Origin of the sequence: Microbacterium sp. bgisy189, from assembly GCF_965345345.1 — a bacterium.
GTDB lineage: Bacteria > Actinomycetota > Actinomycetes > Actinomycetales > Microbacteriaceae > Microbacterium.
Genome location: NZ_CBDRMZ010000002.1, coordinates 1 through 57,671 on the forward strand (window position 1 = coordinate 1; position 57,671 = coordinate 57,671).

General features: G+C 68.4%; 47 protein-coding genes (1 of these 47 running past the window's edge). 23 read left to right on the forward strand and 24 right to left on the reverse strand.

The features are described 5' to 3' along the window. Positions 1–38: 38 nt before the first annotated feature. Positions 39–2,828 carry a preprotein translocase subunit SecA gene (secA, locus tag ACSF8R_RS03090; RefSeq protein ID WP_434810393.1) on the reverse strand — a complete coding sequence of 930 codons (2,790 nt, stop codon included), beginning with the start codon at positions 2,826–2,828 and terminating at the stop codon, positions 39–41. A gap of 239 nt (positions 2,829–3,067) precedes the next feature. Between secA and ACSF8R_RS03095 the strand changes: the two genes are divergently transcribed. Beyond that, positions 3,068–4,381 (forward strand): hypothetical protein, encoded by a 1,314-nt coding sequence (locus ACSF8R_RS03095; RefSeq protein WP_434810394.1) that lies wholly within the window; start codon positions 3,068–3,070, stop codon positions 4,379–4,381. A 114-nt stretch (positions 4,382–4,495) separates the two neighbouring features. Here ACSF8R_RS03095 and hpf read toward each other — a convergent pair whose 3' ends face one another. The 5 genes from hpf to mtrA form a co-directional block, all read right to left on the reverse strand. Then, positions 4,496–5,158, reverse strand: a complete 663-nt coding sequence (gene hpf / locus ACSF8R_RS03100; protein ID WP_434810395.1) for a ribosome hibernation-promoting factor, HPF/YfiA family — start codon at positions 5,156–5,158, stop codon at positions 4,496–4,498. A 90-nt stretch (positions 5,159–5,248) separates the two neighbouring features. Further along, the gene (locus tag ACSF8R_RS03105; RefSeq protein WP_434810396.1) at positions 5,249–5,896 is read right to left on the reverse strand and encodes a ComF family protein; all 648 of its coding nucleotides are present in this window, start codon (positions 5,894–5,896) and stop codon (positions 5,249–5,251) included. 106 nt (positions 5,897–6,002) lie between these two features. Continuing rightward, a complete protein-coding gene (locus ACSF8R_RS03110) occupies positions 6,003–7,691 on the reverse strand; it encodes an LpqB family beta-propeller domain-containing protein (RefSeq protein WP_434810397.1) in 1,689 nt (562 codons plus the stop codon). Then, positions 7,688–9,391 (reverse strand): MtrAB system histidine kinase MtrB, encoded by a 1,704-nt coding sequence (mtrB, locus tag ACSF8R_RS03115; RefSeq protein WP_434810398.1) that lies wholly within the window; start codon positions 9,389–9,391, stop codon positions 7,688–7,690. The genes ACSF8R_RS03110 and mtrB overlap by 4 nt, the downstream gene beginning before the upstream one ends. 19 nt (positions 9,392–9,410) lie before the next feature. Beyond that, entirely contained in the window at positions 9,411–10,091 is a 681-nt protein-coding gene (gene mtrA / locus ACSF8R_RS03120; RefSeq protein ID WP_434810399.1) for an MtrAB system response regulator MtrA, read from the reverse strand. Between the two features lie 150 nt (positions 10,092–10,241). Here mtrA and ACSF8R_RS03125 point away from each other — a divergent pair, with 150 nt between their 5' ends. The 6 genes from ACSF8R_RS03125 to ACSF8R_RS03150 all read left to right on the forward strand — a co-directional run bounded on the left by ACSF8R_RS03125 (position 10,242) and on the right by ACSF8R_RS03150 (position 16,555). Further along, positions 10,242–11,576 (forward strand): glycerophosphoryl diester phosphodiesterase membrane domain-containing protein, encoded by a 1,335-nt coding sequence (locus ACSF8R_RS03125; RefSeq protein ID WP_434810400.1) that lies wholly within the window; start codon positions 10,242–10,244, stop codon positions 11,574–11,576. After that, on the forward strand, positions 11,576–12,232 hold the full coding sequence (locus ACSF8R_RS03130) for a DUF4129 domain-containing protein (RefSeq protein ID WP_434810401.1): 657 nt from the start codon (positions 11,576–11,578) through the stop codon (positions 12,230–12,232). The genes ACSF8R_RS03125 and ACSF8R_RS03130 overlap by 1 nt, the downstream gene beginning before the upstream one ends. Further along, a complete protein-coding gene (locus tag ACSF8R_RS03135) occupies positions 12,229–13,392 on the forward strand; it encodes a DUF4350 domain-containing protein (protein ID WP_434810402.1) in 1,164 nt (387 codons plus the stop codon). Before ACSF8R_RS03130 ends, ACSF8R_RS03135 begins: the two co-directional genes overlap by 4 nt. Continuing rightward, a complete protein-coding gene (locus ACSF8R_RS03140) occupies positions 13,389–14,357 on the forward strand; it encodes an AAA family ATPase (RefSeq protein WP_434810403.1) in 969 nt (322 codons plus the stop codon). Before ACSF8R_RS03135 ends, ACSF8R_RS03140 begins: the two co-directional genes overlap by 4 nt. 3 nt (positions 14,358–14,360) lie before the next feature. Beyond that, positions 14,361–15,662, forward strand: a complete 1,302-nt coding sequence (locus ACSF8R_RS03145; RefSeq protein WP_434810404.1) for a DUF58 domain-containing protein — start codon at positions 14,361–14,363, stop codon at positions 15,660–15,662. Between the two features lie 86 nt (positions 15,663–15,748). Then, positions 15,749–16,555, forward strand: coding sequence for an aquaporin (locus ACSF8R_RS03150; protein ID WP_434810405.1), 807 nt, complete (start codon positions 15,749–15,751; stop codon positions 16,553–16,555). Between the two features lie 78 nt (positions 16,556–16,633). Here the strand turns inward: ACSF8R_RS03150 and katG are convergent, their stop codons facing one another. From katG to ACSF8R_RS03165, 3 genes are read right to left on the reverse strand one after another with little or no spacing between them, the layout of a single operon-like run. Then, the gene (gene katG, locus ACSF8R_RS03155) at positions 16,634–18,895 is read right to left on the reverse strand and encodes a catalase/peroxidase HPI (protein ID WP_434810406.1); all 2,262 of its coding nucleotides are present in this window, start codon (positions 18,893–18,895) and stop codon (positions 16,634–16,636) included. 36 nt (positions 18,896–18,931) lie between these two features. Next, entirely contained in the window at positions 18,932–19,351 is a 420-nt protein-coding gene (locus ACSF8R_RS03160; protein ID WP_434810807.1) for a Fur family transcriptional regulator, read from the reverse strand. A gap of 57 nt (positions 19,352–19,408) precedes the next feature. After that, complete coding sequence (locus tag ACSF8R_RS03165) at positions 19,409–20,404, reverse strand: stage II sporulation protein M (RefSeq protein ID WP_434810407.1); 996 nt, start codon at positions 20,402–20,404, stop codon at positions 19,409–19,411. 16 nt (positions 20,405–20,420) lie between these two features. On the opposite strand from ACSF8R_RS03165, the gene ACSF8R_RS03170 reads away from it, so the two are divergent. Next, on the forward strand, positions 20,421–21,263 hold the full coding sequence (locus ACSF8R_RS03170) for an RDD family protein (protein WP_434810408.1): 843 nt from the start codon (positions 20,421–20,423) through the stop codon (positions 21,261–21,263). A gap of 100 nt (positions 21,264–21,363) precedes the next feature. Here ACSF8R_RS03170 and ACSF8R_RS03175 read toward each other — a convergent pair whose 3' ends face one another. After that, positions 21,364–21,570: a DUF3499 family protein gene (locus ACSF8R_RS03175; protein ID WP_434810409.1), complete on the reverse strand. Its 207-nt coding sequence runs from the start codon at positions 21,568–21,570 to the stop codon at positions 21,364–21,366. Positions 21,571–21,650: 80 nt separating this feature from the next. Between ACSF8R_RS03175 and ACSF8R_RS03180 the strand changes: the two genes are divergently transcribed. Next, on the forward strand, positions 21,651–22,079 hold the full coding sequence (locus ACSF8R_RS03180; RefSeq protein WP_434810410.1) for a metallopeptidase family protein: 429 nt from the start codon (positions 21,651–21,653) through the stop codon (positions 22,077–22,079). 6 nt (positions 22,080–22,085) lie between these two features. Here ACSF8R_RS03180 and ACSF8R_RS03185 read toward each other — a convergent pair whose 3' ends face one another. The 4 genes from ACSF8R_RS03185 to manA all read right to left on the reverse strand — a co-directional run bounded on the left by ACSF8R_RS03185 (position 22,086) and on the right by manA (position 28,014). After that, positions 22,086–23,495 carry a DUF5719 family protein gene (locus ACSF8R_RS03185; RefSeq protein WP_434810411.1) on the reverse strand — a complete coding sequence of 470 codons (1,410 nt, stop codon included), beginning with the start codon at positions 23,493–23,495 and terminating at the stop codon, positions 22,086–22,088. After that, complete coding sequence (locus ACSF8R_RS03190) at positions 23,492–26,326, reverse strand: glycosyltransferase (protein WP_434810412.1); 2,835 nt, start codon at positions 26,324–26,326, stop codon at positions 23,492–23,494. Before ACSF8R_RS03190 ends, ACSF8R_RS03185 begins: the two co-directional genes overlap by 4 nt. Positions 26,327–26,398: 72 nt before the next feature. Continuing rightward, the gene (locus ACSF8R_RS03195; RefSeq protein WP_434810413.1) at positions 26,399–26,719 is read right to left on the reverse strand and encodes a WhiB family transcriptional regulator; all 321 of its coding nucleotides are present in this window, start codon (positions 26,717–26,719) and stop codon (positions 26,399–26,401) included. Between the two features lie 146 nt (positions 26,720–26,865). Continuing rightward, positions 26,866–28,014: a mannose-6-phosphate isomerase, class I gene (gene manA / locus ACSF8R_RS03200; protein WP_434810414.1), complete on the reverse strand. Its 1,149-nt coding sequence runs from the start codon at positions 28,012–28,014 to the stop codon at positions 26,866–26,868. A gap of 40 nt (positions 28,015–28,054) precedes the next feature. On the opposite strand from manA, the gene ACSF8R_RS03205 reads away from it, so the two are divergent. From ACSF8R_RS03205 to ACSF8R_RS03225, 5 genes are read left to right on the forward strand one after another with little or no spacing between them, the layout of a single operon-like run. After that, entirely contained in the window at positions 28,055–29,455 is a 1,401-nt protein-coding gene (locus ACSF8R_RS03205; RefSeq protein ID WP_434810415.1) for an O-antigen ligase family protein, read from the forward strand. Further along, complete coding sequence (locus ACSF8R_RS03210; protein WP_434810416.1) at positions 29,452–30,765, forward strand: O-antigen ligase family protein; 1,314 nt, start codon at positions 29,452–29,454, stop codon at positions 30,763–30,765. Before ACSF8R_RS03205 ends, ACSF8R_RS03210 begins: the two co-directional genes overlap by 4 nt. A gap of 11 nt (positions 30,766–30,776) precedes the next feature. Continuing rightward, a complete protein-coding gene (locus ACSF8R_RS03215) occupies positions 30,777–32,099 on the forward strand; it encodes a CDP-glycerol glycerophosphotransferase family protein (RefSeq protein ID WP_434810417.1) in 1,323 nt (440 codons plus the stop codon). After that, positions 32,096–33,310 (forward strand): polysaccharide pyruvyl transferase family protein, encoded by a 1,215-nt coding sequence (locus ACSF8R_RS03220; protein ID WP_434810418.1) that lies wholly within the window; start codon positions 32,096–32,098, stop codon positions 33,308–33,310. The genes ACSF8R_RS03215 and ACSF8R_RS03220 overlap by 4 nt, the downstream gene beginning before the upstream one ends. Beyond that, on the forward strand, positions 33,307–34,467 hold the full coding sequence (locus tag ACSF8R_RS03225) for a CDP-glycerol glycerophosphotransferase family protein (protein ID WP_434810419.1): 1,161 nt from the start codon (positions 33,307–33,309) through the stop codon (positions 34,465–34,467). Before ACSF8R_RS03220 ends, ACSF8R_RS03225 begins: the two co-directional genes overlap by 4 nt. A gap of 63 nt (positions 34,468–34,530) precedes the next feature. On the opposite strand, the gene ACSF8R_RS03230 is transcribed toward ACSF8R_RS03225, so the two are convergent. Continuing rightward, complete coding sequence (locus ACSF8R_RS03230; RefSeq protein ID WP_434810420.1) at positions 34,531–35,262, reverse strand: hypothetical protein; 732 nt, start codon at positions 35,260–35,262, stop codon at positions 34,531–34,533. 365 nt (positions 35,263–35,627) lie between these two features. On the opposite strand from ACSF8R_RS03230, the gene ACSF8R_RS03235 reads away from it, so the two are divergent. The 4 genes from ACSF8R_RS03235 to ACSF8R_RS03250 all read left to right on the forward strand — a co-directional run bounded on the left by ACSF8R_RS03235 (position 35,628) and on the right by ACSF8R_RS03250 (position 40,250). Beyond that, positions 35,628–36,749 (forward strand): NAD-dependent epimerase/dehydratase family protein, encoded by a 1,122-nt coding sequence (locus ACSF8R_RS03235; RefSeq protein WP_434810421.1) that lies wholly within the window; start codon positions 35,628–35,630, stop codon positions 36,747–36,749. Then, positions 36,746–38,398: a CDP-glycerol glycerophosphotransferase family protein gene (locus ACSF8R_RS03240; protein WP_434810422.1), complete on the forward strand. Its 1,653-nt coding sequence runs from the start codon at positions 36,746–36,748 to the stop codon at positions 38,396–38,398. The genes ACSF8R_RS03235 and ACSF8R_RS03240 overlap by 4 nt, the downstream gene beginning before the upstream one ends. Next, on the forward strand, positions 38,395–39,108 hold the full coding sequence (locus tag ACSF8R_RS03245; RefSeq protein WP_434810423.1) for an IspD/TarI family cytidylyltransferase: 714 nt from the start codon (positions 38,395–38,397) through the stop codon (positions 39,106–39,108). Before ACSF8R_RS03240 ends, ACSF8R_RS03245 begins: the two co-directional genes overlap by 4 nt. A 74-nt stretch (positions 39,109–39,182) precedes the next feature. After that, the gene (locus ACSF8R_RS03250; RefSeq protein WP_434810424.1) at positions 39,183–40,250 is read left to right on the forward strand and encodes a CDP-glycerol glycerophosphotransferase family protein; all 1,068 of its coding nucleotides are present in this window, start codon (positions 39,183–39,185) and stop codon (positions 40,248–40,250) included. 27 nt (positions 40,251–40,277) lie between these two features. Here ACSF8R_RS03250 and ACSF8R_RS03255 read toward each other — a convergent pair whose 3' ends face one another. Then, entirely contained in the window at positions 40,278–42,332 is a 2,055-nt protein-coding gene (locus ACSF8R_RS03255; RefSeq protein WP_434810425.1) for an FG-GAP-like repeat-containing protein, read from the reverse strand. A gap of 138 nt (positions 42,333–42,470) precedes the next feature. Then, positions 42,471–43,859 (reverse strand): SDR family NAD(P)-dependent oxidoreductase, encoded by a 1,389-nt coding sequence (locus ACSF8R_RS03260; RefSeq protein WP_434810426.1) that lies wholly within the window; start codon positions 43,857–43,859, stop codon positions 42,471–42,473. Between the two features lie 142 nt (positions 43,860–44,001). On the opposite strand from ACSF8R_RS03260, the gene ACSF8R_RS03265 reads away from it, so the two are divergent. The 5 genes from ACSF8R_RS03265 (at position 44,002) to ACSF8R_RS03285 (ending at position 50,449) form a co-directional block, all read left to right on the forward strand. Then, positions 44,002–46,179 (forward strand): acyltransferase family protein, encoded by a 2,178-nt coding sequence (locus ACSF8R_RS03265; RefSeq protein WP_434810427.1) that lies wholly within the window; start codon positions 44,002–44,004, stop codon positions 46,177–46,179. A 219-nt stretch (positions 46,180–46,398) separates the two neighbouring features. Continuing rightward, complete coding sequence (locus ACSF8R_RS03270) at positions 46,399–47,340, forward strand: LicD family protein (RefSeq protein WP_434810428.1); 942 nt, start codon at positions 46,399–46,401, stop codon at positions 47,338–47,340. Next, the gene (locus ACSF8R_RS03275; RefSeq protein ID WP_434810429.1) at positions 47,337–48,638 is read left to right on the forward strand and encodes a polysaccharide pyruvyl transferase family protein; all 1,302 of its coding nucleotides are present in this window, start codon (positions 47,337–47,339) and stop codon (positions 48,636–48,638) included. Before ACSF8R_RS03270 ends, ACSF8R_RS03275 begins: the two co-directional genes overlap by 4 nt. A gap of 28 nt (positions 48,639–48,666) precedes the next feature. Further along, positions 48,667–49,377, forward strand: coding sequence for an IspD/TarI family cytidylyltransferase (locus ACSF8R_RS03280; protein ID WP_434810430.1), 711 nt, complete (start codon positions 48,667–48,669; stop codon positions 49,375–49,377). 7 nt (positions 49,378–49,384) lie between these two features. Beyond that, positions 49,385–50,449: an NAD-dependent epimerase/dehydratase family protein gene (locus ACSF8R_RS03285; RefSeq protein ID WP_434810431.1), complete on the forward strand. Its 1,065-nt coding sequence runs from the start codon at positions 49,385–49,387 to the stop codon at positions 50,447–50,449. Here the strand turns inward: ACSF8R_RS03285 and ACSF8R_RS03290 are convergent. From ACSF8R_RS03290 to ACSF8R_RS03320, 7 genes are all read right to left on the reverse strand, one after another. Further along, positions 50,446–51,939, reverse strand: coding sequence for a glycosyltransferase family 2 protein (locus tag ACSF8R_RS03290; RefSeq protein WP_434810432.1), 1,494 nt, complete (start codon positions 51,937–51,939; stop codon positions 50,446–50,448). The two genes, ACSF8R_RS03285 and ACSF8R_RS03290, sit on opposite strands and share 4 nt — an antisense overlap. Positions 51,940–51,958: 19 nt before the next feature. Beyond that, positions 51,959–52,399 carry a glycosyltransferase family 2 protein gene (locus tag ACSF8R_RS03295; protein WP_434810433.1) on the reverse strand — a complete coding sequence of 147 codons (441 nt, stop codon included), beginning with the start codon at positions 52,397–52,399 and terminating at the stop codon, positions 51,959–51,961. A gap of 73 nt (positions 52,400–52,472) precedes the next feature. Further along, positions 52,473–53,222, reverse strand: a complete 750-nt coding sequence (locus ACSF8R_RS03300; protein WP_434810434.1) for an ABC transporter ATP-binding protein — start codon at positions 53,220–53,222, stop codon at positions 52,473–52,475. Between the two features lie 5 nt (positions 53,223–53,227). Further along, positions 53,228–54,094, reverse strand: a complete 867-nt coding sequence (locus ACSF8R_RS03305; protein WP_434810435.1) for an ABC transporter permease — start codon at positions 54,092–54,094, stop codon at positions 53,228–53,230. A gap of 79 nt (positions 54,095–54,173) precedes the next feature. Next, a complete protein-coding gene (locus ACSF8R_RS03310) occupies positions 54,174–56,141 on the reverse strand; it encodes an SH3 domain-containing protein (protein WP_434810436.1) in 1,968 nt (655 codons plus the stop codon). Positions 56,142–56,221: 80 nt separating this feature from the next. Continuing rightward, on the reverse strand, positions 56,222–57,337 hold the full coding sequence (locus tag ACSF8R_RS03315; RefSeq protein WP_434810437.1) for a glycosyltransferase: 1,116 nt from the start codon (positions 57,335–57,337) through the stop codon (positions 56,222–56,224). A 22-nt stretch (positions 57,338–57,359) separates the two neighbouring features. After that, a protein-coding gene (locus ACSF8R_RS03320) for an LCP family protein (protein WP_434810438.1) crosses the window boundary here: on the reverse strand, positions 57,360–57,671 show its end. It continues 1,017 nt past the right edge of the window; the window shows 312 of its 1,329 coding nt (coding positions 1,018–1,329); its start codon lies off the right edge, out of view; it ends in the stop codon at positions 57,360–57,362.

The following is a 57,671-nucleotide window of genomic DNA, read 5'->3' on the forward strand; positions in this document are numbered from 1 at the left end:
CAGGAGCGCAGCGAAGAGACGAAACGCTCCGTCGCCGGTCACTTCTTCTTGTTGGCGGCGCGACGCTCGGCGCGGTTGCCGGGGGCGGAGTCCGCGGCATCCGTTCGCTGCCCGAACGCGCCGCGCGGAGCATCGGCCGCGGGCTCGGTCGGCTGCGTCTGGCGCGCGGCGGCCTGACGGACCTTGCTGGTCGCTGCCTGCTGGACCTGCCCGCGATCGTTGCGCACCTCGACCTCACCGGCGTCGTTGGCGGCCGTGTACTGCAGGCGCTGCGCGTCGACGGTGGGAGCGGCGAGACCCTTCGCCTCGACCTGGCCACCCTCGGTCTGGCGCACTTCGACCTCGAGGTTGTAGAGGAAGCCGACCGACTCCTCCTTGATCTGCTCCATCATCGACTGGAACATCTGGAAGCCCTCGCGCTGGTACTCGATCAGCGGGTCGCGCTGCGCCATGGCGCGCAGACCGATGCCGTCCTTGAGGTAGTCCATCTCGTAGAGGTGGTCGCGCCAGCGACGATCGAGCACCTGCAGCACGACGCGGCGCTCGAGTTCGCGCATCGCGGGTGCTCCGAGGGTCTCCTCACGCTTCTGGTACGCGATCTTCGCGTCCGAAAGAATCTCGCGCTTGAGCCCCTCAGCGGTGACGCGACCTTTGCTGCCACTCTCGGCGACGACCTCGTCGATCGTGACGCCGACGGGGTAGAGCGTCTTCAGCTCCGTCCACAGCGCGTCGAAGTCCCAGCTCTCGGTGTGGCCGCTGCCGGTGTGCTCGTCGATGATCTGGCCGACGGCATCCTCGATGAAGTGCTGCACGCGCTCCGACAGGTCATCGCCCTGCAGCATGTGCCTGCGGTCGGCGTAGATCGCTTCGCGCTGACGGTTGAGCACGTCGTCGTACTTGAGGACGTTCTTGCGGATCTCGGCGTTGCGGGACTCGACCTGACCCTGTGCGCTCTTGATGGCGCGCGAGACCATGCCCGACTCGATCGCGACGTCGTCGGGGAGGTTGGTGCGGGCGATGATCGCCTCGGCAGCCCCCGACTGGAACAGTCGCATGAGGTCATCGGTCAGCGACAGGTAGAACCGGCTCTCGCCCGGGTCGCCCTGACGGCCCGAACGTCCGCGCAGCTGGTTGTCGATGCGGCGCGATTCGTGCCGCTCGGTGCCCAGCACGTACAGGCCGCCCGCCTCGACGACCTTCGCCGCCTCTTCGGCGACCGTGTCGCGCATCTCGGTGTAGACGTCGTCCCACGCCGCCTCGTACTCGTCGGGCGTCTCGACCGGATCGAGCCCCTTCGCCTTCATCTCCTGCACGGCGAGGAACTCGGCGTTGCCGCCGAGCATGATGTCGGTGCCTCGACCGGCCATGTTCGTGGCGACGGTGACGCCGCCCAGGCGCCCGGCGCGGGCGACGATCTCGGCCTCGCGCGCGTGGTTCTTGGCGTTGAGGACCTCGTGCTTGATGCCCTTCTTCGCCAGCAGTCGCGAGAGGTATTCGCTCTTCTCGACGCTGACGGTGCCGACCAGCACGGGCTGACCGGCTGCGTGCCGCTCGGCGATGTCTTCGACCACCTGCGTGAACTTGGCCTGCTCGTTCTTGTAGACGAGGTCGGCCTGGTCCTTGCGGATCATGGGCTTGTTCGTGGGGATCGGCACGACACCGAGCTTGTACGTCGACATGAACTCCGCCGCCTCGGTCTCGGCGGTACCGGTCATGCCCGCGAGTTTGTCGTACAGCCGGAAGTAGTTCTGCAGTGTGACGGTCGCGAGGGTCTGGTTCTCGGCCTTGACCGGCACGGCCTCCTTGGCCTCGATGGCCTGGTGGATGCCCTCGTTGTAGCGGCGCCCGACCAGGATGCGGCCGGTGTGCTCGTCGACGATCATGACCTCGTCGTTCATGACGACGTAGTCGGTGTCTCGCTTGAAGAGGGCGAGCGCCTTGATCGAGTTGTTGAGGAACGAGATCAGCGGTGTGTTGGCCGACTCGTACAGGTTGTCGATGCCGAGGTAGTCCTCGACCTTCTCGATACCGGGCTCGAGCACCCCGATGGTGCGCTTCTTCTCGTCGACCTCGTAATCCTCGCCCGCTGTGAGGGTCTTGGCGATCTTCGCGAACTCGACGAACCAGCGGTTCGCCTCGCCCGACGACGGGCCGGAGATGATGAGCGGCGTGCGGGCCTCGTCGATGAGGATCGAGTCGACCTCATCGACGATCGCGAAGAAGTGGCCACGCTGGACGAGGTCGTCCTTGCGCCAGGCCATGTTGTCGCGCAGGTAGTCGAAGCCGAACTCGTTGTTCGTGCCGTAGGTGATGTCGGCGTTGTACTGCTCGCGACGCACGTCGGGGGTCTGGCCCGAGACGATCGTGCCGGTCGTCATGCCGAGGGCGCGGTACACACGCCCCATGAGCTCGGACTGGTAGCTCGCGAGGAAGTCGTTGACGGTGATGACGTGCACACCCTCACCGGCGATCGCGTTGAGGTACGCCGCGAAGGTCGCGGTCAGCGTCTTACCCTCACCGGTCTTCATCTCGGCGATGTTCCCCAGGTGCAGGGCCGCACCGCCCATGATCTGCACGTCGTAGGGACGCTGACCGAGCGTGCGCTTGGCGGCTTCGCGCACGGCGGCGAACGCCTCGGGCATGAGCTTGTCGAGCGACTCGCCCGCCTCGTGCCGGGCGCGCAGCTCGGCGGTCTCGCCGCGCAGTTCCTCATCGGTGAGCTGTGCGTAGTCCTCTTCGAGGGCGTTGACCGCCTTCACGACCTGCTGCAGTCGCCGCAAGATCCGGCCTTCGCCGGCGCGGAGCAGTTTCTCGAGGGGGTTGGCCACGGAGGTTCTCCATCTGTCGGGTGCCGTCGACGGTCCACGTCGGCGGGGATGCCGGTGCACGGATGCACAGACATATGGAGCCATGTTATCCGTCTGTGACCTTGGCGACGCCTGTGGAGCCACGCCGACGCGCCGGGTCCGCCCTCAGCGCAACTCGACGTCGCCGTTGTACAGCTGTGTTCGTCGAGGGCGCACCCGCGTCACGGCCCGGGCACAGCCTCGCCGCATAGGATCGACCCATGGCCGGATTCTGGGGCAAGCGCAAGCGCGAAAACGAGCAGGTGCAGGCGCAGGATGCCGAGCTGAGCCGCAAGGCGCAGACGGCACTGATCGCCGCGGACGAGCGCATCCGCACCACGGGCGACGAACTCGCCTACGCCGAGATCGAGCTGGGTCGCGACGCGACCGCGCCGCTGCGCGACGCACTGGCCGCCGTCAAGCAACACCTGGGCGAGGCGTTCCACCTGCACCAGCTGAACCACGACGAGATCCCCGACACCCCCGAGGAGCTGCGCACTCGCAACGCGCGCATCGCACAGCTGTGCGAGTGGGCCGAAGACCTCCTCGACGACCGCACCGACGCCCTCGCCGAACCGATCGCCCGGGCCCGCCGCGCACCCGAGATCGTCGCGGGCATCGAACGCGATATCGCCCGCATGCGCGAGCAGCTGCCGGGACTGCGGGCCACCCTGGACCGGCTGAGCGCCCGCTACTCCCCCGATGCCCTGCGCAAAGTCGCCGGCAACCCCGAAGAAGCGGCCCAGCTGCTCGACTTCGCCGAGCACGGAGCACAGGTCTCCACACGCCGCCGCGATGCCGGCCAGCGCGAACAGGCGAACCTCGCCCTCGAGACCTCGATCGAGGCGACGCGACGTGCGTCCACCCTCGTGGAGGCCGTCGAGACGTTCGAGATCGAGGCGCTCCGCGCGGAGACGACGCTGGCCGCCATCGTCGAGGACTCCCGCGAAGACATCGCCGCCGCCCGCGAATTCGCCGGCACCCCGGCCGTCTCGGCAGCCGTCGCCGAGCTCGATGCCGCCCTCGGTGCGCTGACCCCGGCCGGCGCCAAGCCCGACCCCTTCGACGAGCTCACCCGACTACGCGCCGCCAACGCGGCACTCGATCAGGCGGTCGCCAAGGCTCGCGAACGGGCCTCCCGCCCCGTCATCCCCGAAGCCCACGTCCGTCACGCCGTCGACGACGCCGACCGCCAACTCGGCGTCGCCCGCAGCGTCATCGCAGGCCACCGCGGGTGGATCGGCGCCGACGCACGAACCCGCCTCGCCGAGGCCGAGCGCATCCGCATCGACCTGCCGTCGGGTCCCGTCGGTGAAGACGACCGCGAGCGCGTGCTCGCCGACGCGCGTCGGTGCGGGCAGCTCGCCGCCGAAGCACTGCAACTCGCCCAGCACGACATCGACTCGTCCCGCCCGAACCAGGGCGGTTGGAACGGCGGGGGCGGCGGACGCGGCGGTTGGGGCGGCGGCGACATGGCCAGCGGCATCCTCGGCGGCCTCGTGATCGGCAGCATCCTCGACGGCATCTTCGACTGACGCGCCGCCGCTCGCCGCCGCCATCACCGCGAGACAGCAGTCACGCCGTCGAGACCGAGCGGCCAGCGCGGGGTCTCGACGGCGTGGATGCAGTCTCGCGAGTGTCGGATCCTGTCAGGAGGCGAGCTCCGCGGCGGGTGCTGCGGTCGTCGCCAGTGAGATCACGCCGTAGTCCCAGCCCTTGCGGCGATAGACGACGCTCGGCTGGTCGGTGCGTGCATCGATGAAGAGGAAGAAGTCGTGGCCGACCAGCTCCATGCGGTCGACGGCCTCTTCGACGGTCATCCACTCCGCCTCGAACCGCTTCGTGCGGATCACGACGGGCGTGTAGTCCTCTTCGTCCTCGTTGCCCGTGATGATCGGCACCTCGCCGGTCGCGACGGCACGGATGACGTCGGCTGATGCCGGCTGCAGGTCGATGCCCTTGATCGTGCCGCTGCCCTTCTCGAGCTTCGCGCCCCGCGGGTGGTTGCGGGCGTCGACGCGCTTGTCCTTCGCGCGCCGCAACTGCTCGGCGAGCTTGTCGACCGCCAGGTCGAGCGCGGCGAACTTGTCGCCGTCGACGGCTTCGGCCCGGACGACGGGCCCCTTGCCGGTGAGGGTCAGCTCAACGGTCTCATCTTCACGGGTGCCGTTGTGGTACGCGCGGTGGGTGACCTTGACGTCGAGCCGCTGCGCACGGGGCGCCAAGTGCTCGATGCGGGAAGACTTCTCCGCAGCCACGGTGCGGAAGCGATCCGAAATGCTCACGCCCACGCCGACGATGCTGGTTTCCATCCCTGACCTCCTTGTTCCGGTCCGACCGGGAGGGGGCGGACCTTCGAGTCGCCTTGTGTCCCCCCACGCTAGACCCGCACGCCTCACCTGTCACGTGTGAATTGCCGATGCGGACGATCTGCGTGCTGTGGCGGCCACCGTGGCGGCGCCGACCACCTCGGCACCCGCCTCCCGCAGGGCGCGAACCCCCTCGGCGAGGGTCGCCCCGGTGGTCACGACGTCGTCGACGAGCACGACGCGTCTCCCCTCGGCGTGTCGCGTCCGAAGACTGCCCGCGACGTTGCGCGCACGCTCGGCCCGGTCCAGACCACGCTGGTCGACAGTTCCGCGGGCGGGAACGAGCAGCCTGCACGGCGTTCGACCGGCGCGACGCAGCAGCAGGTCGACCGGCACGAACCCGCGGCGGCGACGCGCCTCCCATGTCGACGGAATCGGCACGAACGCGCACCCTGCGTCGTCAACTCGCGCGAGCGCACCGGCCAGCGCGGCGCCGAGCGGACGGGCGAGCCCCGTGCGACCGTCCGCCTTGAAGGCGCGCAGTACGCGGGCGGCGGCACCGTCGAAGGATGCCGCACTCACGACGTCCACGCCGGCGACGGTGCGGATCGTGGGCGACGCGACGAGCGCGCAGCGACATCGCTCGCACAACGCCACGTCGGGCGCATCGCACCCCGCGCAGTCGACGGGGAAGACGAGCGCGAGCGCCTGCGCGGCTGCGGCGAGGAGCGGGTTCGGCATGCCACCAGCCTGCCCGCGGGCGTGCTCCGCGGGTGCGGCACTGCCACGATCTGTGGAACAGGTGCCGGACCGCACCGGCTGTGGAGGAGCCGGCGCCGCGGACATCTCAGCGAGGCATGCCGCGCTGCGTCGCCAGCACGTCGATCTCGGTCGCGACCGAGATCCAGGTGCCGCCACGCTTCTCAAACAGCTGCCCGTCGGCGGTGAGCACCCGCACCGCCCCGGTCTGATTCCCCCCGGCGACCGCCACGACGCCTTCCGGCGCGCGAACACGCTCACCCGGACCGCCCACGGGCTGCTCGATCACCCAGGCCTCGGCGCCGTCGCTCGCGACGATCGCGAGATCCGCGGCACCCACCCACGACAGCGCGAGCCCGTCGGCTTCGAGGATCGCCACGGTCACGCGCTCACCGAGTTCGACGGGCATCCCGTCCTCGTCGCGCAGCACGGCCGCGACCCACACCGCCGAGGTCGCCCCTTCCCGGACGATCGCCGCCACCCGCGTGCCGTCGCGCGAGACGCGCATGGCTTGGATCGAGGTGGCACCCGACCACGCCGATTCGAGCAGATGGGGAACCCCGTCGGTGTCGTAGACGATCACCGACGCGGGATCACCTGCCGGAACCGACCAGACGCGTCCCTGCGCATCCATCGTCGGCTCGATCAGCCCGGCACGCACGTCGAGCACCCATTCCTGCCCGGCAGCAGTCACGCGGACGACTTCGCCGCCTGCGTTCAGGAGGGCTGCCGACTCGCGGTCTGCGTCGACTTCGACGGCGACCGGTGGTGCCTCGGCGATCATGTCCGAGAGCCCCGCGATCGGTTCCACCGCGCCGCCGGAGAGCAGCCCGAACACATCGCCGACCATCACCATCGAACGCGTGTCGACACGGACGGGCCTGACCGTCTCGGTGCCGACGGAGAGCGCTTCGCCGTCGACGACCATGTCGACACCGAGCACGCCCGCCGTCTCGAGGCTCGCCGCGAGCTGCGTGTACATGCGGTCGAGGATGCGTTGGTCGAGTTCGAGGGCGCCCGGCTGCAACGACACCTCGGCGACACCGCTGCGTTCGGGGACCGCACGTCCCGCCAGCCGTGACGCGTCAGTGAAGGCGGTGCGCACCGCCCCCTGCAGCATGCGGCTGGGACCACCGTCGATGAGGGCGACGGCGATGCTGGTCGCCGAATTCGTCACCGGGAACCACCGCACGTCGGGCACGAGGTACTCCCACGTGGGGTCGAAGAACATGAGCGAGTAGCGGCCGAAGACCGATTCGAAGCGATCGCTGTCGAGCACGATGCCGTCGGGCGCCTGCGTGATGCGCCACTGCCCGTCGCGGCGCTGGGCCAGGGTGAACTGCAGGGTGAGTTCGCGATCGTTCTCGGCCGTGTAAACGCCGCTGGCATCCACCGTCGCCGTCGAGCGCAGCGTCAGCGCCATCTGCCCCCCGCCGGATTCGACCAGCGCCTCACGGGACCCCGGTTCGTAGACCGTCACCCCCATCTCGGGCTTCCACTGCTCTGCGAACTCAGACGAGAGGAACTCCTTCGCGATGCGCCAGTTCTCACGCGGTCCCGACCCTGCCAGGATGAAGCCCTCGACGATCTGCTCGGGCGTCGCATCGAGTGACGGGCCGTCCGGCACGAACGAGAAGTCCGGTTGCGACGCGTCATCTTCACCGAGCGCACCGCCCGCGTTGACGGGCCCGCTCACCGGCAGTCCGGCGCACGCGGCCAGCGCGAGCGCGACGAGGGCTGCGATCGCGGCCATGCCGATCCGTCGGGTGCGGCTCATGACAGGTCTCCTCGAGCCGTATCGGGCAGATCGATGGGGAGGTCGATGGGCTGGGTCAGTCCGAGGTCGTCGAGCGGTGCGCCGTCGTCGCCCGGGTCGACCGGCACCGGCGCTGCGCCCTCGATCGAGCCATCGGCGGTGCGCGGCAATGTGAGTACGAAGTTCGTGCCGCGGCCGAGCTCCGACCACACCGCGAGCGTTCCGCCGTGCAGTCGCGCGTCGCCGAGCGCGATCGACAGCCCGAGACCGGTGCCGCCGATCGTGCGCTTGCGTGACGGGTCCGCACGCCAGAAGCGGTCGAAGACCCGCTCGGCGTCTTCGGGGCGCATGCCGAGTCCGAAGTCCCGCACCCCGATCGCGACGGCTCGCTGCGTGCTGTCGACGGTGACCACGATGGGCCGCCCTTCGCCGTGCTCGATCGCGTTGCCGAGCAGGTTGCGGACGATCCGGCGCACACGACGGGGATCCATGTCGACGAGCGAGTAGCCGCCGGGGGCGACCAGGCGAACATCGGTCCCGTGCTGATCGGCCAGCTGCTGCATCGAGGCGAGGACGTCTTCGGCGAGGTGCGCGAGCGAGGTGGGTTCGCGCTCGAGCTGCACAGACCCCGCGTCGTAGCGGCTGATCTCGAGCAGGTCAGTCAGCAGCGTCTCGAACCGCTGCACCTGCGCGTGCAGCAGCTCGGCGGCGCGCGCGGTCGTCGGGTCGAAGTCCTCGCGCTGATCGTTGAGCATGTCGGTCGCGAGTCGGATCGTCGTCAGCGGCGTGCGCAGCTCATGCGAGACGTCGGAGACGAACCGCTGCTGCACGAGGGAGAGCTCGGCGAGCTCCTTGATCTGCGACTCGATGCTGTCTGCCATCGCGTTGAACGACCGGCTCAGAGTCGCGAACTCGTCTTCGCCCTCGACGGGCAGCCGCACACCGAGGTCGCCTGCCGCGAGCTGCGCGCTGGTCTCGGCGGCCCGTGCGATCGGCACCGTCACCGAGCGCAGCACGACCCATAGGATCGCCGCGATCAGCACGACAAGGGCCGTGCCGACGACCCACAGTGTCAACTGCACGAACTGGAGCGTCTGCGCCTCGGACGCGAGGTCGTAGGCGACGTACAGCTCGTACGCGCCCACCTCCGGAAAATTCAGCTGCTGCCCGATCACGACACCGGGCACGACGGTGCCGTCTTCGGCGGGGATGCCGATCGACTGCCACCACTGCTGCTCGTCGTCCCTGCGCACCGTCTCACGCAGCCCCTCACTGAGCAGGTCGGAGGTCCAGGCCCCCTGCCCGCCCTGTTCGAAGTCCTGCGGCGCGATCGCCGACGGCTCTTCAGAGATGCGGAACATCGCAATCATGTCGCTCGAGGCCTGTCGCGACACCGACTCCTTGACCACCGTCATGAGCGCGCTCAGCTCGACCGCATCCCCCTCAGGCACCGCCGCGTCGAGCAGCTCCTGTGCGGTGACGGTCGCGCGGCCCGCGGCATCCTGCACCTGCGTGACACGCGAGTCGAACAGGTCGTTCTGGATCGCGAGCGCCATCCACACCACCGCGATGAGGATCGTCACGGCCGTGAGCCCGAGGGTCAGCACCAGGGTGCGCAGCCGCAGCGACCGCTGCCAGGCGTGCACGATCGTGTCGGGCAGGCGCCGCCAGTCGCGCCAGTCGGTGACGACCGTGTGGGTGCCGGTGGTCACCGCGGGCATGTCGTCGCTCCGGGCGGCCTCACGCCACCGCGCCGGCGCGGTACCCCACGCCGCGCACGGTCGTCACGATGCGCGGGTTGTCGGGGTCCAGCTCGACCTTCGCGCGCAACCGCTGCACGTGCACATTCACGAGTCGGGTGTCGGCCTTGTAGTGGTAGCCCCACACCTGCTCGAGCAGCATCTCTCGCGAGAACACCTGCTGCGGCTTGGATGCCAGGGCGACGAGCAGTTCGAATTCGAGCGGCGTCAGGGCGATGACGCTCTCGCCGCGGCGCACCTCGTGGGCCGCGACGTCGACGACCAGATCGCCGATGCGCAGCGAGTCGCTCTCGCCCGCGCTCCCGGGGCGCAGGCGGGTTCGGATCCGCGCGACGAGCTCTTTCGGGTTGAACGGCTTGACGATGTAGTCATCGGCACCGGACTCGAGGCCGCGGACGACGTCGGCGGTGTCGGTGCGGGCCGTGAGCATGATGATCGGCACCCCGGACTCAGCACGGATGCGGGTGCAGATCTCGATGCCGTCCATGCCGGGGAGCATGAGGTCGAGCAGGACGAGGTCGGGCCGTTCGGTGCGCCAGGTGTCGACCGCGATCGCGCCGTCCGCACAGAACGCCGTGTCGAACCCCTCGGTTCGCAGCACGATGCCGATCATCTCGGCGAGCGCGGTGTCGTCGTCAACGACCAGAATGCGGGAAGCCATGTGCCCCATTCGTCCTTCAGGTACGGCGGATGGCGCGCCCCTGACGCGCCGTCCGGACAGCGTATCGGACGCGCCAGGCCGTTCGCCGGAACCACCGCCGCACCCGTGTGACACGATAGAGCCGAACGCGGACGTGCAAGGGGGAGCAAGGTGACGGCATATCCGACGTGGACGCCCGCCACGCGGCCCGGGATCATCCCGCTGCAGCCGCTCGGGTTCGGCACGATCCTTGGTCGTTCGTTCGCCGCGCTGCGGCAGAATCCCAAGGTGCTGCTGGGCTTCGCGCTCGTCGTCACGGCGGTCTCGACGATCCTCGCTGCGGCGGGCATGGTGGCGATCGGGCTGTTCGCGTTCTCGCGGCTCATGTCGATGCGCACCTTCGACGAAGACTACGAGACGGTCATGGCCGGCGCGATCGCGCTGACCTCGGTCGGCGCCCTCGTGCTGTCACTGGCCACGAGCGCCATCGGCGTGCTGGTGCAGGCGGTCGTCGTCGCGGAGGTGTCGCATTCGGTCGTCGCCGAGAAGCTCACGCTGCGTCGCCTGTGGCAGCGCGTGAAGCCGGTCGCATGGCGCATCGTCGGCTACACGGTCATGGTCGCCGTCGCGGTGTTCGTGGTCGTCGCGGCCATCGCGGGCGGATTCGTCGCCCTGGGAATCGCAACGGGCTGGTGGGTCGTCGTCCCACTCGTGCTGCTCATGCTCGGCGCCATCCCGCTCGCGCTCTGGCTCACCGTCAAGCTCATGCTCGTCCCGTCGGTGCTCGTCCTCGAGCACGCGACCGTGTTCGGCGCGATCGCCCGTTCGTGGCGGCTCACGCGCGGCCGCTTCTGGGCGGCGCTGGGTGTCTGGATCATCATCCAGCTCTCCTTCTCACTGCTCACCCAGGTGCTCGGCGCACCCGTCTCGCTGCTGACCAGCGGACTGTCGAGCGTGCTGGTGCCGACCGGCGAGACCCCCGAGGCGATGATCGCGGCGCTCATCGGCTCGTCGTTGCTGACGCAGATCCTCGTCGTCGTCATCCAGTCGGTCGCGCTCGTCGTCGTCTCGACGGCCTCCGCGCTCATCTACATCGACTGCCGCATGCGGCATGAGGGGCTCGACCTCGATCTGCTCGCGTACGTCGACGCGCGGGATGCGGGTGGGACAGACCTGCCCGACCCGTACCGGCAGCACATCGGCCGTGAGATCGCACCGCGGCCGACCCCCGGCGCGTACCCGCCGCCGGGCTCGTACCCCGCAGGCGCTTACCCCGCAGGCCCCTACCCGGCGGGCGCCTCCCCGGCCCCCGGCGCCCCTCCGATGCAGTATGCCCAGCCGGGAATGTATCCGGCGCCGCCCGCCGGCGCGCCGCCGTACGCCACGGCTCCCGCCGTACCGCCGCCTGCTCCCCCCGCCCCTGCTCCCCCGGCCGCGCCTGCGCCTGGAGCGCCGTCGCCGACGCAGTGGGCCGCGCCCGGCGGCGCGGCGAACGGCGACGACTGATGCATGATGCCGCCAGGCGCGTCCTGACCGCGCTCACGCCCGACGGCGATGAGGCGCAGGAGTGGGCCGAAGACGAGCTGACCGAGCAGATCTACCAAGAAGCGCAGCCGACGGCGTTCGATCGGGCGGCCAAGGCCGTGGGTGACTTCATCGCGTCGCTGTTCTCCGGTGACGTCCCCGCCGGCGCGGCACCGTGGTTCGCCGCGGTCGCCGTCCTGGTGGTGCTCGCTGTCATCGTCATCGCCTTCGTGATCTGGGGGCTGCCGCGCGGCGCATCGAGGTCGCGCACGCCGATCGAACTGTTCGGCGAGACCGACGAGCGTTCGGCCGGCGAACTGCGGTCGCAAGCGGATGCCGCGGCGGCTGCCGGCGACTGGGACGAGGCGATCGTGCTGCGCTTCCGAGCGCTCGCGCGAGGGCTCGTCGAACGCACGATCGTCGACCCCGAGCCCGGGACCACCGTCCACCGCTTCGCACGCGTCGCCAGCCGGGCATTCCCGGGTGAATGCGCGGCGCTGGATCGTGGCGCAGACGCGTTCGATGATGTGCGCTACCTCCGCAGACCCGGCACCGAAGCCTCGTACCGGCTCATCGCCGAGCTCGACGGTCGCCTCGCCGCCTCCGCGCCGGTGCTCCGAGAGGACGTCCCGGCGTGACCGCCGTCACCGAGGTGCCCGCGCGCGGCGGTGCCGTCGCGGCCTGGGTCGGCATCGGCACCGGCATCGTCGTGCTCGCCGGTGTGCTGGCCGCGATCGCGAGCATCTCCCAGCTTCCGGCACAGGGCCTGCTCGACCCCGAGGCCGCCGGCACGAACGGCGCACGTGCGGTCGCGACCATTCTCGAGGAGCAGGGTGTCGACGTCACCGTGGTGCGCGGCGCCGAGCAGCTCGAGCGCCAGCTGGGTGACGGTGGCGACACGACGCTGGTGATCACCGACACCTCGCCGCTGGCAGACGCCGACCTGTCGGACCTGCTGGATGCCGCCGAGGACGTCGTGCTCGTCGACCCGTGGACCCGCGACATCCGCCTCGCCTTCGGCGGCGACCTCGCGGGGATCGGCGACGGCACCGTCGACCCCGGGTGCGACCTGCCAGACGCGCGCCGTGCCGGGGCGGCCACCATCGGCACCGGGTTCGACGTGCCGAGCACCGCCGATCGGTGCTACCCGGTCGGCGACGGCTTCGGCGTCGTCGCCGAGGATCGTGGCGACGGACGCCTCGTCGCCGTCGACGGCACCGCGGTCATGATCAACGAGCGGCTTGCGACCGCCGGTAACGCGGCACTGGCCCTCAACCTGCTGGGGCGACACGACTCGCTCGTCTGGTACGTGCCCGACTACGGCGACAGCGACGAGTTCGCGCCGCCCCCGTCGTTCGCCGAACTCACACCGCCATGGGTGACGCCCGTGATGGTCCTGCTGCTGTTGTCGGGGGTCGCCGCCGCCGTGTGGCGCGGCCGCCGTCTCGGTCCGCTCGTCGCCGAAAACCTGCCGGTGACGGTTCGCGCCGGAGAGACCACAGCCGGCCGGGCCCGCCTGTACGCACGGTCGGGCGACGCGACCCACGCCGCCGATCAGCTCCGCATCGGTGCACTGCGCCGGATGGCGCGACTGCTCGGCCTCGGGCCCGCCGCCTCCGCCCTCGAGATCGCCGACGCGGTCGCCGGACGCCTCGGCGCCGACCGCGCGGTCATCCGCGGCATCCTCATCACCGACCCGTCCCCCACCGACCGCGACCTCGTCGACCTGGCCGACCGCGTGCGCTCACTCGAGAACGCCGTCACCCGCGCCGTCCGTCCCGAAAGGAACCTGCCATGAGCGATACCGCCGCCGACACCGATCTGCGATCGGCGATGAACCGCGTCCGCGTCGAGGTCGGCAAAGCCGTCGTCGGGCAGGACGGGGCGGTCACCGGCCTGCTCATCGCGCTGCTGGCCCGCGGCCACGTGCTGCTGGAAGGCGTGCCCGGTGTCGCGAAGACGCTGCTGGTGCGCTCCTTCAGCCGCGCGATCGGACTCGACACCACCCGCGTGCAGTTCACCCCCGACCTCATGCCCGGCGACGTGACCGGCTCGCTCGTGTACGACGCGCGCGCCGGAGCGTTCGAGTTCCGCGAGGGGCCGGTGTTCACGAACGTGCTGCTCGCCGATGAGATCAACCGCACGCCGCCCAAGACCCAGTCGGCGCTCCTGGAGGCGATGGAGGAGCGCCAGGTCTCAGCCGACGGCGTCTCCCGCTCGCTGCCCGACCCGTTCCTGGTCGCCGCGACGCAGAACCCCGTCGAGCACGAAGGCACCTACACGCTCCCCGAGGCGCAGCTCGACCGCTTCCTGCTGAAGCTCGTGATCGACATGCCGGCGCGTGAGGCCGAGGTCGACGTGCTGCGCCGCCACGCCGACGGCTTCACCCCGCGTGATCTCGAGGGCGCGGGCCTTGCCGCTGTCGTCGGCGGCGAGGAGATCCGTGCCGCGCAGCGCGCAGCCGCCGCCGTCACGGTCTCCGACGACGTGCTCGGCTACGTCGTCGACCTCGCCCGCGCGACCCGCGAGTCGCCGTCCGTGCAGCTGGGCGCGAGCCCCCGCGCATCGACCGCGCTGCTCGCGACCGCCAAGGCATGGGCCTGGCTCGGCGGGTACCCCGCCATCACCCCCGACCACGTGCAGACGATGCTCGTGCCGACCTGGCGCCACCGCCTGCGACTGCGACCCGAGGCGGAACTCGAGGGCGTTTCGGTCGACGCGATCCTGACCGCCGTCGTCCAGCAGACACGCGTCCCCATCTGATCGATGCACCTCACCGGCCGTTTCGCACTCGCCGTCGCCTTCGGCGCGGTGCCCGTCATCCTGCTGTCGACAGCGGGCGTCCCGGCGTGGGCGGTCACCGGCGGCTGGCTGCTGCTGTGCCTGCTGGCGGCCGCGATCGACGTGGTGCTGGCGGCCGATCCGCGCGCGGTGCGCGTGCAGCGGCAGATACCGGGCCGCGCCCTGCGCGACGAGGTGGTGCCGACCCGGCTGCTGCTGCACAACACCGGCACCCGTGAGCTTCGGGCACGGGTGCGCGATGCGTGGCAGCCGACGGCGGGGGCTCCGGCATCCCGCCACCTGATCATCGTGCCGGCGGGCGAGCGACGCGCGATCGACGTACCGTTGCGGCCGCGCCGCCGCGGTGAGCTGCGCAGCGAATTCGTGGCACTGCGCGTCTTCGGCCCGTTCGGCCTCGCCGGGCGCCAAGGCCGCATCGACGAGGCCGGGGTGCTGCGGGTGCTGCCGCCGTTTCGATCGCGACGCCATCTGCCGTCGCGACTGGCCAGACTGCGCGAACTCGACGGCAACACGAGCGTGCAGGTACGCGGTCAGGGCACCGAGTTCGACAGCCTGCGCGAGTACGTCCGCGGCGACGACGTGCGCTCGATCGACTGGCGGGCGACCGCCCGTGCGGCCACGACGATGCTGCGCACCTGGCGACCCGAGCGCGATCGTCACGTCGTGATCGTCATCGACACCGGGCGCACGAGCGCCGCCCGTGTCGGCGATGGGGTGCGGCTGGACGCGTCGATGGAGGCAGCCCTCCTGCTGGCGGCACTCGCCTCGCGGGCCGGCGATCATGTGCACCTGGTCATGTTCGATCGGGCGCTTCGCGCGCGCGTCACGCGGACCGACGGCCCGCGCCTGCTGCCGTCGATGGTCGATGCCATGGCCCCCGTCGAACCGCAGTTGATCGACACGGACTGGGATGCCGCAATCGCGCAGGTCGCGACGATGACCTCGCGCCCGTCGCTCGTGGTGCTGCTGACGGCGCAGGACTCCCCCGATGCCGCGCGGGCGTTCCTCGGTTCGCTGCCGGCGCTCACGAAGCGCGCCCACGTGCTGGTCGGCACCGCCACCGACCTTCCCGCCGAGCACGTGCCGCGGCGCACCGCGGACGACGTGTACCTGGAGGCAGCGCGCGAGCGCGCCGATCGCGACGCCGAGCGCGTGTCGGCTGCCGTGGGGCGGGCAGGCGGCGAAGCGATCACCGCGACGCCCGAAGACCTGCCGCCGGCCATTGCCGACCGCTATCTCGCGCTCAAGGCGACCGGACGACTCTGAAACTCGTCCAGCGAGGGTCCTGTCGTGTCGGGCATCGGCACGGCAGAATCTGCACCAGAACGACCGCTCACGCGAAAGGATGCGCCATGAGCACCGACCCTCGTCCCGAGAAGCCGGTCACACCCACTCCCCTCGACCACACTCCTGCCGAGCCCGGCCCGACGATGGCGGCCCGATGGCTCGCCGAAGCCCTCGGTACCTTCCTGCTCGTGTTCGGCTCGATTAGCGCTGCGCTGTTCGCATCGGACTTCGGAACCGGCACGAACGGTTCGTCGCTCGGCATCGGCTTCGTCGGAGTCGCCTTCGCGTTCGGCCTCACGGTCGTCGCCGGCGCCTACGCGTGGGGTCCGATCTCGGGCGGCCACTTCAATCCCGCCGTGACGCTGGGCCTTGCGGCCGCAGGCCGTTTCGCGTGGAAGGACACGATCGGCTACATCATCGCCCAGATCGTCGGTGGCGCCGTCGGCACCACCTGCATCGTCCTGATCGGCCTGTTCGCTCCGGGCGGCTGGCTGTCGGCCGCGCAGTCGGGCGGCTTCGCCAGCAACGGCTACGACGCGCTGTCGCCGGGCGGCTTCGGCATCGGGGCGGCCATCACCGCCGAGATCCTGTTCACCGGCATCTTCGTGCTCGTGATCCTGGGTGTCACGCACGCGACGCGTGGTACGAAGCTCGCAGGCCTCGTGATCGGCCTCACGCTGACCCTCATCCACCTCGCATCCATCCCGATCGACAACACCTCGGTCAACCCGGCACGCTCGATCGCGACGGCGATCTACGGCGGCGCAGAGCCGCTGATGCAGCTGTGGGTGTTCCTGGTGTTCCCGATCGTGGGCGCGCTGCTTGCAGGATTCGCGCACCGCACACTGTTCGACACGAAGCCGAGCTTCTGAATCGAACCCACCGCCTCACGACGAACCGGCCCCTTCCGCACTGCGCGGAAGGGGCCGGTTCAGTGTGAGCGGGTGTGCTCAGCGCAGGTCGAAGCGGTCCAGCTCGGTGACCTTGCCCCACGCTGCGGCGAAGTCGCGGGCGAACTTCTCAGCCGCGTCGTCGGAGGCGTAGACCTCAGCGAGGGCGCGCAGTTCGGAGTTGGAGCCGAACAGCAGGTCGACACGGGTGCCGACGCCGATGGCCTGGCCGTCACGGGTTCCGGCAAACGCGTGCGAGCCGGGGTCGAGCGGCTTCCAGTCGGCGCCGAGGTCGAGCAGGTTCACGAACACGTCGTTCGTGAGCACACCGACGCGGTCGGTGAACACACCGTGCGCCGAGCCGTCCCAGTTGGCGCCGAGGGCGCGCAAGCCACCGACGAGCACCGTCATCTCGGGCGCGGTCAGCGTGAGCAGGTTGGCCTTGTCGATGAGGTGGTACTCGGCCGGCATGGGCGCGCGACGGCTCTGGTAGTTGCGGAAGCCGTCGGCGATCGGCTCGAGGTAGCCGAACGACTCGACGTCGGTCTGCTCCTGCGAGGCGTCGGTGCGACCCGGGTTGAAGGTCACCTCGACGGTCACCCCGGCATCCGCTGCCGCCTTCTCGACACCCGCGTTGCCCGCGAGCACGATGAGGTCGGCCAGGGACACCTTCTTGGCGTCGGTGTCGAACGAGGCCTTGACGCCCTCGAGCACCGCGAGCACCTTCTGCAGCTGGGCGGGGTTGTTGACCTCCCAGTCCTTCTGCGGGGCGAGGCGGATGCGGGCGCCGTTGACGCCGCCACGCTTGTCGCTGCCGCGGAAGGTGGATGCCGCGGCCCACGTCGTGGCGACCAGCTCCGAGACCGTCAGGCCGGAGTCGAGGATCTGCTGCTTGAGGGCCGCGGCGTCGGCGGCGTCGATCAGCTCGTGGTCGACGGCCGGCACCGGGTCCTGCCAGATGAGCTCTTCGGCGGGCACCTCGGCGCCGAGGTAGCGCGAGAGTGGGCCCATGTCACGGTGGGTGAGCTTGAACCAGGCACGGGCGAAGGCGTCGGCGAACGCGTTCGGGTCTTCGAGGAAGCGGCGCGAGATCTTCTCGTAGGCCGGGTCCATGCGCAGCGACAGGTCGGTCGTGAGCATGCGGGGCTCGCGGCGACCGTTCGAGTGCGCGAGGGGCACCATGTCGGCGCCGGCACCGTTCTTGGGACGCCACTGGTGCGCGCCGGCGGGGCTCTGGAAGAGCTCCCACTCGTAGGCGAACAGGATGTGGAAGAACTCGTTGTCCCAGCGGGTCGGGTGATAGGTCCAGGTCACCTCGAGGCCGGAGGTGATCGTGTCGTCACCCTTGCCCGAGGCATGGTTGTTCTTCCAGCCGAGGCCCTGCTGCTCGAGGCCGGCGGCCTCGGGGTTGTCCTCGATGTTCGTGTCGGGGGCGGCACCGTGGGTCTTGCCGAAGGTGTGTCCACCGGCGATGAGCGCGACGGTCTCCTCGTCGTTCATGGCCATGCGCGCGAAGGTCTCGCGGATGTCGTGGGCGGCGGCGACGGGGTCGGGGTTGCCCTCGGGGCCTTCGGGGTTGACGTAGATGAGACCCATGTGGGTCGCGGCGAGCGGCTCGTCGAGCTCACGGTCGCCGCTGAAGCGCTGGTCGCTGCCGAGCCAGGTGGTCTCGCCGCCCCAGTACACGTCGTCGTCGGGCTCCCACTCGTCGACACGGCCGCCGGCGAAGCCGAAGGTCGCGAAGCCCATGTTCTCGAGCGCGACGTTGCCGGCGAGGATCATGAGGTCGGCCCACGAGATCGACTGGCCGTACTTCTTCTTGACGGGCCAGAGCAGACGGCGGGCCTTGTCGAGGTTGACGTTGTCGGGCCAGCTGTTGAGCGGTGCGAAGCGCTGCTGGCCCGCGCCACCACCGCCGCGGCCGTCGAACACCCGGTAGGTGCCCGCGCTGTGCCACGCCATGCGGATCATGAGCGGACCGTAGTTGCCGAAGTCGGCGGGCCACCAGTCCTGCGAAGTCGTCAGGACCGCGTCGATGTCGGCCTTGACGGCGGCGAGGTCGAGCGCCTCGAAGGCGGCCTTGTAGTCGAAGCCTTCGTCCAGCGGGCTGCGCTCACGCACGTTCTTGGCGAGCAACTTGATGTTGAGCTGGTTGGGCCACCACACGCGGTTGGCCGAACCGGTGGTGGGGTGGGGCTGGGAGTGGATGACGGGGCAGCCGCCGCCGGTCTGCTCCTGCGGCTCGTCGGTGACGGTGACGGCCTGGTCCATGGGCGTCGGGTCGTTCCCGATGCCGGTGGTGTCCTGGTCTCGGTCGGTCATTGTGTTCCTTCCGTGGAGTGGTCGTTGGACTGAGGGTCAGTGTGGGTCGGTCGCGCAGTCGGGGCACAGTCCCCAGAAGGTGACCTCGGCGACATCGACGGTGAATCCGTGGTTGTCGGCGGGAGTGATGCATGGTGCGTGTCCGACGACGCAGTCGACGTCTCGGACGGCGCCGCACCGCGAGCACACCAGGTGATGGTGGTTGTCGCCGACGCGCAGTTCGAACAGCATCGCTCGACCGGCCGGCTCGATACGCCGCACGAGGCCCGCTTCGGCGAAATCGCCGAGGGCGTTGTAGACCGACTGGCGACTGGTCACCGGCAGACGGGGCTGCACGATGGCGAACACGTCGTCTGCGCTGGCGTGCGGGCGGTCGGCGAGCGCGTCGTAGACGGCGGTCCGAGACTCGGTCACGCGCAGTCCCGCGCCGCGGATCGCCGTGGCGGCGTCGGGCATGGGGTGGGTGAGGGTCACGTCACCAGCTTACGCCTTGTTTTGATCACGTCAAAACAATCAGCCGACGATGAGGCGTGCGGTTCCGGCTTCGTATTCCGTGAGATCGCCCGTCTCACCGAGACGTGCCGCACGCCTGCCCACGACGAGCATGTAGAAGAGGAATGCCGCCAGCACGAGCGTGCCGATGCCGATCTTCACGACCCACGGCCATGGTTGCGGGGTCACGAAACCCTCGACGATGCCAGAGACCGCGAGGGCGATGATCAGACCCACCGCGACCGTCGCGAGCGATCTGCCCGCAGCGGCCAGCGATTCGCCCCTGCTGCGGGTTCCCGGCGCGACCCACGCCCAGAAGATGTGCAGCCCCGCCGCCCCCGCGACGAAGATGCAGGTCAGTTCGAGCTGGCCATGCGGGGCGATGTAGAGCAGGAAGACATCGCCTCGACCGAAGGCGAACAGCACCGCCCCCGCGGTGCCGATGCCGATCGCGTTCTGCATGATCACCATGAGCGGCCAGATGCCGGTCACCCCGAACATGACGCACTGCGCGGCGATCCACGCATTGTTCGTCCATACGGTGCCCGCGAAAGCCGCCGCGGGGTTCTCGCTGTAGTACGACACGAAATCCTCCTCGGCGTACTGCTCAAGGTCGGCCTGGTCGCCGAGCGCCGCGAGGACGGCGGGATCCTGCACGATCCAGACCGCGGCGAGCACCCCGACGAGGAGGAATCCCAGCGTGATCGCGAGCGTCGTCCACCGCAGGCGGTAGAGCGCTGCAGGCAACTGGAGCGCGAAGAAGCGAGGCACCTGCCGCAGCACGTTGTCGCCGGCGCCGGTCAGCCGCAGCCGGGCACGCGCGAGGAGTGTCGAGAGGTGGTCGCCTTCTGTGCTGCGGCCCGCCGAGGTCTTGATGTCGGCGAGATCGGCGGATGCCGCGCGGTACCGCTCGACGAGTTCGTCGACCTCCGCGCTGGTAAGCCGGCGCGTGCGCCCCAGCTCGTCGAGGCGCTCCCATTCCGCGCGTCGGGCGGCCGTCAGCGCATCGAGGTCCATGTGGTTCACTGTACCCATGGGGACCCCGGCGCCGGCCGCGCAGATCGCACAGGATGAGATCCTCACCGGCGAGGCCGTCGCGCTCGATGTCCAACCCGTCGGCTTCTTCATGCGGGCACTGGGCACCCTCATCGATGTCATCGCCTCGATCGCGCTCGTGATCTTGTTCATCATCGTGTTCGCGTGGATCGGCGGCAACGGCGTCGACCTGCTCTCCATCGGCACGATCGTGACGATTTCGACCATGGTGCTGATCACGATCGTCATCCCGACCGCCATCGAGACCGCGACCCGCGGACGCAGCCTCGGAAAGCTCGCCGTCGGCAGCCGGATCGTGCGCGCCGACGGCGGCGCGATCGGATTCCGCCATGCGTTCATCCGCGCGCTCGTCGGCGTGCTCGAGATCTGGTTCACGATGGGCGCGATCGCCGGCGTCGTCGGCGCGTTCACGCCGCGCGCCCAGCGACTCGGCGACCTGCTGGCCGGCACCTACGCCGAACGCACGCGCGCGCCGAAGCTGCCGTGGCCGGCGGGCGGCATCCCCCCGGCATTGACCGAGTGGGCACGCACCGCCGACGTCGCACGGCTGCCGGATCGGGTCGCTCGGCGCGCGGGGCAGTTCGTGCGCAGTGCCGACAAGCTGCTGCCGCACGCGCGCGCCCGGGCTGCGACGACGATCGCCGCCGAGGTGCGCCCCTTCGTCTCCCCCGTGCCCGAGGTCGACCCCGAGACGTTCCTGCGCGCCGTCGTCGCAGTACGCAGGGACCGCGAGTACGCCGCACTCGAGCTGCAGTCGCAGCGCGTGTCCGGACTGCTCGTCGGCGTGAGCGACACGCCGCGCGACTTTCCGCAGCGCTGACGGGCCGCACGCGCGTCAGCCGCGAGGGCGAGGTCTGCGACGACGTGTTCGGTGGCGGTTTCGGTGCGCGGCATCCGCCTCTTGTCCCACTCGGGGTCTGTCAGACGCGGAGCGTTTCGTGCCGCACGACGACCCACCCCTTGGGCACCGAGAGCCGATCGGTGTGCACGGCGCACAGGTCGTGCGCGTGCGGGTCGACGTTGCCGCCCAGTGGACCGACGGCGGCCATCTGGTCGCCGTAGTCGAAGGTGAGGGTGGTCACGGCTTCACGCGCGCAACCCACCTTGGAACACAGTCTCTCGAGCATCGGTGCCACGGTACCCGCCACGCGGTGCGCGCGGTCGTCGGCGCGCCGGGCGATGAACGGACGCGCCATAGGATGGGCACATGATCCGGCGCCGCTCCCGACCAGCCCGTCGCCCGACGCGGCACGGGCGTCACGGACGCGACGACCGCAGCCCCGTCGTGCGTCCCCCGCTGCCGCCGCTCGAGACCCGCGCCGACAAGTTCGACCTCGCGGTCGGGTCTGCGGCCGAGTTCCTGCGCTCGGCATGGCCGGAACTGCGTGAGGTGCGATTCGAAGTGGGCGCGATGCCCGCCGCACCGGATGACGACGGCATCCCCCGGTGGACGGTCGACACCGAGCAGAAGCGCATCGTGCTGTACCGACTGCCGATCGAGCGGCTCGCCCACCTGCACCGCAACGACGACCTGCACCGCCGCATGCAGATCGAGGGCTCCGTGTTCCGAGCCGCCGCGGAGTACCTGGACCGTGACCCGTGGGATCTGGGGCCGGAGCGGTTCCGCTACTTCTGAGCGCGGCTACTGCGGGTACACCCGCACCTCTGCCGCCGCCGCATCCGCCGGGACGACGGCGTAGCCGGCGAGCCTTCCGCCCGTGCTGTACTCGACCGCCGCACGGACACCACCACCGGACGTCGTGAGGCGGTAGACCTCTCCGCCGCGAACACGCAGCTGCACGGCTTGGCCGGCCGGGACCGTCACCGTGTCGACGTCACCAGTGCCCGCGTCCTCCGCGAGCTCGACCGCGACATCCGCGTCACCCGCGTTGTGCAGCACGAGCGACGGCGACGAGCCCGATGCCACGGCGACGAGGCTCGGCACCCCCACCTCGTCGGCGCTCGTGTACCAGGCGAAGTCCGAACCTGCTCCGAAGCCGGTCGTCTCCCAGACAGCACCGACCACCGGCACCGACGCGTCGATCTGCACTGTGTACGTGCCGACCGCGAGTCCGCCGAGTTCGAGCTCGAGCGGAACGCCCGCCGCAAGCGACACCTGCTGCGTGTCTGCCGGCTGCGTCTGCCCGACACCGGTCACCGTGACCGTCGCCTCACCGTCGTCGGACGGGGCGAGGACGCGCAAGAGTGTGGTGACATCGGTCGCGCCTTCTTCTCCGGGCGCTCGGGTGACGGTGACTGCAGGAATGACCTGCCGCTGCGTCGGCGTCGACGTGGCCCCGACGTGATCGACACCGCCCGGCACCAGTGTGCGGATGATGCTCGTCTGCAGGCTCGCGTGCACCGGAGCCCCGCTCGCGGTGACCCGGACGACGGGGGCTTCTTCGCCGATGCCGAGCGAAGCCAACGGCACGATGCGCTGCGAGCCCGCCGGGACGACGATGCCGGCGCCCGCGGCGGGCGCGTCCATGCCCGCGCCGCCGTAGACGGTGAGATCGACTTGCGCGGCGACCTCGCCTGGGTTCGACAGCATGATGAGATCTGCGGCGCCGACGGCGGCGCTGCCGCCCACCAGCCACGATTCCAGCCGCGGCGGCGCGCACGTGGAAGCGGCGAACCCGCTGAGGTCGTCGTCGGTGACCTGCGCCGAGCCTGCGGCGGCCAGATCCGTGCGCTCGCGGCCGTTCGGCGGCGCGATGAAGGTCTCGGGGCCCGTGCCGCTGCTGACGTCGGGGATGTCGAGGGTGCGCTCGTCGGGGACGGTCGCTCCCGCGGTGACGCCGACGGTCACTCGCTGCCGTGCCGCCTCGGACAGCGATCCCGCCTGCTGCGAGTCCCGCCCGGCCGCCAGCACCGGCCCTGTGCAGGCGAGTATCGAAGCAGACGGCACCGGCTGGGCCGACAGCGACAGCGGTTCGCGCTCGATCGCGTGCCACGGAACGAGCACGGCGGCTGCGACCGCTCCCGCGCACACCGCGACGAGTGCAAGGCGCACGGCGGCACGAGCACCCGTGCCGATCCAGGACGACGTCATGAGCGGCTCCGTTCCAGCCCGACGATGCGCGGCTTGCGGCGCGAGGCCGCCCGGCTCGCCGCGGTCGGGAGGGCGAGCAGCAGCGCGACGACGATGACGCCGAGCTGCACGACGGCGACCGTCCGAGCCGTGTCCGCGACGGAATCCGCGACCCGGCGCGGCGCGACCTCGTCTGAGACCCGCCACAGCACGCGGTTTCCGGTGTCGCCGACGTTGTCGAGGCGCTCCCGTTGATCGAGGGCGGTCTGGGCGCCCAGCCGCGTCGCCCTGGCCGCGTCGGATTCATCGGCGTCGATCGTTACCAGCACGAAACCGATGCCGTGTTCGGCCAGTTGCGTGATCGCGTCATCGGGCGATTCCGAGACGAGGTCCGCCGTCAGCCGGGCCAGGGTGATGTCGTCGGGGGTCGCCGCCGCGTGCGCCGAGAGCAGCGTCGTCTGTCCACCCAGCGCTTCGGTGCCGCTCCACACGACCGTCGCGCGGATCGACCCGTCTGCGAGCGGTGAGAGCACGAGGGTCCCTTCGCCGCGTCCGCCACCGGCTTCGGCCGCGACGTACGCCGGGAGCGTGCTGGTCGGCCCGTTCGTGAGCGCGGTCGCGCCGCGAACGGACGCTGTGAGCGACGGCACCGCGCATGCGACGAGCGCGGCGACCGCGACCGCACCTGCTGCGGCGCGAACCAGTCGCGGCACGGGCACGAGGTGCAGTGCGATGGCCGCAGCACCGACGAGCCCCGCCCATGCAAGGCTGAGCGCGGCTCCGGGCCAGATGCCGACGGCCGTCGAACCGGACGCCGCAACCGTGACGCCGGTCGTGATGAGCGCGGTCACCATGCCCACCACGGCGGTCAGCAGCAGCACCGCGACCGGGACGATGCGCCTGGTCTGCACAGCGGTCACTGCCAGCAGCAGCAGGGGTGCGACGAGCAGCGCCACCCACCAGGTCGAGGCGTTCGCCCCGAGCAGTGCGCTCCATCCGGCGGGGTCCACGGTGGGGAATCCTGCGGCCAGCAGGATGCGGTCGATCACTCCGTCGACCCGGCCCGAGAGCGCGGCGGCGACGCCGGGATCGGCGAGCAGCGCCCACGGATCGGCCTGGCGGATCCGGTGCCAGACGAGCGGCGAGAACGCGACGACGGTCGGCACGATGAGCCACAGCACGCGGGCTGTCCCTCGTCCGCGACGCACCGCGATCGTCAGGATCAGCGCGACCGTCCACAGCACGACGAGGGCCGGCGCGACCGACGGGGAGCAGGCGATGACGGCGAGCACGAGCAGCGATGCGATACCGGCTCCGCTCCACGTGCGATGCGCGACGGACGCCGTCAGCAGCAGCCATGGCAGGAGCAGATGCACGAGCACGCCCGTGGGGCGACCTTCGACGAGCGCCGACAGCAATGTGGGAGCGAGCGCCCACGCGATCGCCACGAACGCACGCAGCGTTGCACTCGACGTGACACGCGTCGCCGCGAACCAACCGCCGAGTGCGGCCAGCGGCAGGGCGAGCACCCAGAGCGCGACGAGGGCGCGAGACGGCTCGAACGGCCAGAGCGTGCCCAGCGCGGCCACAACACCGCTGAACGGGTCTGCCGGTCCCACGAGCTGCCAGCCGACCGGTCGGTTGCCGAAGGCGGCATCGGCCCAGAGTCCTGCGACGGTGGTGCGCAGGGGCGCCAGCGCACCACCCCCGAGCGCGGGCCATGCGAGCAGCGCAGGGAACGCGGCGACCGACAGCACGAGGAAGGCGAGCACCACCCAGGCACCGCCGCCGGTGAAGAAGTGCAGCTCGTCGCGACCGCCGCCGACGGCATGCTCGTCGTCGACGCCGAGCCGCTGCCCGAGTTGCGCCCGCGACATCCGCAGCGGCGCCAATTGCGCCCACGACGTCGTCCTGCTTCGCCGGATGCGACCGCGCGATCGGAGCACGGCGGCCGGGCGCAGCATCGCCGTGACGGCGGCGACCCAGTCAGGACCGATGCCGAGCGGTCGCTTGGCGACGAGGTCTGCGAGGGTTCGCCAGATCGCCAGCGGGAGGAGCGAGAGCCAGTGCAACGGCACCGCGGCCGCAGGCGCGTAGGCGAGCCGCCGGTGCAGCTGCGCGAGCCGTCGGACGTACGCGCGATGCACGCGCAGCCCCGACGCGCGCCCCGACGGGGGCGCGGCGACACCATCCCCTGCGACGGCGACGAGCGCCGTGGGGGCAAGGGCGACACGGCGGCCGGCAAGTCGTGCACGGATGCCGAGGTCGAGTCCTTCGTCGGCTCCCGCCAGCGCGGTGTCGAGCCCGCCGAGTTCCTGCCAGGCATCGGCTCGCACGAGAATGCCGCGCACGTCCGCGCCGAGGACGTCGTCGCGGCCGTCGTGCTGCCCCTGGTCGAGTTCGTCCTCGGCGAGCACGACGGTGCGTCCGAGCGCCGTCATCGTCACGCCGAGCGACACGATGCGGTCGGCGTGCGCCCAGCGGACGAGCTTCGGTGCGGCGAACGCCATCGACGGTGAGGTCTCGAGCGCACCGGCGAGTTTTGCGAGCGCGTCGGGCGCGGGCGCGGTGTCTTGGGCGAGCAGCCACACCGCATCGCCGCGGAGCCGGTGGCTGGCCATCGCGAGCGCCTGCGCGAACGTGGTCCCCCGCGAGGCCGCGATGATCCCCTCGGCTCCGCTCTCGTTCGCGATCCCGCGAAGCTCGGCGTCGTCGCCGCACAACACGACGGTCAGCGCGTCGACGGGTCGAGTCTGCGCTTGGAGCGCGCTCAGCGTGCGTCGCAGGTGCAGATCGACGGGGATTCGTCCGTCGGGGCGCACGACGAGGAGGGCATGGACGCGGGCGGGCATGGCTCCGTCAGCCTAAGCGGGGCCGCGTCACGACTCCGCAGGCCGCGCGCGATTCGCGCGGATCCGTCGCGATCAGACGGCGCGGCGCTTGATCTTGCGACGTTCGCGTTCGCTCAGGCCACCCCAGATGCCGAACCGCTCGTCGTTCTGCAGCGCGTACTCGAGGCACTCGCCTCGCACGTCGCACGACGAGCAGATGCGCTTGGCATCGCGGGTCGATCCGCCCTTCTCAGGGAAGAACGCCTCGGGATCGGTCTGCGCGCACAGCGCGTCGGACTGCCAGGCCAGTGCACTGTCGACATCGGTCTCGACCGGTCGGCGCACACCGGGAACGCCGAGGTTGATCGGGTCGACGAACCAATTGTCGGGAACGCCGGAACGGTAACCCGTCATGTCGATCCTCCCCCTGTATAGGCCCCACGCCGTTCGACGTGTACGGATAATTACACCCGTGTCATTCGCTCCGGTCAAGTCGCGAACTGTAAAGCCTCAAGTGGGGATTGAACCTTCACGACACGGCGCGGCGTGTCACGATCCCGTCACCGGCCGGGCTGCGCGATGAAGACCTCGCCGGTTCCAGAGACGGTGATCGTCGCCTCGGCCTCGTCCGCATAGACCGCTCCGCCTGCGGCGAGCGCGACGGCCGAGCCGCCTGCAGTCACCGTGACGCCACCGGTCGTCGAGACGGCGATCGCGGGACCGTTCAGGGCGACGTCGGTCGAGCCGCCCGATACCGCCACACGCCACAGCGCGAAGTCGGCGATTCCAGCGTCGAACACTGCGACACCGTCCGCGACGGGGCGTGCCGGCAGCACGGGCGGTGCCGAGGTGCTCGTGTCGACGATCGTCATGAGCTCGGCCACGTCGATGTGCTTGGGCGTGAGGCCGCCGCGCAGCACGTTGTCGCTGGCCGCCATCAGTTCGACGCCCAGGCCCTCCAGGTAGGCGTGGAGCACACCCGCGTCGACGAAGACGGCCTCACCTCGGCGCAGTTCGACGACGTTCATGAGCAAAGCGACCACGACTCCCGGGTCGCCCGGGTAGGCGTCTGCGATGCCGCGCAGGGCGGTCAGTTCGACGGCGAACGCTTCGTCGTCCGCGCCCCGCACCGCCTCGATCACGTCGTCGACCTCGGCCTGCGCACCGCCCGAGAGGAGCCACTGGATCGTGTCGCGCAGCGCGGCCGTCTCGTCCGCGCCGGAGAGTCGGTCAGCGAGCGCGCGCACACCGGCGGCGTCACCGAGCCCGTCCAGCAGCAGGCGCGTCTGCTCGAGCGGACGGAGTCCGGCGAGTGCGCGGAACACGTCGCTGACGGCGACGATGAGCTCGGGCTTGTGGTTGTCGTCGCGGTAGGTGCGCTCTCCCGCATCCCGCGGGATCCCGGCGGCTTCCTCCCGGGCGAATCCTTCGATCGCCTGGGCACGCGAAGGGTGCGCCTGGATCGACAGCGGCGATCCAGCGGCCAGCAACTTCAGCAAGAAGGACAGGCGAGGCGCCTCGGCATCCGCGCGCACAGCATCGAGGGTGCGGCCGGAGCCGTCTCCGACCAGCGCGGGGCATCCCGGGTGGTCGCCGAACCAGACCTCCGCCTCGGGCCGCCCGTCGGGGGTCCGCCCCTCAAGGTCGGCGAGCAGCGTTGTGGAGCCCCAGGCGTAATCACGGGGCCGATTGGAGATCGTCACGAGCACGCCCTCAGCCTAGACGCCCGCGCGATAGCCTTCTGTGGAGATGACGGTCCACACCAGCCACCCGGTCGCGGCGCCCCCCGCGGCGCCGGTTCGTGAGAAGACGGGGCATCTGCTGCTGCGCGGCTGGTGCATCTTCGTGCTGGCCGGCGGGCTCGCCGGGACGAGCTGGCTGATGGCTTTCGGCCCCGAAGTCACCGCAGGTGTGCTGGTCGGGTCTGCGCTCGTCTCAGCGGTGCTGTGGCTGACGCTGCGTCCAGCGGTGCAACTGCGCCGCCTGCCCTGGATCGCACTGCTCTATGTCGCCTGGGCGGTCGCATCCCTCATCTGGACCGCGTGGCCGGCCGCGACCGCGACCACGCTGCTCCTCCTCCTCGTCACCACGGGGCAGGCCATGTTCGTGGGAGCCGTGTTGACCTGGCGCGAACTGGTGCGGGCGATGGCCTCGGCGCTGAAGTGGATCCTCGCGCTGTCCGTCCTGTTCGAACTGTGGATCTCGCTGCTGTGGGGCGGGCCGATCCTTCCGCAGTTCGTCCGCCCCGACGGACCGGTCGACGACCCGATCGTGCTGTGGTCGCGCGACAACCTCTTCGACGGCGGTCGCATCCAGGGCCTGTTCGGCAACTCCAATGCACTCGCGTATGTCGCACTCCTCGGCATCATCGTCTTCAGCATCCGCATCGCCTCGCGTGCGCCGCGGCGCACACTGCTGGTGCTGTGGACGGCGCTCTCGCTCTACCTGTTCGTGCGAGCGGGCTCCGCCACGGCGTTCCTCGCCGCCGGCCTGGCGGCGGTCGTGCTGGTGACCGCGTTGCTCATGCGCCGCACAACCCGTCCCGGCGAGCGCACCCGGTATTACGTGGCGTACGCACTCGTCGCGGTGGGCGGGCTCACCGCGCTGTGGATGCTGCGCGATCACGTCTTCTCGCTCCTCGGGCGCTCCTCCGACCTCACCGGCCGCGAAGCGATCTGGAGCGCGGTGTGGGAGCGGATCGCCCAACGCCCCGTTCTGGGCTGGGGCTTCTCGACGCCCTGGGTCCCCTCCGACCCGGGCTTCGACCGGTGGATCGTCGACCACGGCGAGACGGTCATGCAGGCGCACAACATGTGGCTCGATGTGCTGTTCCAGCTCGGCGTCATCGGTCTGGTCCTGATGGCGCTCGCCTACCTCGCGTTCCTGTGGCGCTCCTGGTTCTTCGCCGTCGACCGCCCTCGTTGGGATCTCGTCGACGACCGCCCCTACTCCCCCATCACCTTGCTGCCGACCCTGACCGCCGCCGTCCTGGTGGTGCAGGGGCTCGCCGAGTCGGGTCCGCTGCTGAACTGGGGGTGGATGTTCGTCGTCCTCCTCGCGTTCAAGATCAAACAAGCCCCGTTGCTGGGTCGCGGCCCGTCCGAACAGCGGTTGGCCGGCGAGCAGGGCGAGCGGCTGACCGAGCGATGAGCGCCGGCTCGGCTCTGCGAACCGCGCTGCGGGTCCTGCGCTCGAGCGAGGTCGCCTCGGCGTTCGCGGTGGCGACCATCGGCGCCCTGTTCGCGACCCACCTGCTGCGTCAGTTGATGGGCGACGCGGGCTACGGCGCCATCATCGTGGGCCTGTGCACCCTCGGCGGCGCGATCCTCGTGGCCCGTCGGCGCGAGTGGCGCTGGTATGAGCTCATGCCCACGACGCTCGCCCTGCTGCTGCTGTGGCTGCTCGTGACGACCCTGTGGTCGAGGTCGGTCGGCGCCAGCCTCAGCGGTTGGCTGCAACTGGGGGCGCCGACGTTCCTCGCGATCGTGGTGGCGCAGTTCCGCGACACCCTGCAGACGGTGCGTGCGACCGGCGACGTGCTGCGCGTCCTGCTCACCGGATCGCTGCTGATCGAGCTGCTCAGCGGCATCCTGCTCGACCTGCCGATCCCGTTCCTCGGCGTCGCGGGCAACCTCGCCGAAGGCGGCCCGATCCAGGGCCTGTTCGGCACCCGCACGCAACTGGGGCTGGTCGCGGTGCTCGCGCTCATCACGTTCCTCGTCGAGTGGCGCACCCGTTCCGTGCCCCGGGAGCTGTCGCTGTATTCGGTTGCGATCGCCGTCGCCTGCGCCGTCTTCACGGCATCGCCGATCGTGCTCATGATGGGCGTCGTCGCGGCATTCGCAACACTCGTGCTTGTCGCCGTGCGCCGCACCGCGGCCCCCGCTCGGCGTTCACTGCAGGTGGGCATCGCCGCGGTCGTCGTCATGGCCGGCGTGCTCGTGTACGTCTTCCGCCGCCCGCTCGTGTACTGGCTCAACGCCGAGCCCGACTTCTTCACGCGGTCACGGCTGTGGAACGAAATCCTCGACCTGAGCGAGACCCGCCCCGTCCAGGGGTGGGGCTGGGTGGGCACGTGGCCCGACGGGGTCATGCCGTACAACTATCTGCGGTTCCTGGTCGGTCACGACCATGCCTCGGCGCTGAACGCCTGGATGGACATGCTGCTGCAGGCGGGCGGCGCCGGCGTCGTGCTGCTGGCCGCTTTCGCCGGTCTCGCGCTGGCGAGGGCATGGATGACGGCATCCGAACGCCGCTCCACCGTGTACACCTGGTCGGCGCTGGTCGTGATCTGCCTACTCGCCGACTCGGTCGTCACGAGTTCGCTGCTGGGCGGCTACGGGTGGTTCCTGCTCGTGGTGTGCGCGACTCGGGCGTCACTGGTGAAGGGCTGGCGCAGCGGCATCGACGCAGCGTCGTCACCGCCTTCGGGCACAGGAACGCCGAAGCCGCTCCGCTAGAATCGCACGCTGTGACAGTTCCGCCCGAGCGGCGCTCACCCCGGCGAAAGGCCTTCGTGCCGAGCATCCGCGATCGACTGCGCGCGGGCACGCGTGCCCGCCGAACGCTGATCGCCCCCGGTGGCAGCGAGCCCGCCCCCACCCGTGCGACGGGGGCGATGACGGCACGACTCGTCGTCGCCGCGTTCGCGCGCTGGTCGCTGGCGGTTGCATACGCGCCGCTGAAGCTGCTGCCCACGCGCCGCAAAGTCGTCATGATCAGCAGGGAGCACCCCGAGATCCCCGAGGACTTCGCGGCGCTGCGCGACGCGATCATCCGAAGCGATGCAAGCATCGAGGTGGTCATCTTGGTGCGAATGGTGCCCCCCGGCATCATCGCCAAGGTCGGCTACATCCTGCACATGTTCGCGCAGCTCTACCATGCGGCCACATCGCGAGTGATGGTCGTGGACACGTACGCGATCATCGCAAGCGTGCTCCGACACAAGCGCGACCTCACCATCGTCCAGATCTGGCACGCGCTGGGCGCGTTCAAGAAGTTCGGGCTGAGCATCCTCGATCAATCGGAAGGGCGCGACGGTCGCCTCGCCTCAGCGATGCGGATGCATCAGGGCTACGACATCGTCCTCGCCAGCGGCGAACCTGCTCGCGCTCCCTTCGCGGAGGCGCTCGGCACCCCCGAGGACCGGGTCGTCATCGCGCCGCTCCCCCGCGTGGACCGTCTGCGCGACCCTGCCGAGGCCGAACGAGTCCGGGCTCGCGTGTTCGCCGCGCATCCGCACCTGCGGGGGCAACGCGTCGCGGTGTTCGCGCCCACTTTCCGGCTCGACGGCAGTGTCGGCGCTGACGCTGACGCGCTCGTCACCGCGCTGGCCGAGCATGGCGTGCACACCGTGGTGAAGCTGCACCCACTGATGGCATCCGACTTCGGGCCAGGCATCGACATCGCTCCGGGATTCTCGACGCAGGAGATGTTGCAGGTCGCGGACCTGTTCATCACCGACTACTCGTCCGCGCTCTTCGAAGCCGCGGTCCTCGGCGTGCCGACCTACTTCCTCGCTCCAGACCTCGATGCGTTCCTCGCGTCGCGGGACTTCTATCTCGACTACCGAAACGACCTTCCCGGCCCCATCGCCGAATCCGTCACCGCCCTCGCCGAGGCGGTCGCGACCGGCCAGGCGACACCGGAGCGGTCCGCGGCGTTCGCCCGCCGATGGGTGCAGGTTCCCGGAAATCCTCCTCCGTCCGCGGGGAGCACCCCGTGCGCCGATCGGATCGCGCGACTGGTGCTCGAGGCCGTGGAATCACGGTCGATTACACTGACCGAGGCATGAGAAGAACAATCGGTGTCGTCGGTCTGATGACGAATGAGAACGTCGGCGATTACCTTCTCGTCGAGGCCTCGAAGTACCTGCTGCGAACGTGCGACCCCGACATCGCCGTCGTAGATATCGACGTCGACCCACACACGCCCGCTGTCCGTACCGGGATGCGACGGTTGAACTTCCGCGCTGCGGCAGTCATGAAGGCGTTCCAGCGGCCGATCCTGTCGGTCGTGCGCAGCCCACGCTTCGCCTATCACTATCACTCCATGTATTGGCGGACGAAGCTCGGCTGGTACTTCAAGGAGCGCGTGAGCGGTCTCGACGCGCTCATCTTCACCGGTGGCGGCTTCATCAAATACAAGACGCAGGGGTTGAACTACATCGACGAGCTGATCCTGAAGGCCGCTCACCGTCAGGGCATCCCCGTCATGATGAACGCGGTCGGCGTCGAGGGGTACAGCGAGACCGACATCCGGTGCCAGCGCCTGAAGCGGGCGCTCAACACCGACAACGTGAAAGTCATCACGACCCGTGACGACCTCGACACGCTCGACGCGCACTACATCACGAATCCGAACATCGAGACCGAACGGGTGGGCGACCCGGTGTTCTGGCTGGACGAGATGGACATGGTCGACCGGCACACGCGCGAACGCGCCGAGCCAAGGCGCCGGCGCATCGGCATCAACCTCCTGAACCCCCAGAACTTCTCGGTGTACGGCGGCGACCTGTCTCCCGACGCGGTCGTCAACTTCTACCGGAACCTCATCGCGGAGCTCCAGCGGCTCGATGCCGACTTCACGCTGTTCTCGAACGGCATGACCGTCGACCAGACGTTTGGACGCTCACTCGTCTCGTCGATGAATCTGCGGAGCGAGCAACTGGTCGACAGACCGACGACCTCGACGGAGTTCGTCAACCTCGTCGCGAGCTTCGACATCATCCTCAGCGCGCGTATGCATGCGGGAATCACGGCCTACGCACTGGAGGTGCCCGTCATCGGGCTGATCTGGGGCGAGAAGCTGCGGTTCCTCACGTCGATCACAGGACTGCGGGACCGCTACTTCAACGAGGACGAGCTCGATTTCGTGAAGATCGCCCGAATGCTGGTGGACAACGACATGCCGCGCCCAGACGCCGCACGGCGCGGCGAGCTGCGAGAGCGCACGCGTCGACAGCTCGCGAGATTCGTCGACACCGTGCCCCGGAGGTCGTCATGATCGACAAGTTGATCGAGGGAAGGCTCCTCACGCTGCTGGTCGGCAGTGTGTTCCGTCTGGTCGAGATCGTCGTGCGAGCGATACACCTGGGCGTCCGCGGAGTGCGGATCTTCGTGCAGGAGAATCTCACGGCGCGCGCGGATGCCCGACTCTCCGTCGTCGGCAAGCGTCTGGTGGCCCGACGCACCCGGAGAGACCCCGCCTCCATCGTGCTGCTCTCACGCGACGGAGAGTACGGCGGCGACGTCAAATACATCGCGGAGGAACTCCTCCGACGCCGGTCGCCGTACCGGATCACCTGGGCGCTGCGCGAGCGGTCCGTCGGCCCGTTCCCACGCGCGTTCTCATTCGTGCGGCTCGGCACCGCGGCGTCCGTCCGTGCCATCGCGAGTGCCAACGTGGTCGTCCAGGACGGCGACTGGCTGCAACGTCATCACATCGCCCGATCGGACGGCCAGCACTGGCTCACCGCCGACGGCGAGCGGGTCGAGCACGCAGGAACGTCCGATTCCGTCCCGCCCGCCGCGCGTGGCCACGCCCGCAACGACGTGCTCGTGTCGACAACGCCACAGGATGCGCCGGCCGTGCGCAAGAAGGTGACCGACCGGCTCGGCATCGCCGACGCTGAGCAGCGATTCCTGCTGTTCGCCCCTAGCTCCGACCGCGGATTACGAGAGGCGCAGTTCAGCGGCATCGACTTCGCTTCGATCCGTGCCGCCCTCGCACGGACCTTCGGCGGCGAATGGGAGATCCTGATCCGCACAGACGCGGTCGACAAGGCGCACGCCGACCTGCTCCTGGCCGGGCTGCCGTCTTTCTGTCATGACGCGACGTTCCATCCTGACTTGCAGGAGCTGCTCGTCGTCTCGGACGCCGGAATGACCGACCGGGCGGAGTGGATCGCGGACTACCTGCTGACCCGGAGGCCGGCCTTTCTGTTCGACCCGCGGCAGCGTGAGCTGCCCGCCGCGGTGGCTGCCACGCCACTGGCCGTGTCGACATCCAACCGCGAGCTGGTCGACCGGATCGAGCAGTTCGACGCACCGGCCTACGACCGGGCGATCGCAGCGTATCTTCGGGCCTATGGCGAACCGGAAGACGGCGCGGTTGCGGCTCACATCGTCGATCGGATCGACGCACTGATGGGTGTCCGGTAACAGCCACACGTTGCTGGGCGCACAATGGTGATCGCAGCCGCCGTCGCCGTGCGGCGGAGGATGTCAGTCGACGAGGGTGACCAGGTCGTCGTTGGTGATCGTTCCGTCGGCGCCGATGGTCGATGTGTCCACGAACACCTCGATGCCTTCGCCTCCGGTGTCGACCTCGCCGATCTTCCCGAACGGTTGGGACACGTCACCGTCTTCGTTGAGCAGCCAGAACTCGAGCACACCGGAGTCGTCGACGTAGGCGTTGAAGTTCCAGCCCTTCACGCTGCTCGTCTCGTCGGCCATGACGCATTCGTTCCAGCCTGCGGGGATGTGCGTGCAGATAGTGAGGGTGCCGCCGCCGATTGCCCCGTTGGTCTTCAGATGGATGCCGATCAGGGTGAGCGGGTCCAGCACGGACGCATCCACGATTTCGGGGTCAAGGATCAGTCGGTCCGGGTCTTGAACTTCAGGTTCGGGGTCGACGATCCCGAGGTAGTCGCGGACATCGTCTGGGGCGACAAGCGGGAGCCCCGCCAGCAGTTCGTCGCTCTCGGGCCCGAGCTCGGCCTCCAGCGGTATCCGAAGTGTCTCGTCGCCACACCATCCCGGGAAGAAGACCTCCCCGTCCGCGGTCTCGATCAGCACGAAGTAGACCGTTCCCGGAGTCCAGTACTCCGGATCGGCCATCGCGAGCCAGACCTTCGCGTCGTTCTCGAACCCCCATTCGATCCCAGGCCAGGACGAGGAGTGCAAGCGCACCGACGCCGTACCACCGGACAAGGTCTGCACCTCCACATCGATCATGTCGATCTTGGGGGGTTGGTCAGGATCGAGGCCGGTCGCGGCCACCCACTCGGTGATTCCGGCGACGACCTCAAGTGGCGGGAAGGTTTCTCCCGGGCCACTCTCGGGCGGGCAGGCGCCGAAAGTGCGCCCGAGTTCGGCGGCGGTCGGGTCGGACGGCAACGCCGGGGGCGTCGCGCATCCCCCGAGAAGAACGGCAACGGCCAGCGCTCCCACTGCGATGGCAAGTGATCGACGCATAATCGGTGCCTACCGTTCTTCTGTCCGAACACTATCGAAGTGCACGACGTTGCGGGCGCCCGCGGCGTTCGAACGACACCGAGCCGACCATGCGGCTCCCCATTCGGCTGACATATACTGCTCGGGTGCCCGCAGACCGTCCGAGCAGCGCCCGATCGGCGCAGCCGGAACCGACTCCGGGCACTCGGCCGACCGGGGTCATCGCTCGCGACATCGACGAACTCGTCGACACGCCGCTGCCGTGGGAGCAGCTGTTCGGCACGACGGTGCTCATCACCGGCGCCGGAGGGATGATCCCCGCGTACGTCGCTCGCACACTGCTGCGCCTGAACGACACCCGTCGAGCAGGCATCCGAGTCCTCGGACTCGTGCGCGATCCGTCCAGCGCCCGCGAGGTGTTCTCCGACGTGATCGATCGAGACGACTTCGCGATCGTGCAAGGCGACGTCTCGCACCCCGTACGACTCGACACGCACGTCGACCTTGTCATCCACGGCGCATCTCCAGCCCGCCCCCACCTGCACGCGACCGCCCCGGTCGACACGATCCGCGCCAACGTGCAGGGAACGCTCAACCTGCTCGAACTGTGCCGCGACGCCGGCGGCGCCCGGTTCGTCCTGATGTCGTCGGCGGAAGTCTATGGACGCCACCCGATCGAGGGCGGACAGGGCGGACTCCTCACGGAGGACAGCTACGGCGCGGTCGACATCCTGAACCCGCGCGCCAGCTACACCGAAGGAAAGCGCGCGGCCGAGACGATCGCCGCGAGCTACCACGCGCAATACGGCATCCCCATCACTCTCGCACGATTCGGCCACATCTTCGGGCCCGGAATGGCGCTCGATGACGGTCGGGTGCAGGCCGACTTCACCGCGGACGTCGTCGCCGGACGCGACATCACGCTGCACAGCGACGGAAGCGCGCGCCGCACCTACACCTATCTCGCCGATGCGGTCTCGGGACTGTTCGCCGCTCTGCTCCTCGGTGCCGACACCGCGTACAACGTCTCCGACCGCGACGGCTTCGTCAGCATCCGGGAACTTGCCGAGGCGTTCGCCCGCGCGCGTCCAGCTGCAGCCCTCCGGGTCGGGTTCCGCGAACCGACCGACGCGACCCGCGGGACCACCGCCCTGGGTGCGGGCCTCGACGACGCTCGGCTGCGAGCGCTCGGCTGGGCACCGCACGTGGGACTTGAGAAGGGCATCGATCGCACGATCGCCTGGCACGAAGAGCGCAGGTCTCGATGAGCGGCGCAGGGGTCGAGGTCGTCAGCATCACCTGGGAACGCATCCACATGACAGTGCATGTGCGGCTCTCGTCCCCACCCGCGGATGCCGACGAGTCGCCGTCCACGGTTGCCTTCTCATTGGTGGACGGCGACCGATCGTTCCCGACGACCGCCACAGCCAAGGGTGGCGGGAACTTCGCCATCACGATCAATGTGACGACGTTCGCCGATCGAGCCGCGATCCCCGACGGGAACTGGCGCGTCGAAGCGCAACTCGACCCGAGCACGACCGCCACATATGTCGGCGATCTCGCCGACCTTGACGACGCATCCCGGGTGTTCCTCCATGACGGGGGCCGCGCGGCGCTGACGGTCTCCTTCAGCGTCGAAGAGCATCGTGATGACCCATCGAGGCTGGACCTGCTCATCCGCAGCAACCACCTGCGACGCGCGGCGCCAGCGAAGCGAGCGCGCAGACTCCCGGCACGCATCAGATCCCGCCTGCTCGGCGCCGGCACCAAGCAGAAATACGTCCGCGCGATCTATCGACTCGCGTCGCGACTGTTCGGCCCGAGAACGGGGCGGGTGCTGTTCGCGTCCGACCAGCAACCCACCATGGAAGGCAACCTGCTCCGCGTGCACGAGCGCATGCTCGAACGCGGACTCGACGACCGATTCGACCTGCGATCGTCGTTTCGCCTTCCCGCCACCACGGGGTGGCTCAGAACCGCGCGCATCCTGTACCTCATGGCGACGAGCGAGATCATCCTGCTCGACGACTACTTCGGGTTGCTCAACACCGTCACGATCGATCCCCGCACTCGGGTGATCCAGCTGTGGCATGCCGGCAGCGGGTTCAAATCGGTCGGCTTCAGCCGATTCGGCAGCACCGATTCACCGTCCCTGCGTCAACCGCACCGCCAGTACACGTACGCGATCAGTGGGTCGGAGCATCTCCGACATGTCTACGCCGAGGCCTTCGGGATCGAAGAAGCCGCGATCGTGCCGACGGGGCTCCCGCGCATCGACTGGTTCCTCGACGAGACACGCACGACGGCCTTCAAGGCGTCGTTCGCAGCGCAGTACCCGCACTTGCAGGACAAACGCATCATCCTGTTCGCGCCCACGTTCCGCGGCGCCTCCTACCACTCGGCTTCCTATGACTTCGGGTTGATCGACTTCGACGCGCTCGCAGCGGCGTGCCCGCCCGACACGGTTGTCCTGTTCCGGATGCACCACTTCGTCAAAGAGCGCATCGAGATCCCCGATCGGTATCGTGATCGGTTCTTCGACTTCACCGACTACCCCGACGGACTCGGTCTGCTGCACGTGACCGACCTGCTGATCACCGACTACTCGTCGATCATCTACGAGTTCGCGCTGCTGGACCGCCCGATGTTGTTCTTCGCGCCCGACAAGACCGTGTACGCGGCGACGCGCGGGTTCCACCGGGCATACGAACAGACCGCGCCCGGACGCGTCTGCGAAACGTTCGAGCAACTCACGCAAGCGATCCGTACCGGCGACTTCGAAGTGGAGAAGCTTGCGCGATTCCGGGCCGAGAACTTCGACCGGATCGACACCGGCGCCGCCGATCGCGTCATCGACTGGCTCATTCTGGACGAGTACCGCGGTTCGAAGACCGCGTTGGAGGCTGAAGCACCATGAACATTGCGCTGATCTTCGCGGGCGGCATCGGCTCGCGGATGTCCTCGGAGAACCTGCCCAAGCAGTTCCTGGAGATCCACGGCACCCCGCTCATCGTGCACACGATCCAGCACTTCCAGGATCACCCCGAAATCGATCGGGTGGCTGTGGCGATTCTTCCCGCTTGGCGGGACCGGTTCGCGCACCTCGTCTCCCGTTACGAGCTGACAAAGGTGAATTGGATCGTGGATGGCGGGGCGACCGGCCAGGAGTCCCGTCACCGCGCGATCCGCGCGGTCGCGAACGAATGCCCCGGCGACACCGTCGTGCTGATCCACGACGGCGTCCGGCCGCTCATCAACGCGCAGCTCATCTCCGACAACATCCGGACCGTTCGCGAACGCGGTGCCGCCATCACCTGCACGAAGGGCAATGAGACGATCGTCTCGGCGTCGGGCGAGCAGATCGACGATGTGCTTCCACGCGAACACCTCTACGTCGCCCAAGCACCGCAGAGCACTCGCCTGAGCACGGCGCTGGAGATCTACGACCGCGCCGTCGCCGACGGCGACGACGACTCGATCGACACCGCGACCTTGCTGCGTCGCTACGGGCACGAGCTGTTCCGCGTAGACGGACCGCGCTCCAACATCAAAATCACGACGGCAGAGGACTACTACATCTGTCGAGCGTTCTTCGACGTGCTCGAACGCAATCAGATCGGCGGCTGAGGTTGCGCGCACGGCTGCGGAGGAGTCGACTGCTGCGAGCCCTCCGATTCCTCCCGTACCTCGTTGGTTACAGCATGCTGCGACCGTTCGTGCGAGTGAGAATGAATCGCGTCCTGTTCCTCTCGGATTCCCACGACGGATTCACCGGCAACATGCGCTTCTTGCGCGACGCGATCATCGCCCAGTCCCGCGACGTTGAGGTCATCGGGGTGTTCAAACCGCGACTGTCCGCACGTCGCCCATTGCGCGACGCACTGCGGTTGCCGATGCTCATCGCCACCAGCGGCGTGATCGTGCTCGATGACTTCTACCCGTTGATCTACTTCTTCCGCATCCGCCCGCAGACCCGCCTCGTCCAACTGTGGCACGCCGCCGGCGCGTTCAAACGCGTGGGTCACAGCAGGGCGGGCCTTCCCGGCGGCCCCACGCGCGGAAGCGAGATCCACCGCAACTACACGGATGCGATCGTCAGTTCGACGGGCATCGCCGTCGACTACGCGGAGGCGTTCGCGATCCCGGTCGAACGGGTCAAGCCCTGGGGCATGCCTCGAACAGATGTCTTCTTCGATGACGCCCACGTCGCCCGGACACGTGCGGCGGTCCGCGCGAAGCTGGGCATCGGAGAAGACGAGCGATTCGCGCTGTTCGCACCGACGTTCCGCGGCAGCGGTCAGCTGACCGCCGAGGGCGCACCAGAGGCTGACTGGGCGGCGATCGCGCGGACCCTCGGCCCGGGCTGGCGGATCGGGGTACGCCAGCACCCGTTCGTCTCCCGCGGGGATCTGCCCGATGGAGTCGTGGACGCCGCCCGCGTGGCCGACATGAACGACGTACTGATGGCCGCCGATGTCCTGATCACGGATTACTCTTCGGCGATCTTCGAGTTCGCGCTCCTGCGTCGGCCGATCGTGTTCTTCGTACCGGATCTGGACGCGTACACGGCCGACCGCTCGTTCTACCGCCCCTTCGAGCACTATTCGATCGGCCCAGTGGTGAAGGATCCAGCGGGCCTCGCCGACGCGATCGCACGAAGCGAGATCGACGAGTCGCGCCTGCAGGCGTTCCTCCAGGAGTTCTGCGACGCTCTCGACGGACACTCCAGCGCGCGCATCGCGGCGCGATTGCTCGACCGTCAGGGCTGAGACGAACCCGACGACCGTCAGACCTGGTCAGCCTGCGGAGATGCCGCGGGGCTTGGTCCGCACCTGCCAGTTGCCCGTCGAGGCCCCCCAGCCGTAATCGAGGCTCCAGTGTGCGGCGGCGCGGAATCTCGTGCCGTCGTTCAGGGCGACGTGCACGCCGTGACGCGCGTACCCGACGATGTCCGCCTGCCCGTCCCCGTTGACGTCGACGACCGATCGCGGCATCGCGCCCAGCGTCCATTCCTTCGAGCCGAAGTCCGTCGTCCAGCGCCGTACAGATGTGAAGGACGATCCCGTGTTGCGTGCGACGTACACCCCGCCGCTGCGAAAGCCGACGATGTCTGGTCGACCGTCGTCGTTGACGTCGGCGAGCGTTCTCGAGTCCCGATCTGACCCCCAGGCACCGTCCGTGCTGGCATGTCCGAAACTCGACGACCAGCGCGTTGCCGTCGAGAACGACGTACCTGTGTTGAGCGCAACGTAGACACCGTTTCGCCCGAATCCGACAATGTCCGGCAGGCCGTCTTCGTTCATGTCGACCAGGGACCGCGGCGCCACATCCTGGCGCCATCCGCGGTCGGCACCGAAGGCGTCGGTCCATCGTGTCGGCTGCGCGAAGCCGGTTCCGGTGCTGCGCGCCACCTCGACGCCGCGACGCCCGAAGCCGACGAGGTCCGCGCGACCGTCCCCGTCGACATCCGCGACCGTTCGCAGATGCTGGGTGGTGTTCCAGTCTCCGGCCGTCGACGCCGACCCCATCGCGGCAAGCCATCGACTCGATGCCCCGAACGACCCGCCCGTGTTCGCGGCGACCGATACGCCTCGACTGCCGAAGCCGACGACATCCGGCAGACCGTCCCCGGTGACATCAGCGAGCGTTCGAACCTGATGCGACAGTTTCCATCCGTCGTCCGCTCCGAACTGCGACGACCAGCGTTTCGCAGCGGCGAACCCCCGCGCCGTCGTACCGGCTGCGACGAACACACCGGTGTCCGAGAACCCGACGATGTCGGGATCACCGTCGCCCGTCACGTCGACGACCATGCGCAGGTGGCGCGATGTCGACCACCCCGTCGCCTGCCCGAAGCTGCTGAGCACCCGTGTTCCCGACGTGAAGGTCGTGCCGGTGTTGTTGCTGACCATGACCCCCTTGGATCCGAAGCCGACGATCTCCGGGCGCCCGTTCCCGTCGAGGTCGGTGTCCCAGGAGACGAGTTCGGAACGGTCGTCGATACCGTTGCCGTCGACGTCCGGCAGGACGGCTTTCGGCGAGGTGGGCCCGACTCGGTCATCCGCCGTGAGACAGCAGGTCACCCCTCGAGAGGTGAGCACTGTCTTTCCCGAGAAGTCCCGCCACACGCCGTTATAGGCGCCGCTGGAATCGGTGAGCAGGAAGCGGTCGAACTGGATGCCGCTCACCGGGATGTACTGACGCTTTCCCGACGGGACATCGACCGTCGAATTGAGGATCGAGAGATGCACGTGGGCACTCGCCCCGGGCGTGCCGCCGCACGGCAGCGTCTGTCCGGCCGTACCGAGGATCGTCCCCGCTTCGACCCATTCGCCGACCAGCGACGACTTCGCGTCCTTCAGGTGGTAGTACTCCGACATCCACCCGCCACCGTGGTCGATGCCGAGGAACCATCCGCCCGAGCAACTCACCCGGTAGACCTGTCCCGCAGCGATCGCCCGTACCCTCGTCGCACCCGAACTCAGCGGCGCGAAGTCTATCGCTCCCCGATAGATCCCGTCGCTGTCGGCATGAGAGCCGCTGATCCCCCACCGGTATCCTGGGGCGAACGGAAACCGGAACACGGGTTGCGGACCGTACGACGCCGCCAACCGCGATTGGATGCCAGTGGTGCCGCTCTGTCCGTTCAGCGCCGGCAGGGATCCAGCTTCAAGTTCGCGGGTGAGCGGCATGGTGGGGCCATCGCTGTGCTCGGAGGTGTCGCCCTCTTCGACCGGCTCAGGCGTTTCGGTGACTGACGGCGTCGCGGTCGGCGCCGGTTCAGAGGTCGCCGCCGCGGTCGGCGCAGGCGACGACTCCGGCGACGCGGCCTGTGCGTTCGCCGCCGACATGGAGGCCAGGACACATGCGATCGTCGCCGCCATCGCCCAACTCAATCGCGTATGGGTTCCTGCCCGCATCCGTCCTCTCCGGGTCTCCCCAGACAGCCCAGCATAGGCGGCGTCGACCGCGATCGAAACCGGGTTGACTCAGTGTTTGCGCATCTGCTCGACCTGCACCGTCACGATTTGACCGGTGAGATCGCTTGCCAGCACCTGAAGACTGACTGATGCGACATCGTCAGGATCGAGAAGGGTGTCCTCAGGCTCCTCGCCGAACGCCCGCGTCCGCATCGGGGTCCGCGTCCGCTGCGGATTGATGCAGTTGATCCGCACCCCATCGGGAGCCCACTCCTCCGACAGCGCTTGCGTGAGGTTGACGACGGCTGCCTTGCTCGCCGAGTACACCCCGTAGTTCGCCCGCCCGCGCGTGTGCGAACTCGAGGTGAACAGCAGCATCTGCCCCTCGGTCTGGGCGAGGTACTTGTGGGCCGCGCGAGAGACGATCACCGGCGCGAGGAAGTTCGTCTCGATGCTCGTCTCGATGCTCTTCACCCCCGTCTCGGCGAGCGGTCCCATCTGCAGGACGCCCGCCGACATGACGACGAGGTCGATCCGGCCGGATGCCTGGAACGCGGCTTTCAGCGCCTTCTTCACGTGCGCGTGCGAGCGGACATCCGTCCCCGTGCTGGAGCGGCTGTACTCGTGCACGACCGCACCGGCCCGCGTCGCGAGCTCGACGATGCTCTTGCCGATTCCGTAACTGCCACCGAAGACGACGAGGACCTTGCCGTCGAGGTCCGGGAGTTCGTCGACCGCCGACAGGCTCTCGGACTGCAGTTGGAAGAGCTTGTCTGCGATGTGCACGTCGATCGGCTCGGTGATCTTCATGTTCTCGGCGGAGCCCTCGACGACGAAGATCGGCACGTGCGGCAGGTAGGTGAAAACGACCCCGCAGTCGTCGGTCGCGTGGAAGGTCTTGTCCTGGTCTGCGAGCCGGTACGCCTCGCGGATGGTGCCCAGGCGGAATGCCTGCGGTGTCTGGCCGCGTCGCAGCGTCGAGCGGTCGGGGATGTTCGTGATGTGCGAGGCGGAGTCGATCTCGATGATCGTGTCGGCCGACGCGATGGCGACGTCCACGGCCTCGTAATCGTCGAGCGCGTCCACGCACTCCTCGAGGATCCGCTCGCTGACGAACGGACGCACGGCGTCGTGCAGGATGACCTTGGTGTCCGGGTCGTCGCCGAGGACCGCCAGCGCCGCTTGCGTCGAGTCGTTGCGACTGCGTCCCCCAGGGATGATCCGCGTGAGCTTGGGAAAGCGCTCCGGGTCACGGAGTGAATCGAGTTCGCTCAGCGATCCGGCGTTCATGACGATGACGATCTCATCGATGACGGGGCTCGCGTTGACGACGTCGAGGGTGTGCTCGACGATCGCCTTGCCTGCGATCTTGATGAGCTGTTTGGGGATGCCGAGACCCACGCGGACGCCGATGCCGCCTGCGAGGATGACTGCGACAGTGCGGGTCGACGAGGGCATCGAAAGTTCCTTGCGGTGGGGGCGTCGGGCTTCGCACCATCCTACGGGCGCACGGTCGGCGGAGCCGGTCTCCCGCCGTGTCGCCGCGCGCCTGCGGTCGACACCCAGGCAACTCACGGTGCGCCCGGGGCACAATACCCTGGTGGCTGCTGATCCTGCACGTGCGCTTCTGAGCGCCTCCGAACGCTCGGGGCACGCCGGATTCCGCCCCGACATTCAGGGGCTGCGGGCCGTCGCGGTCGGCGCCGTCCTGCTGTACCACGCGAACTGGTCCCTGTTCGGAGGCGGGTTCATCGGTGTCGATGTCTTCTTCGTGATCTCGGGCTTCCTCATCACCGGCATCCTGCTGCGAGAAGCCGAGCGGACGGGACGCATTCGCCTTGCCGACTTCTACGCGAAACGGGCCAGGCGCATCCTTCCGGCCGCGACGGTCGTCCTCCTCGTCACACTCGCGCTCACCGTCGCGCTGCTTCCGCAGATCCGATGGGAGTCGATCGGCATCGAGGCGATCGCGTCGGCGTTCTACGTCGTCAACTGGGTGTTCGCAGCGGGAACCGACTACCTGAACGCAGACGTCGCCGCCAGCCCGTTGCAGCATTTCTGGACGCTGGCGGTCGAGGAGCAGTTCTACATCGTCTGGCCACTCGTCCTCGTCGCACTGCTGGCGGTGTTCGTGCGAGTCACGCACGCAGATGCGCCGGACGGCCACGCCACGGCCACGCGTCGGTCCGCGCGGATCGGCGTCATCGTGATCCTGGTGCCGTCGCTGCTGTACTCCGTGTACGCGACGGCCACCGAACCCGCTACCGCGTACTTCGTCACGACCACACGGCTGTGGGAACTCGCAATCGGCGCCGCCCTGGCCGTGTTCGCACCCCAGGTCGGCCGGATCCCGCACTGGCTGGGAACGATGCTCGGCTGGCTCGGGCTCGTGGCGATCGCCGCGGCGGCGGTGCTCTTCACGGGCGCGATGCCCTTCCCCGGCGCCGCCGCGCTCGTCCCCACACTGGGTGCAGCAGCCGTCATCGCGGGCGGCATGAACGGTCGCGCCCAGACGGGTGCCGGTCGAGTCCTCACACTCCGACCGATGCGCTGGATCGGTGACATCTCCTACTCGCTCTACCTGTGGCACTGGCCGCTCATCGTCGTCGGCACATACCTGCTCGGCGGCGAGCTTCGCGTCCGTTACGGCCTCCTCATCGTGGTGTTCTCGGTGCTGCCGGCATGGCTGAGCTACCGGTTCATCGAGAATCCGTTCCGAACCTGGACCTGGGTCACGCATTCGGCACGACGTGCACTCACGGCCGGCGCAGGAATGATGGCATCGACCGCCGTCGTCGCGACGCTCGTCGTCTTCACACCGACGATGATGAACCCCGAGTACCGAGCCGACGGCGATCCGATCGGCGCCGAGGCACTCACCGACGACTTCACTGACGACGATCCCGCGAGCTTCACCGACGCCGGCGATCCCGTCGACGAGGTCGAAGGGGGATTCACGCCGTCGGCGATCAACGCCCGCGAAGACAACACCATCGTCTACGAGCTCGGATGCAACCGCCCCAGCACATCGCCGACACCGAAGATCGATGGCTGCATCTTCGGCGACACGGATTCCGACGTCAGCATCGTCCTGATCGGCGACTCGCACGCGGCGAACTGGGCGTCGACCTATATCGAGCTCGCCGAGCAGAACGGATGGCGACTGTGGGTGACCAGCAAGGCCTCCTGCGGATTCGCAAACGTGAGTCAGGCCGACCGCAACGGAGATGAGTACACCAGCTGCAATGCGTGGAGCGCTGCGAGCTTCGATCAGATTCTCGCGGAACAGCCCGACCTCGTGGTCACCGCGAACCGAGGAACTCGAGCCGCCTACCAGGAAGGCCTCTCGCGGCAGGAGATGCGGCTGCGCTACGCGGATGGGCTGCGCGACAACCTCCAGCTCCTCGCCGATGCCGGCATCCCCTCCCTCATCATGAACACGACGCCGTCGATGAACAGCGACGTTCCCGAGTGCATCTCTGAGCATCCGGATCAACTCACGGAGTGCGCGACGCCGCGGGAAGACGCGTTCGGCCGAGGCAGCGAGTACGTGGCCTACACCGTCGAGGGCCTGGCGCACACCGATGTCATCGACATGACCAATTGGATCTGCCCCGACACGGACGCATGCGCGGCGGTCATCGGGAACGTCGTGGTGTACCGCGACCCGCATCACTTCACCGAGACCTTCTCCAGGACGCTCGCCGAGCCGCTCGAGGCGCAGTTGCGCGAATCGGACGTCGCCCGCGCGGCACTGTGGGGAGCCGACGAGCGATAGCCAATGTGACCTGGGATTCCCAGGTCACACGCGTGGTTGCGGCGACAAATCATGACCCGCGCGGCATACAGCCAAGGGACAGCGTCGTCGGGGTACGATGATGCGCGGTCGGCCGCGGCGGGTTGAGCAGGTCTTCGTTCGACGGACCGCCGCCGTCGCAGAACGACCACCGGTGCCCCCGGGAAGAAGCGAAAGCCACCTAAGGAGACACGCAGGCGAATGCGGGATTACGACTACAGCGACCTGAAGGATCTCGCGACCGACGCGGACCACAAAGCAGCCATGCTCGACCTCCTGATCGAGTTCGACAAGTTCTGCGAGACGCACGGTCTCACCTACTACCTCTCCGGAGGAACCCTGCTCGGTGCCGTGCGCCACAATGGATTCATCCCCTGGGACGACGACGTCGATGTCAACATGCCGCGTTCTGACTGCGAGAAGCTCATGGAACTGTCGGGCGGACGCATCGGCGACTTCGAGCTCATGCCGCCCAACGAATCCCAGCGTTACTTCGCTTATCACTGGAAGCTGTACTCCGAGCGGATCCTCATCGCCAAGCGCACGAAGGGCGGGATCGGTGGGAAGGTCTATCCGATCTTCCTCGACATCTTCCCGATCGAGGGCCTTCCGGACACCCCCGAACTGAACCGCGAGCACTACGACGAGATCCGGCGCCGCAAGGATCGTGTCCGTCACGCGCGCAACGTGCGCAAGTACCGGGGCCGCAATCCGTATCGCATCCTTCGCAACCGGGTCGCCTCGCGCATCTACCGCTCGATCGGCGTTCGCCCATTGTTCGACAAGGTGATCGAGCACGCGACCTCTATTCCGTTCGAGGATGCCGACCACATCGGCGTCATGATGACCAACGTCCACACGACCGAGGAACGCGTCGTCAAGAGCGAATACGCCCCGGTCATCCGCCTCCCCTTCGAGGGCCACGACCTGGCCGCTCCCGCGGGGTACGACACCTACCTCCGCCAGCTGTACGGGGCGAACTACATGGAGTGGCTCCCCGTCCACAAGCGGATCCCGCGCCACGACTTCGTCACCTTCTTCCCGTACGGGCCCGGCGAGAAGCCGCGCGTGCTCGATGAGCGCGTCGAGGGCGGCGACGCCGCGATCACCGACGATGACGAGATGCAGGACGAGCTGGAGTGACCGTGTCGACGAACGAAGCGCACAAGACCGTGAAGATCGCCATGTGCGGGCTCGTGAAGAGCGAGAACCTCGGCGAGATGTTCATCGCGCGCAGCCTCGAACATCTGATCGCTGTCGGGCTCGAGAACGCGCAGCCGCCGGTCGACGTCGAGTATGTCGAGGTCGACCTGCTGGGGCGCAACGACACGATCTTCGAGATCCCCGATGCGCGCGAGCGGCGACTGCGCAACTACTACCAGTACAGCGAGAAGGGGCGCCTCACCGAGAAGCTCTTCCTGAATCTGCAGCGCCGAGGACGCAAGGCCAAGAGCAAGGCCGCGCAGAACCTCATCAGCCGCGCTCGGCACCTGATCTGGAAGTACGGACGCAACTACCGCAAGCGACTCTCGAGCTACTTCGACGTCAAGCTCAACGGCGTCGACTACATCGTGATCGACGGTGCCGGACTGCTCGAATACAGCTACAACGAGTACCACTGGTCGTTGCTGCTGATCAGCGAGTACGCCGAGCGTCACGGGCTCGAGGTCGTCTACAACGCGATCGGTCGCGCCGGCGCGTTCGACGAGCGCGACTTCGGAAGCACGATCCTCAAGCGCGCGATCCGCTCCTCGGCCGTCACCTACGTCTCAGCGCGAGACAACGTGACCGAGGTGCAGGCGTGCGCCGGCCCCGGCCACCGGGTGAAGCTGCTCGCCGACTCCGCCTTCTGGATGAAGGAGGCGTACGGAATCGACACCTCGATCGAGCGGAAGAAGATCGGCATCGGCCTCATTCGCGGCAACTCCCTCCAGGGGTACGGCGTCGAGTTCGGGTCGAAGGAATGGACCGCCCTCTTCGCCGGAATCGCGACCGAACTGCGCGACCGCGGATACGAGTTCGAGTTCTTCACGAACGGACTGCCCGGCGACGTCGCGCTCGGCAGGCGCGTGCTGAAGAAGTTGCGACTGCCGGACTCCTACCTCGTCGAGCGACCTGTCGACGACGAGGTCCTGGTCGACACCATCAACGGCTACGAAGCGATCATCACGTGCCGCATGCACTCATCCATCGCGGCCTTCACGATGGGCGTCCCCTCCGTCATCCTGTCGTGGAACGACAAGGTCGAGAAGTTGATGGAGATCATCGGCTACCCCGAGCGCGCCATCCGCCAGAAGGACTTCAGCCCCCGCTACATTGTCGACGCCATGGAGAAGGCGAAGTCTGAAGGCATCGATGACGACAAACTGTCAGCCATGAAGGAGAAGGCGCTGGAAAGCGTCGAAGATTACCTGCCTCGCATCCTCGCAGCCGCACACTGAGTACACCGATCGATTCCAGGAGCACCGCATGATCACCGCACTTCTCACGGCCGCAGGCACAGGGTCCCGCATGAAGCAGGACATCCCGAAGCAGTTCATGCACGTGAAGAACAAACCGCTGATCGTGTACACGATGCAGGCGTTCCAGGACCATCCTGCGATCGACGCGATCGTCGTGGTCACGCTCCCCTCGTGGATCGACGTCGTCACCGCATACGCCAAGCAGTACGGCATCACCAAACTGCAAGCCATCGTCCCCGGCGGGTCGACCGGTCAGGAGTCGATCCACAACGGGCTGTCGAAGATCCGTGAGGCCGGTTCCACCGACGATGACATCGTGATGATCCACGACGGCAACCGTTGTCTCGTCTCGTCAGAGATCATCTCGGACAACATCGCCGAGTTCAAAGCGAACGGCAGCGCCGTCGCGGCGATTCCATGCGTCGAGGCGGTCTTCCGCAGCGACGACAGCGGAGTATCCTCAACCGTGTCGATCCCCCGCGAGCAGCTCTTCCGCACGCAGACACCCCACTCGTACACCCTCGGCAAGCTCATGTGGGCACACGAGCAGGCCGCCGAACGCGGCATCGGCGACACCGCCGCATCCTGCGTCCTCATGCACGAGCTCGGCGAGACCGTCTACTTCTCGGCCGGCTCGGAGCAGAATCTGAAGATCACGACGATGGACGACCTCTACATCTTCGAGTCGATTCTCGACGCTCGGATCGCGGCTGGTTGATCGTCGGATGAGCAGCGGCACCTACTGGGAAGATCTGCGCACGGCGTCAGCGAGTATCCCGAACGTCGACCGACTCCGCGGTTCGCGCATTCTGGTGACCGGAGCCACCGGCATGATCTGCTCGGCGGTCGTCGACCTGCTGCTGTTCCTGAACCGCGAATTCGACGCCGACATCACGGTGTTCGTCGCCGGGCGCAGCGAGGCGGATGCGAACCGCCGATTCGGCGGATTCGCGGCCGACAAGCGTTTCGTGTTCGTGCAATACGACGCCACGTCCAACGATCCGGCCGCGCAGTCGATCGAAGTGGACTTCATCATCCACGGGGCCAGTAACGCGAACCCCGCGCTGTACATGCAGCATCCCGTCGAGACGATGCTCGCGAACATCGTCGGCCTGTCGGCCATGTTCGATGTTGCCCGTGCCGCGGCCGCCAAACGGGTCCTGTACGTGTCCTCGAGCGAGGTCTACGGGCAGAAGGACGGTACGCAGCCGTACGCCGAACAGGATTTCGGATACCTCGACATCCTCCATCAGCGTGCCGGATACCCCTCGTCCAAACGGGCGGGCGAATCGCTGTGTGTCGCCTACGGCATGGAGTACGGCATCGACTCCGTCATCGTCAGGCCCGGTCACATCTATGGCCCGTCCATCCGCGACGCGGATAATCGCGTCTCCGCCGATGTCACCCGAAAGGCGCTGGCCGGCGAGGATGTGGTACTCAAGAGCGCCGGCGCACAGCTGCGTTCGTACTGCTACACGCTCGATTGCGCGTCGGCGATCCTGACGGTGCTCCTGGACGGAGACAGCGCGAACGCGTACAACATCTCCAACCCGCACTCGATCTGCACGGTCCGCGAACTCGCCGAGGCCGTCGCGCATGCCGGAGGCGTGGCCCTTCGCTTCGACGTCCCCGCGGACGCGACCGCGGGCGTGCACAATCTGATGGACAATTCGTCGCTTGCGTCCGACAAGTTGGAGTCCCTCGGCTGGAAGCCCGCCTTCGACCTCCAACACGGTGTCGATCGCATGCTGGCGGTGCTGCGCGAGTCGGGCGGACGCCTCAGTCTCTAGCCCCGCCCGGGCAGACGCCTCGCGAAGCGGCGCACGACACGCCGCGTGCGGTTCACCGTCAGGCGCACGCGCTGACGCAGGCTTTCGGACGCGCGTCGTCCACGCGAGACCCCGGCGGCACGACCCGGAACCAACCGGGCCCGCCCCGACCGCACGATGATCGTCCACCAGCGCCGCCCTCCGTCGGCGCGGTCCCCGATCCGAACATGGATGGTCGATGCCGTCGCGGCGAACCGCAACGTCGCCAGGCCGGCCTCGACGCGCAGTTGAGCCGGCATGCCCTCGAATGGCACAACGCGCAACCCCCGTCTGCCGCGGCCGACGACCACGTCCAGCGTTCCCGTGCCGTCGTGGCTTCCATGCAGCACCACCTCGAGGAGGCCACCGTCGATCGTCCGCGCGCCGGCAGGCTGCAGGTGGCGGACCGCGAGATCGGGATCGCCGACCACAAGCGACGCGACACCACCGCTTGAGAAGGCGAAGTCCAACCGATCCGGGCGCATCGAGATCGTTGCCGGAACGTCGGACTTCAAGCCGCGCTGCGCGTGCGCGCTCCCGATCTCCGCTCGAACCTGCACCTTCCATGGCGTGGCAGGTGTCAACGCACGCCCCATCGCCGCATGGTCGGGGTCGATCTCGCCTGCAGCGGTCGCATGGACCCGTACGGCTCCCCCGTCCGTGTCCTCCACCTGCAGCTGGAAGTCGGCCGGAATGCTCCAGGCGACGCTCGAACGGCGCGAGTGCACCACGAAGCCGACATGCGCGGCAGCCACCTCGTCTGTGACGTCCAGCGGATCGTCGCCTGCGATCGCGCGAACCTCGGGCGAGACGATCTTGCGCAGGCGGGCCCCGGTGCGCTCGATGGTCGAGAGCCGGCCGCTGCCGTCTGTCCACTCGACATCCGCTTCGACGCGCAGAACGCCGTTCACCCAGCGCAGAGCGCTCGCGCGGCCCGTGCCGGGCGTCCGCACGTCCTCCCTGCAGGCGCGCTCCATCAGCGACAGATCACCGTGGCGGAGCACCCGGGCACGCAGGAGCTGCGATCTGCTCAGTTCGACGTCGAACCGCTCGAAGCAGAAGTGTTCCTGGAGTGCGCGCGCCCCCTCGAAGATGACCGCTCGGTCGCGTGCGTCTCTGGTCAGGAACTTCGTGTCGAAGGCGCCGAGAATGCGTTGCGCGTACTGGTGGTACAGCAGCTGTTCGCGCTGAAGACGGTGCTCGTCACCGGCGAGCACCGTCTGGATGGCCTCACAGACGCGGTGCAGGCCGCCCCAATAATCCGCCCGCGACTTGACGAACGTCGTGGAGCCGCTGCCCGCCGTGTTGACCCAGTGGTAGTACGGCGTCGACGACAAGGTCGAGATCACCGCCGCGTGACGGGCGACTTCCACATTGAAGAAGATGTCCTCCCACATGACTCTGCCACCCTCTGGAAAGCGGATGCCGTGCTCCAGGAGAAGTCTGCGCCGGTACAGCTTGTGCGGGTTCATCGGGATGAGGGGGTGCCGGTCACGATTGCCGATCGCCTGCGGCTCGTCGCGTTTGGAAGCGTCCCAACCCCCAGGAGGGCGTCTCAGTCCGCGACTCCTTGCCGACGACCACATCGGCGTCGTTGGCGACGGCCAGCGCGTGGGCGGCTCGCAGCGCATCGGGATAGAACTCGTCGTCGTGGTCGGCGAAGGCGATGTACGCGCCCTCTGCCAGCTCAACCCCGACATTGCGGGGCTTCGACGGCCACCCGGAGTTCTCGATGCGCTCGACGCGCACATTCGGCCTCGACCGCTGTACCGCCAGCAGTCGCGCGTGGGTGTCGTCGGGCGACCCGTCGTCAACGAAGATCACCTCGAAGTCCTCGCTGGGCATGGTCTGGCGGTCAAGCGACGCGACGAGCCGCTGCAACCCCGAGATGGGCGTCCGGTACGTCGGGATCACGACGGAGACGCTGCGCACGTTCAGCCCTCGCAGCGGGTCAGTCGGAGGTCTCGCGCATGGTCGGCGCGCCGCTCACGCCGCACGACGCGGATCATTTCGTCTCGACGTGGGTCAGCGCTTCGTCGATCGGACCGTCGAAGATCACGGCACCCTTGTTGATCACGATCCCACGCTGGCAGAGCGACTTGACCATGCCCTTGCTGTGACTGACGACGACCATGGTGACCCCGCTCGCCGTGAGCTCCTTGATCTTCTCGACGCACTTGCGCCGGAAGGGTGCATCGCCGACGGCGAGGACTTCGTCGACGAGGAGTATGTCGAGTTCGACGTGGATCGCGACGGAGAACGCCAGCCGCATGAACATGCCCGAGGAGTAGTGCGAGACTTCCTGGTCGATGAAGTCGCCGATTTCACTGAACGCGACGATTTCGTCGAAGCGCGCCTCGGTCTCTTCGCGACTCATGCCCAAGATCGCGGCGTTCAGGAAGACGTTCTCGCGCCCTGTCAGATCTGGGTGGAACCCCGCACCGACCTCAATGAGCCCCGCGACTCGTCCTCGGGTGTACACATTGCCCTCGTCCGGTTCGAGGACCCCCGAGATCAGCTTCAGCGTCGTGGACTTGCCCGATCCGTTGTAGCCGATGATGGCCACGGACTCGCCTTCCGCGATCGTGAAGCTCACGTCGTGGAGCGCTCGGAAGAACTGCGCGCCCCCCGACGTGCGTCGGACCACCGAGATGAGGAGATCTTTCAGCGAGCGTGTCTTGCGCTTGCGGAACTCTTTCGTGACGTGGTCGACAATGATGCTCGGGCGCGGCAGAGGTGTGTTTTCAGTGGTCATCGAGCTCACAGGTCCTGGGCGAACGAGCGCTCGAAAGCGCGGAAGACGAGCTGTCCGATGATCAGCGAGAGGATCGACAGCGCGACTGCCGCCCCGGCGAAGATCGGGAATTGCGGTGGCAGACCAATGTTCTCGGTCACGGTCGGCGCCCAGATCGACTGGTGGAAGATCTCCACCGCAACGGTGAGCGGACTCGATGCCCATGCGCCGAAGAACCAGAACGGCACCATGCCGTCCAGGATCACCCAGGTGTAGAGCACGGGCGCCGACCAGGTGGCGATCGTCCGGACGATCTCCACGAAGTTCTGCGCGTCACGGAACCGCACGTTGATTGCCGACGCGAGCAGCCCGATCCCCGTGCTGAACGCGAGGATCAGCAGGAGTGCGCACACGATCCCGACGACGGACATGACAGTCGGGACCCATCCGAAGGCCACTGCGACGATCAACAGGATCACGAGTTGCGGCAGGAAGTGAATGAACGATCCGATGACCGCCGAGATCGGGAACAGCTCACGGGGCAGGTAGATCTTGCGGACGAGCGACTTGTTGGAAACGATCGAGCGGGTCGCGAAGCCGAAGGATTCGTTGAAGAGGTTCACAACGACGATGCCGCTGAACAAGTACAACGGGTAGTCCTCGACCCGACTGTTCTGGCCGAGCACGTGCCCCACGACGAAGAAGTACACGAAGAACTGCACCGTCGGTCGCACGTACGACCACAGCCAACCGAGCGCCGAGTTGCGATAGCGGAGCGCATTGCCCTTCTGCACAAGGATCTTGAGCAGGTAGCGACGCCGGAAGACGTCGAGGATTCCACGCCCCCTCCCGGGGACGTCGTACTCGCTCAGGTCGGCTGGGAGTGCGCTCACGCGGCCTCTTTCTCGGGTGCGACGCTGACAGGCAGTCAGGCCATCGCCCATAGTAATCGAGCGTCGCCTGGGAGGCCGTTCAGTTCAGGTATTTGGACGCGATCCAACCGATGCGCGAACCGGCCTTCACCTTGAGCCAACCGCCTGACCGCTGCAGCAGCGTGACCGTCGCCCCCTTGGGCACCACCATGCGCACCGAGCTCGATGTCGTAGCCTTCGAGCGCAGGTTCACCGCGACCGTGGTCTTGGCCGTCATGTACTCGAGGTACGAGCGATTCACCCAACCACGCAGCGATCCGGTGCGCACGAGGCGCCAGTTACCACTGCTCGCTTCGACGACCACGTTGCGTCCCGGGGGGAGGACCGCGACGACCTTCCCCTTCGTCGAGGCGGCGGTTCGGAGATTGAGGTTGGCGGTGACACCCATCAGCACGTTGAGGTTGCGCGGCACATAGGCGAGAGACCGGTACGGCACCCAGCCCTCGCTCGAACCGACGTGGACGTACCGCCACCCGGGCTGCATCGCGGTCACGAGCACCCGCGCCCCCTTCGACACCTCGGTCACGGCGGCCGCGGAGTGAGCCGCCGTCGAGCGCATCGTCGTTGCAACCGTCACCATTCGTGTGCCGGGCGTGACCGTCTTCGTCTCGTCAGCCGGTTCGGGGTCCGGTATCGGCGTCGGCGTGGGTGTCGGTGTCGGTGTAGGTGTCGGTGCGACGTCGAGGTAGTCGCTATGCGACCAGTAGGTCGCACCGTTGATCGTCAGCCGCCACCAGTCGCCGTAGATGCCGGTGCGTGCGAAGACCTGCCCTTCCTTCACCTGCACCTTGCCGGTCTCGCATGCCGTCGTCGGCGCTTTGCGTGCGTTGAGCGTGCCGGTCGTGACCTTGGCGTAGCCCGACGCCTTCGTCACACTCGACTCCGCAGGCGCCGCGCACGGGTCGCTCGATGCGCCGGAACCCGACGTGTTGGTCGACAACGCGGATGCCGATACCCAGACCGTCTTGCCGGAGTATGTGCCGCGGATCCACGCGCCGTACGAGCCGGTGACCGTGAGCGTCTTGCCCTTCGTCAGGCTGATCGAGCCGGTGCCGCACACGAGGGTCGGTGCCGTGCGCGCCGTCGTCGAGGTGGCCGTCACGGTGGCGGAGCCGCTGAGCTTGACGATGTCGGCTGACGCGGGCACGGTGCATGCCGGAATCTGCGCCGGTGCCCCAGCCGATGCCGATGCGTCGGGCTCGAACCACGCGACGTAGTAGTTGTAGAAGTTGCGGTTGCCGTACGCCGAGCAACTGTCTCCGGTGCCATAGCCTGCGGCGAGCGCGGCGACGTTGGCGCGGTAGGGCGTGTAGATGTACAGGTTCGCGGTGGCCTGGTTCTGGATGAACACCTTCGAGGTGCCGCACGAACTGTTCGGGTGCCACTTGATGGTGTTGACCTGTCCGGCGCGGTAGCTGTACCGCGTGGGGTTCTTCGCGTACACCTGCTGCTGTCGCGCGCCCAGGTAGACCTGGTTCACGAACCCGGCCGACGCCGAATCGCACGGCGCGGTGTCGGGGCAGTTCATTCCCATCGCGTGCTGATACGCCCAGTTGCTGGGCGCGGTCGCGGTGACGAGCCCCTGTTCCTTCTGCAACATGACGAGGATGACCTTGGGGTTGACCCCACAGGCGGCGGCGACCGCCTGGATCACCTGGGCGGCTGTCGCATTGTCGCGACGTGCGACGGCCTTGCAGTACGAGTCCGCCGCTTTGGCCGGAAGGTTCACCTTGATGTTCTTCAGGCAGGTCGGTCCCGTGCTCGCCTTGCAGGCAGGAACCTTGCCATTGAGGAACGTCTGGATCTGCGCCGCGGTCATCGTGTCGCCGTCGAAGAACTCCGCGTCGCTGATGATGAATCCGCCCTCGAGGATCGAGGCCGGCAGCTCGGCCGCGCGCGCCTGCGCGGGCGGCGTGAGCGCTGCCATCATTCCGGCCACAAGGGCCACGAGGAGCACGGCGACGACGGTGCGGGTACGCGTCGTGGCGCCCTCGAGACTGTGAAGCATGTGAACAGTGTTACTGAAGTCGAGGGTTTTTACCAGCCGAGGCTCAGGAAGCGACGCGCGACACGCCGATTCGGGTGTTCTCAGAGGTCGGCGTGCAGTTGCCAGACCCGCTCGGCGGCCCCGAGCCAGGTGAAGGCGCGCCCACGATCGGCCGCGAGCACGGCGAGCCGCTCGACGGCCGCCGTCGACCCCAACGCCGTCGCCAGCGCGTCGCCGAGGGCACCCGGATCGGCGGCGTCGGCCAGCACTCCCCCGTCGACGACGATCTCGTCATGCACGGGCGATGAGACGGCGACGATCGGCACGCCCACCGCCATCGCCTCGAGCACCCGCCACGGGAAGGACGTGCGAGTGTCGGGGGCCAGCACGACCAATGCCGCTCCCAACACCGCACCGCGATCGTGCTGGTCGACAAACCCTCGTACGTGCACCGCGTGCTCCGGGAGCCCGGCCGATGTCGCCGCCGCCATGACGGCGGGCTCTTCGCCTGCTGCGATGTCGAGCACGACCACCGGGGTGTCGGCCCGTGTCTGGGCCACCGCGCGGAACGCGTCGACGAGGTCGGCGGGGCGAGCCGCTGCGATGAGCACGTACCCGTCGGGAAGCCGCAGATCGCGTCGCCTGCCGACGTCGTCGGAGGGCACACGGAATCCCTGCGGCGCGGCGCCGGGAATGACGCGGATGCGGTCACCGAGTGCGGCGCGCTCGGCGAGCGCCCGCGCCGTGGCGTGCGTGGGCACGACGATGGCGTCCGCGAAGCGGGCTGCACGCTTGAGCATCGCCCGCTGCCACATCGCCGCGGTCCTGCCGAGCTCATCGGGCGACTCCCAGGCGCGCAGGTCCCAGACCGTGACCACCGTCTGATCGTGGTCATGGATGCGGTCATGACGCACGAGGGGGGCCAGCAGCGACGGCGAATGGATCATGCCGCCCGCCGCGCCGGCGGTGACACCCATCTGCCATGCGGCGGCGAGTTCGCGACGCCGCAGCCCCAACGCCGTGACCTCGGCGAGGTCGGGCGCGGCCCGGCCCGCGGCCGCGCGCGCATCGGGTGCGGCCGACACAAGGCCTTCGACATCGCAGCCCGCCGGTGCGGTCGCCGTCAGGGCACGGGCGAGCTCACGCGTCGCCTGCCCGAGGTCGGGTTCGGTCGGATCGACCAGTTGGTCGAGCACGAGGCGCAGCGTCGCCGTCATGCGTCGAGCCTACGACGGTCGGTCATGGCGTCGGGGTCGGCGTGGCCGGGTGCAGCGTGTCGTTCACGAGTTCCTGGATGTACGCGAAGTCGGGCGCGTCGGGGTCGATGCCGTTCTCGAGGGTCAATTCGACGCTCGTGACCTCCTGCTCCTTCGCCTTGACCGCGAGTTCGGTCAGATACGGGAGCATGTCGGTCGGAATGTCGGTCTGCACGACCTCCGAACCTGCCGAGAGGATGTCCTGGAAGCGGGAAAGCACATTGGTGGGCGTGAACTGCGCGAGCATCGCCTCTTGCAACTGTCGCTGCCGCTTCATGCGGTCCCAGTCGCTCGT

Coding starts and splice junctions, on each gene's coding strand:
- ACSF8R_RS03095 (WP_434810394.1), top strand. CDS start 3,068: ATGGCCGGATTCTGGGGCAAGCGCAAGCGCGAAAACGAGCAGGTGCAG.
- hpf (WP_434810395.1), bottom strand. CDS start 5,158: ATGGAAACCAGCATCGTCGGCGTGGGCGTGAGCATTTCGGATCGCTTC.
- ACSF8R_RS03105 (WP_434810396.1), bottom strand. CDS start 5,896: ATGCCGAACCCGCTCCTCGCCGCAGCCGCGCAGGCGCTCGCGCTCGTC.
- ACSF8R_RS03110 (WP_434810397.1), bottom strand. CDS start 7,691: ATGAGCCGCACCCGACGGATCGGCATGGCCGCGATCGCAGCCCTCGTC.
- mtrB (WP_434810398.1), bottom strand. CDS start 9,391: ATGCCCGCGGTGACCACCGGCACCCACACGGTCGTCACCGACTGGCGC.
- mtrA (WP_434810399.1), bottom strand. CDS start 10,091: ATGGCTTCCCGCATTCTGGTCGTTGACGACGACACCGCGCTCGCCGAG.
- ACSF8R_RS03130 (WP_434810401.1), top strand. CDS start 11,576: ATGCATGATGCCGCCAGGCGCGTCCTGACCGCGCTCACGCCCGACGGC.
- ACSF8R_RS03140 (WP_434810403.1), top strand. CDS start 13,389: ATGAGCGATACCGCCGCCGACACCGATCTGCGATCGGCGATGAACCGC.
- ACSF8R_RS03145 (WP_434810404.1), top strand. CDS start 14,361: ATGCACCTCACCGGCCGTTTCGCACTCGCCGTCGCCTTCGGCGCGGTG.
- ACSF8R_RS03150 (WP_434810405.1), top strand. CDS start 15,749: ATGAGCACCGACCCTCGTCCCGAGAAGCCGGTCACACCCACTCCCCTC.
- katG (WP_434810406.1), bottom strand. CDS start 18,895: ATGACCGACCGAGACCAGGACACCACCGGCATCGGGAACGACCCGACG.
- ACSF8R_RS03160 (WP_434810807.1), bottom strand. CDS start 19,351: ATGCCCGACGCCGCCACGGCGATCCGCGGCGCGGGACTGCGCGTGACC.
- ACSF8R_RS03165 (WP_434810407.1), bottom strand. CDS start 20,404: ATGGACCTCGATGCGCTGACGGCCGCCCGACGCGCGGAATGGGAGCGC.
- ACSF8R_RS03170 (WP_434810408.1), top strand. CDS start 20,421: ATGGGGACCCCGGCGCCGGCCGCGCAGATCGCACAGGATGAGATCCTC.
- ACSF8R_RS03175 (WP_434810409.1), bottom strand. CDS start 21,570: ATGCTCGAGAGACTGTGTTCCAAGGTGGGTTGCGCGCGTGAAGCCGTG.
- ACSF8R_RS03180 (WP_434810410.1), top strand. CDS start 21,651: ATGATCCGGCGCCGCTCCCGACCAGCCCGTCGCCCGACGCGGCACGGG.
- ACSF8R_RS03185 (WP_434810411.1), bottom strand. CDS start 23,495: ATGACGTCGTCCTGGATCGGCACGGGTGCTCGTGCCGCCGTGCGCCTT.
- ACSF8R_RS03190 (WP_434810412.1), bottom strand. CDS start 26,326: ATGCCCGCCCGCGTCCATGCCCTCCTCGTCGTGCGCCCCGACGGACGA.
- ACSF8R_RS03195 (WP_434810413.1), bottom strand. CDS start 26,719: ATGACGGGTTACCGTTCCGGCGTTCCCGACAATTGGTTCGTCGACCCG.
- ACSF8R_RS03205 (WP_434810415.1), top strand. CDS start 28,055: ATGACGGTCCACACCAGCCACCCGGTCGCGGCGCCCCCCGCGGCGCCG.
- ACSF8R_RS03210 (WP_434810416.1), top strand. CDS start 29,452: ATGAGCGCCGGCTCGGCTCTGCGAACCGCGCTGCGGGTCCTGCGCTCG.
- ACSF8R_RS03220 (WP_434810418.1), top strand. CDS start 32,096: ATGAGAAGAACAATCGGTGTCGTCGGTCTGATGACGAATGAGAACGTC.
- ACSF8R_RS03225 (WP_434810419.1), top strand. CDS start 33,307: ATGATCGACAAGTTGATCGAGGGAAGGCTCCTCACGCTGCTGGTCGGC.
- ACSF8R_RS03230 (WP_434810420.1), bottom strand. CDS start 35,262: ATGATCGATGTGGAGGTGCAGACCTTGTCCGGTGGTACGGCGTCGGTG.
- ACSF8R_RS03240 (WP_434810422.1), top strand. CDS start 36,746: ATGAGCGGCGCAGGGGTCGAGGTCGTCAGCATCACCTGGGAACGCATC.
- ACSF8R_RS03245 (WP_434810423.1), top strand. CDS start 38,395: ATGAACATTGCGCTGATCTTCGCGGGCGGCATCGGCTCGCGGATGTCC.
- ACSF8R_RS03250 (WP_434810424.1), top strand. CDS start 39,183: ATGCTGCGACCGTTCGTGCGAGTGAGAATGAATCGCGTCCTGTTCCTC.
- ACSF8R_RS03255 (WP_434810425.1), bottom strand. CDS start 42,332: ATGTCGGCGGCGAACGCACAGGCCGCGTCGCCGGAGTCGTCGCCTGCG.
- ACSF8R_RS03260 (WP_434810426.1), bottom strand. CDS start 43,859: ATGCCCTCGTCGACCCGCACTGTCGCAGTCATCCTCGCAGGCGGCATC.
- ACSF8R_RS03270 (WP_434810428.1), top strand. CDS start 46,399: ATGCGGGATTACGACTACAGCGACCTGAAGGATCTCGCGACCGACGCG.
- ACSF8R_RS03280 (WP_434810430.1), top strand. CDS start 48,667: ATGATCACCGCACTTCTCACGGCCGCAGGCACAGGGTCCCGCATGAAG.
- ACSF8R_RS03285 (WP_434810431.1), top strand. CDS start 49,385: ATGAGCAGCGGCACCTACTGGGAAGATCTGCGCACGGCGTCAGCGAGT.
- ACSF8R_RS03290 (WP_434810432.1), bottom strand. CDS start 51,939: ATGAACCCGCACAAGCTGTACCGGCGCAGACTTCTCCTGGAGCACGGC.
- ACSF8R_RS03300 (WP_434810434.1), bottom strand. CDS start 53,222: ATGACCACTGAAAACACACCTCTGCCGCGCCCGAGCATCATTGTCGAC.
- ACSF8R_RS03310 (WP_434810436.1), bottom strand. CDS start 56,141: ATGCTTCACAGTCTCGAGGGCGCCACGACGCGTACCCGCACCGTCGTC.
- ACSF8R_RS03315 (WP_434810437.1), bottom strand. CDS start 57,337: ATGACGGCGACGCTGCGCCTCGTGCTCGACCAACTGGTCGATCCGACC.